Raw genomic sequence first — 57,671 nt, 5'->3', positions numbered from 1 at the left:
ACCGGTGCCACCACGGTCAGGCCGGAGGCGAGCGCCGCGTCGAAGAGCGCGATGCCCTGCTCGATGGAGAGCGGCGGCATCCCGGAACGGGCCAGACGCCGCATGTCCGCCTCGGTCACCGTCCCCGTCATCCCGCCCGCCTGATCCCACGGACCCCAGGCGAGCGACACACCCGGCAGACCCTCAGCCCGCCGACGCACCACCAAGGCATCCAGGAAACTGTTCGCGGCAGCGTAGTTACCCTGCCCCGCACCACCGAACACCCCCGCCACGGACGAGAACACCACAAACGCACCCAGACCGAGATCACGCGTCAACTCATGCAGATGCCACGCCGCGTCCACCTTCGGCCGCAGGACCGTGTCCAACCGCTCCGGCGTCAGCGAACCCACCACACCGTCATCCAGCACACCCGCCGCATGCACGACGGCGGTCAAACGGTGTTCGGACGGTACGCCGGCCAGCAGCCCGGACACGGCGGACCGGTCGGCGAGGTCGCACGCGGCGACCGTGACCCGCGCGCCGTGTGCGGTCAGATCGGCGACCAGTTCGGCGGCGCCGGGGGCCTCCATACCCCGTCGGCCGGCCAGCAGCAGATGGCGCACACCGCGCTCGGCCACGAGATGCCGGGCCAGGACGCCGCCCAGACCGCCCGTACCGCCGGTGATCAGGACCGTACCCTCACCGTCCCAGGCCGGGCCCGCCTGGCCGCCGCTCTCGCCCGTGGTCACGGAAACGTGGGCGGGTACCTGGGCGGATACGTGGGCGGGGGCAGGTACGCGGGTCAGGCGTCCCGCGCGAATCGCGCCGTCGCGGACGATCAGCTGCGGTTCGTCGGAACCGAGAGCCCTCCGTGCTTCGGACAGGGACGACAGGTCGGTGGGGAGATCCAGGAGCCCGAAGCGGCCCGGGTTCTCCGACTGCGCGGACCGCACCAGACCCCATACGGCCGCCGCGGCCAGGTCGACGACAGGCCCATCATCCACACCCACCGCTCCCCGCGTCACAAACACCAGCCGCGACCCGGCAAACCGATCCTCGACCAGCCAGCCCTGAACCAAGGCCAGGGACGCGGCAGTCAACGCGTGGACCGACTCCGCGACCCCACCCCCGCTCTTGTCCTTGTTCTCGTACGACATACCGTCGATGCCCACCAGCACAGTGCCCGGAACCGGGGACCCCCCGGCCACCGACGACACCAGATCGGCATAGGTCCCGACCGCCCCGACCTCCACGCCTGCATCGGCCATACCCTCGACAAGTCCCAGCGCGTCCGGACCCAGAACGACCACCGACCCCGGAACATCCGCCCCGGCCCCAGCCGTCACCGGCATCCACTCCAGCCCGAACAGCGCGTCACGGACGAGGTCCGCGGAAGCGGGGCTGTTCAGCTGCTCGCTCGACACGGCCCGTACCAGCAGCGAGTCGACCGAAACGACCAGCTGACCCGAAGAGTCAGCGGCAGCCACGGACACCGCGTCCTTACCGACCGGAGCCAGCCGCACCCGCAACGCCGACGCACCCGCCGCACGCAGCGACACACCCTCCCACGAGAACGGCAAACCACCACCGCCCCCGTCAGCATCACCGTCACCCGCCAGAAGCGAGGCATGCAGAGACGCGTCAAGCAACGCCGGATGCAGACCGAACGCCGCAGCCTCACCCTCCACACCCTCCGGAAGACTCACCTCCGCAAAGATCTCACCATCACGCCGCCAGGCCCCCCGCAAACCCTGGAAGACCGGACCATACGCGAACCCGATCTCATCGAACCGCTCATAGCACCCCTCAACATCCAGCACCTCAGCACCAGCCGGCGGCCACACCGTCGCATCGAAACCGCAGTCCGACGCGGAGGTGTCGGCGGTCGTCAACCAGCCGCTCGCGTGCTGGGTCCACGGTGCCTCCGCCACATCCTCCAGGCGCGAGTAGACCCCCACCGAACGCCGCCCCGACTCATCAGGACCACCGACCACCACCTGCACCTGCACCGCACCACGATCCGGAAGAACAAGAGGCGCCGCAAGCGTCAACTCCTCCACCCGATCACAACCAACCTCATCACCAGCCCGAATCGCCAGCTCAAGCAACGCCGTACCCGGGAGAAGAACACGACCCATCACCACATGATCAGCCAGCCACGGATGCGACTGAACCGACAAACGACCGGTGAACAACACGCCTTCGGTTTCGACGAGTTCGACGGCCGCACCGAGCAGCGGGTGCTCGGCGGAACCCAGACCCGCGGCTCGCACGTCCCCCGTACCGCCCAAGGGGCCCGCCGGCCAGAACCACGTGCGCTGGAAGGCGTACGTGGGCAACTCGACCCGCCGCGCCCCCGTCCCCGCGAACAACGCCGACCAGTCCGCAGGAACTCCCCGCACATACAGCTGGGCCAAGGCGGCGAGCGCCGTCGACTCCTCGTCACGGTCCTTGCGGAGGATCGGTACGATCGCCGTCTCCTCCGGCGCGGTCTCCTGCGCCATGGCCGACAGCACACCGTCCGGCCCCAGCTCCAGGAACGTACTCACACCCTGCTCGGCCAGCGTCCGCACGCCATCGGCGAAACGTACGGCTTCGCGGACGTGCCGTACCCAGTACTCCGGCGAGCACAGCTCCTCCGCCGACGCCAGAGCGCCCGTCAGATTCGACACCACCGGGATACGCGGAGCCTCGAACGACAGCCCCTCCGCCACGGCGCGGAACCCGTCCAGCATCGGGTCCATCAACGGCGAGTGGAACGCGTGCGACACCCGCAGCCACGTGGCCTTACGGCCCCGCTCCTCCAGACAGGCCACGACCTCCAGAACCACATCCTCATGACCGGAGATCACCACCGACGAGGGCCCATTGACAGCGGCAACCGACACCTGGCCCTCCCGCTCGACCAGCAGGGGCAGTACCTCGTCCTCCGTCGCCCGCACCGCGACCATCGCACCACCGGCCGGCAACGCCCGCATCAGCTTCGCCCGCGCCACCACCAGTGTGCAGGCGTCCTTCATCGAGAACACCCCCGCCACATGCGCCGCCACGATCTCACCGATCGAATGACCCGCCACAAAGTCCGGCCGCACACCCCACGACTCCACCAACCGGAACAGCGCCACCTCAACCGCGAACAACGCCGGCTGCGTGAAGCCCGTGTCATTCAGCAGCTCGGCATCCTCACCCCACATCACCTCACGCAGTGACCTCTCCAACTCGCCGTCCAGCATGGCGAGTACGGAGTCCAGCGCCTCCGCGAACACCGGGAACCGCCCATACAGCTCACGACCCATCCCCAGCCGCTGACTGCCCTGACCCGAGAACAGCACCGCCGTCTTCCCACCGACGACCGCACCCGACACCGCCGAACGATCCGCATCACCAGACGCAAGAGCCGCAAGGGCTCGCACCGCTTCCGCACGGTCACCCGCCACCACCACAGCCCGGTGGTCGAACGTCGCCCGACCCGTCGCCAACGAGAACCCGACATCCACCGGCCGCAGCTCCGGCCGCGCCCCGATCGACGACAGCAGCTTGGCCGCCTGGCCGCGCAGCGCCTCGGCCGTCTTGCCCGAGAGCACCCACGGGACCGTGCCCGGCTCGGTCTTGGGGGCTTCATTACGGCCCAGGACCGTTCCCTGGATGACGGTGGCCGGCTGTTCGAGGATGAGGTGGGCGTTCGTGCCACTGATCCCGAACGACGAGACACCCGCCCGACGCGGACGACCGACCTCCGGCCACTCGACCGGCTCCGTCAGCAGCTCCACCGCGCCTTCCGACCAGTCCACATGCGACGACGGAGCGTCCACATGCAGCGTCCGCGGCAGCACGCCATGGCGCATCGCCATGATCATCTTGATCACACCCGCCACACCGGCCGCAGCCTGCGTATGACCGATGTTCGACTTCACCGAGCCCAGCAGCAGCGGACGCTCCGGATCGCGATCACGGCCGTACTCGGCAAGGAGCGCCTGGGCCTCGATCGGGTCGCCGAGCGTGGTGCCCGTACCGTGTGCCTCCACCACATCGACCTCGTCCGCAGCCAGTCCGCCGCTGGCCAGCGCCTGACGGATCACCCGCTGCTGCGAAGGACCGTTGGGGGCGGTGAGGCCGTTCGACGCACCGTCCTGGTTGACGGCCGAGCCACGGACCACGGCGAGGATCTCGTGGCCGTTGCGCCGCGCGTCGGACAGCCGCTCAAGCACGAGCATGCCGACACCCTCCGACCAGCCCACGCCGTCCGCCGCGTCCGAGAACGCCTTGCACCGGCCGTCGGGCGACAAACCCCGCTGGCGCGCGAAGTCCACGAACACCGACGGGGTCGACATCACCGTCACACCACCGGCCAGCGCCAACGAGCACTCACCGCTGCGCAGCGCCTGCATCGCCCAGTGCATCGCCACCAGCGACGACGAGCACGCCGTGTCCACCGTCACCGCCGGACCCTCCAGGCCCAGCGTGTACGAGACCCGGCCCGACGCGAGGCTCGGCGAGCTGCCACTTCCCTGGAAGCCCTCGAACTCCGGGCCGCCCAGGACAGCGCTGTAGTCGTTGTACATCACTCCGGCGAATACACCGGTCGTACTCCCCTTCAGCGACACCGGGTCGATCCCGGCCCGCTCGATCGCCTCCCACGACGCTTCGAGCAGCAGCCGCTGCTGCGAGTCCGTCGCCAGCGCCTCACGCGGCGACATTCCGAAGAACGCCGGGTCGAACTCGCCCGCGTCATGCAGGAATCCGCCGGAGCGGGTGTACGACGTGCCCTTGTGGTCGGGGTCCGGGTTGAACAGCCCGTCCACGTCCCAGCCACGGTTCGTCGGGAAGGCGGAGATCACATCGCTGCCTTCGGTGACCAGGCGCCACAGATCCTCCGGCGAGGCCACCCCGCCCGGGTAGCGGCAGCTCATGCCCACGACCACGATCGGATCGTCGGCCACCGCGCCCACACGCGTGCCCACCGGCACGGCCACCGCGGCTTCGGAGCCCAGCAGTTCATCGAGCAGGTGATCGACCAGTGTCTCGACCGTCGGGTAGTCGAAGACCATCGTCGCGGGCAGTCGCAGCCCGGTCACGGTGTTGAGACGGTTGCGGAGTTCGACGGAGGTCAATGAGTCGAAGCCCAGGTCGCGGAATGCGCGTCCGGGGTTGACCGCGTTGCCATCAGCGTGGCCAAGAACGAGCGCCACCTGTCCACGTACGAGGTCCAACAGCACCTCCTGACGCTCCACCACCGTCAGCCCCACCAGCCGCTCCACCAGACCGGCAGCCGTCGCCGAACCGGCCACCGCCGCAGCACGACGCGACCGCGAACGGATCAACGACCGCAGCAACGGCGCAACCTCACCCTGCGCACGCAACACCGGCAGATCCAACCGCACCGGCGCCACCACAGCATCACCACAACCCACAGCCACATCGAACAAAGCCACGCCCAGCTCCACCGACAACGCCGGCACACCCGCACGAGCCATCCGCCCCGTATCCGCCTCCGACAACGCCCCCGTCATCCCACCCGACTGATCCCACGGACCCCACGCCAACGACACACCCGGCAAACCCTCACCCCGCCGACGCTCCATCAACGCATCCAGGAACGCGTTACCCGCCGCGTAATTGCCCTGCCCCGCACTCCCGAACAGAGCAGCGATGGAAGAGAACACGACGAAGGCGGAGAGGTCGTGGCCGCGCGTCAGTTCATGCAGGTGCCAGGCCGCGTCGGCCTTCGGCCGCAGAACCTTGTCCAGCCGCTCCGGCGTCAGCGAACCCACCACACCGTCATCCAGCACACCCGCCGCATGCACCACAGCCGACACCCTGTGCCGAGCCAGCAACTCCGCCAACGCACCACGGTCCGCGACATCGCACGCCTCGATCGACACCTCGGCGCCGCGCTCCGTCAGTTCATCGGTCAGCGCTTCGGCTCCGTCGGCGCCCACACCCCGGCGGCTCACCAGCAGCAGCCGGCGCACTCCATGCTCCGCCACCAGATGCCGCGCCACCACCGCGCCCAGACCACCCGTACCACCAGTGATCAGCACACTGCCGTCGCCATCCCAGACCGGGTTCGTAGCAGGCTCAGCCACCGAACCACGTACCAGCCGCCCGGCCAGCACCTCGCCGTCCCTCACGATCACCTGCGGCTCGTCCGCGCCCAACGCCGACACCGGCAGCACGACCGGCCCAGCCGGATCAAGATCAACCAGACCGAAACAGCCCGGATTCTCCGACTGCGCCGACCGCACAAGCCCCCGCACCGCAGCCGCCGCCACATCAACACCACCCACAGCACCCCGCGTCACAAAGACGAACCGCGACTCCCCGAACCGCTCATCCCCCAACCGCTCCTGAAGCTGTCCCAGCACCCGACGCGTCAACGCCCGTGCCGCATCCGCCGTATCGGCACCAGGCTCCCCGACCACCGGGATCAGTACCACACCCGGCACCGAAGTCCCTCCGGCACCCAACGCCGCGAGATCCGCTACGAGTTGGGGCTCGGCTCCCGCCGTACGCAGCGCCTCGACGAGATCCAAGGTGTCCTGGCCGAGCACGGCGATCGTCTGCGAAGTGCCGACTGCCGGAGCGGATACCGGTGTCCAGTCCAGCCGGAACAAGGCGTCCCTGGTCAGCGCACCCTCATCACTCACAGCCTCCGCCGACAACGCCCGCATCGCCAACGACTCCACCGACGCGACCGGCGCACCCGTCACATCAGCCACCGCGATCGACACAGCACCATCAACCCCACGAGCCACCCTCACCCGCACCGAAGAAGCCCCCGACGCCTGCAACGACACCCCGCTCCACGAGAACGGGACACCACCACTCCCCCCATCAACCCCACCCACAAACCAAGCGGAATGAAGCCCCGCATCAAACAACGCCGGATGCAGACCGAACGCCTCCGCGTCGCCTTGTGCGTCCTCGGGGAGGCTCACCTCGGCGAAGACCTCGCCGCCCAGGCTCCAGGCAGCACGCAGGCCCTGGAACACCGGACCGTACGCGAAGCCCTCGGCCGCCCGAGCCTCGTAGAAACCATCCAGATCCACCGGCTCCGCACCCACCGGCGGCCAAACCGACGCATCGAAATCAACAGCCGCCCCGGACCCCGCACCCACCGCCAGCACACCCGACGCGTGCAACGTCCACAGCGACTCCACCTCACTCTCAGGACGCGAATGAATCGCGACCGTACGCCGCCCCGACTCATCCGCCACACCCACCCGCACCTGCGTCTGTACAGCGCCGGACTCGGGCAGGGTGAGGGGCGCGGCGAGCGTCAGCTCCTCCACGCGGTCGCAGCAGACCTCGTCACCGGCCCTGATCGCCAGCTCAAGCAACGCGGTGCCGGGGAGAAGAACACGACCCATCACCGCATGATCGGTCAGCCACGGATGCGTCTGGGCGGAGAGCCGTCCGGTGAGCAGCACACCCTCGCCCTCGGCCAGCTCCACCACACCGTTGAGCAGCGGATGCCCGGCCGGCACAAGCCCGATCGCCGCCGCGTCGTCAGCCCCGCCCCGCAGACTCGGGGGCCAGAACGCCTGGTGCTCGAAGGCGTACGTCGGAACATCCACCCACGAAGCCCCGGTACCGGCGAAGAACCCGGCCCAGTCCACGACAACACCACGCACATGCAATTGGCTCATCGCGCTGACGGCCGACAGTTCCTCCGGCCGGTCCTTGCGGAGGATCGGGACGGTGGCCGCTCCGTCCGGTACGGATTCCTGCGCCATGGCGGACAGCACACCGTCCGGCCCCAGCTCCAGGAACGTGCCCACACCCTGCTCAGCCAGCGTCCGCACCCCATCGGCGAAGCGCACGGCGTCCCGGACATGCCGTACCCAGTACTCGGGCGAGCACAGCTCCTCCACCGAGGCCAGAGCGCCCGTCAGATTCGACACCACCGGGATACGCGGCGCCTCGAACGACAACCCCTCCGTAACCGTACGGAAGTCATCCAGCATCGGCCGCATCAGAGGTGAATGGAACGCGTGCGACACCCGCAGGCGCGTGGTCTTACGCCCCCGCTCCGCCAACCGCGCCGCCACCGCCAGGACAGCATCCTCATCACCCGACACGACAACCGAACCGGGACCATTGATCGCGGCAATCGACACCTCGTCCGACAGCAACGGAACAACTTCCTCCTCCGTCGCCTGCACCGCCATCATCGAACCGCCCGCCGGCAACGCCCGCATCAACGACGCACGCGCCACCACCAGACGGCTCGCATCCTCCAGCGAGAACACCCCCGCCACATACGCCGCCGCGATCTCACCGATCGAATGACCCGCCACGAACTCCGGCCGCACACCCCAGGACTCCACCAACCTGAACAGCGCCACCTCAACGGCGAACAACGCGGGCTGAGTGAAGCCCGTGTCATTCAACAGCTCGGCATCCTCACCCCACATCACCTCACGCAGGGGCCGATCCAACTCACCATCCAGCACGGCGAGTACCGAATCCAACGCCTCCGCGAACACCTGGAAGCGCTCGTACAACTCACGGCCCATACCGAGCCGCTGACTGCCCTGACCCGAGAACAACACCGCCGTCTTCCCACCGACGACCGCACCCGACACCGCCGAACGATCCGCATCACCAGACGCCAGAGCCGCAAGGGCTCGCACCGCTTCCGCAGGCTCACCGGCCAGCACCACAGCGCTGTTGTCGAAAACCGACCGGCCCGTGGCCAGTGAATAGCCGACATCCACCGGCCGCGGCTCCGGATCGGACTGGACGTAGGAAAGCAGCCTGGCGGCCTGGCCGCGCAGCGCCTCGGCCGTCTTGCCCGAGAGCACCCACGGCACCACACCCGGCTCCACGACGGAAGTCTCCGGCCTGGCAACCACCGTTCCCCGGATCACCGTGGCCGGCTGCTCCAGGATGATGTGGGCGTTCGTGCCACTGATCCCGAACGACGAGACAGCCGCCCGACGCGCCCGATCGGTCTCCGGCCACCGCGTCTGCTCGGTCAGCAGCTCCACCGCGCCTTCCGACCAGTCCACATGCGAGGACGGAGCGTCCACATGCAGCGTCCGCGGCAGCACGCCATGGCGCATCGCCATGATCATCTTGATCACACCCGCCACACCGGCCGCAGCCTGCGTATGACCGATGTTCGACTTCACCGAACCCAGCAGCAGCGGACGCTCCGGGTCACGGTCACGCCCGTACGTCGCGAGCAAGGCCTGGGCCTCGATCGGGTCACCCAGCGTCGTACCCGTACCATGCGCCTCCACCACATCGACGTCGTCCAAGGACAGTCCGCCGCTGGCGAGCGCCTGACGGATCACCCGCTGCTGCGACGGGCCGTTCGGGGCGGTGAGGCCGTTCGACGCACCGTCCTGGTTGACGGCCGAGCCACGGACCACCGCAAGCACCTGGTGGCCATTGCGCCGCGCGTCGGACAGCCGCTCAAGGACCAGCATGCCGACACCCTCCGACCAGCCCACGCCATCGGCGGACTCGGAGAACGCCTTGCACCGGCCGTCGGGCGACAGACCCCGCTGCCGGGAGAAGTCGACGAAGACGGTCGGCGTGGACATCACGGTCACACCGCCGGCCAGCGCCAGCGAGCATTCGCCGCTGCGCAGCGCCTGCATCGCCCAGTGCATCGCCACCAGCGACGACGAGCACGCCGTGTCCACCGTCACCGCCGGACCCTCCAGGCCCAGCGTGTACGAGACCCGGCCGGAGGCCAGACTCGTGCTTCCGCCGCCCTGAAAGCCCTCGAACTCCGGGCCGCCAAGCAAGGTGGTGTAGTCGCTGTACATCACCCCGGCGAACACGCCGGTCGTACTCCCCTTCAGCGACACCGGGTCGATCCCGGCCCGCTCGATGGCCTCCCAGGACGCTTCGAGCAGCAGTCGCTGCTGCGAGTCCGTCGCCAGCGCCTCGCGGGGCGACATTCCGAAGAACGCCGGGTCGAACTCGTCCGCGGTGTGCAGGAATCCACCTTCCCGCGTGTACGACGTCCCCATGTGGTCGGGGTCCGGGTCGAACAGCCCGTCCACGTCCCAGCCACGGTTCGTCGGGAAGCCGGAGATGGCGTCCGCGCCTTCGGTGACCAGACGCCACAGATCCTCCGGCGAGGCCACCCCGCCCGGGTACCGGCAGCTCATCCCGACGACCACGATCGGATCGTCGGCCACCGCAGCCGCACGCGTGCCCACCGGCACGGCCACCGCGGCTTCGGAGCCCAGCAGTTCATCGAGCAGATGATCGACCAGTGCTTGAACCGTCGGATAGTCGAAAGCCATCGTCGCGGGCAGTCGCAGGCCACTGGCGGTGTTCAGCCGGTTACGCAACTCCACCGCCGTGAGCGAGTCGAAGCCGAGTTCGCGGAAGGCGCGTCCGGGGTTGACCGCGTTGCCATCAGCGTGGCCAAGAACGAGCGCGACCTGTCCACGTACGAGGTCCAACAGCACCTCCTGACGCTCCACCACCGTCAGCCCCGCCAGCCGCTCCACCAGACCGGCAGCCGTCGCCGAACCGGCCACCGCCGCAGCACGACGCGACCGCGAACGGATCAACGACCGCAGCAACGGCGCAACCTCACCCTGCCCACGCAACACCGGCAGATCCAACCGCACCGGCGCCACCACAGCATCACCACAACCCACAGCCACATCGAACAAAGCCACGCCCAGCTCCACCGACAACGCCGGCACACCCGCACGAGCCATCCGCCCCGTATCCGCCTCCGACAACGCCCCCGTCATCCCACCCGACTGATCCCACGGACCCCACGCCAACGACACACCCGGCAGACCCTCACCCCGCCTGCGCTCCATCAACGCATCCAGGAACGCATTACCCGCCGCATAGTTGCCCTGCCCCGCACTCCCGAACAGAGCAGCGGCCGAGGAGAAGACCACAAACGCCGAAAGCTCTTGTCCACGGGTCAGTTCGTGCAGGTGCCAGGCCGCGTCGGCCTTCGGCCGCAGAACCTTGTCCAGCCGCTCCGGCGTCAGCGAACCCACCACACCGTCATCCAGCACACCCGCCGCATGCACCACAGCCGACACCCTGTGCCGAGCCAGCAACTCCGCCAACGCACCACGGTCCGCGACATCGCACGCCTCGACCCGGACTTCGGTCCCTTGCAGCTCCAGATGTGCGACGAGTTCCTCGGCTCCATCGGCGCCCGGACCCCGGCGGCTCACCAGCAGCAGCCGGCGCACTCCATGCTCCGCCACCAGATGCCGCGCCACCACCGCGCCCAGACCACCCGTACCACCAGTGATCAGCACACTGCCGTCGCCATCCCAGACCGGGTTCGTAGCAGGCTCAGCCACCGAACCACGTACCAGCCGCCCGGCCAGCACCTCGCCGTCCCTCACGATCACCTGCGGCTCGTCCGCGCCCAACGCCGACAGCGGCAGCACGACCGGCCCAGCAGGATCAAGATCGACCAGACCGAAACAGCCCGGATTCTCCGACTGCGCCGACCGCACAAGCCCCCGCACCGCAGCCGCCGCCACATCATGGCCTCCGACCGCGCCCCGCGTCACAAAGACGAACCGCGACTCCCCGAACCGCTCATCCCCCAACCGCTCCTGAAGCTGTCCCAGCACCCGACGCGTCAACGCCCGTGCCGCATCCGCCGTATCGGCACCAGGCTCCCCGACCACCGGGATCAGCACCACACCCGGCACCGAAGTCCCTCCGGCACCCAACGCCACGAGATCCGCGACGAGTTCGGGCTCGGCTCCCGCCGTACGCAGCGCCTCCACCAGGCCCAGACTGTCCTGGCCGACCACGGCAATCGTCTGAGAGACGCTGATGGATGAGACAGCCATCGGTGTCCAGTCCAGCCGGAACAGCGCGTCCCTCGTCAGCGCACCCTCATCACTCACAGCCTCCGCCGACAACGCCCGCATCGCCAACGACTCCACCGACGCGACCGGCGCACCCGTCACATCAGCCACCGCGATCGACACCGCACCATCAACCCCACGGACCACCCTCACCCGCACCGAAGAAGCCCCCGACGCCTGCAACGACACCCCGCTCCACGAGAACGGGACACCACCACTCCCCCCATCAACCCCACCCACAAACCAAGCCGAATGAAGCCCCGCATCAAACAACGCCGGATGCAGACCGAACGCCTCCGCATCACCCTCGATACCGTCAGGCAGACTCACCTCGGCAAAGACCTCACCGTCCCGGCTCCACACGGCCCTCAGCCCCTGGAACACCGGACCGTACGCGAAGCCCTCGGCCGCCCGAGCCTCGTAGAAACCATCCAGATCCACCGGCTCCGCACCCACCGGCGGCCAGACCGACGCATCGAAATCAACAGCCTCCCCGGACCCCGCACCCACCGCCAGCACACCCGACGCGTGCAACGTCCACAGCGACTCCACCTCGCCCTCAAGACGCGAATGAATCGCGACCGTACGCCGCCCCAACTCATCCGCCACACCCACCCGCACCTGCGTCCGCACCGCACCCCGCTCCGGGAGCACCAGCGGCGCGGCGAGCGTCAGCTCCTCGACCCGATCGCAGCCGACCTCGTCACCAGCCCGGATCGCCAGCTCAAGCAGCGCCGTACCGGGCACCAAAACCCGGCCCATCACCGCGTGGTCGGCCAGCCACGCGTGCGAGCGCACCGACAGCCGTCCGGTGAGCAGCACGCCCTCGCCCTCGGCCAGCTCCACCACACCGTTGAGCAGCGGATGCCCAGCCGGCACAAGCCCGATCGCCGCCGCGTCGGCGCCGCCGCGCATACCGCCGGGCCAGAACGGCTGGTGCTCGAAGGCGTACGTCGGAACATCCACCCGTGACGCCCCGGTACCGGCGAAGAACCCGGCCCAGTCCACGACGACACCACGCACATGCAGCTGGGCGAGCGCGGTGACGGCCGACAGTTCCTCGGCGCGGTTCTTACGGAGGACCGGCACCGTGAGGGCATCGTCCGGTACCGACTCCCGCGCCATCGCGGAGAGCACGCCGTCCGGCCCCAGCTCCAGGAAGGTACTCACGCCCTGCTCGGCCAGCGTCCGCACCCCGTCCGCGAAGCGCACGGCGTCCCGGACATGCCGTACCCAGTACTCCGGCGAGCACAGCTCCTCCGCCGACGCCAGACCACCTGTCAGATTCGACACCACCGGGATACGCGGAGCCTCGAACGACAACCCCTCCGCAACCGTACGGAAGTCATCCAGCATCGGCCGCATCAGAGGTGAATGGAAAGCGTGCGACACCCGCAGCCACGTGGCCTTACGGCCCTGCTCCTCCAGACGGGCCGCGACCTCCAGGACCACATCCTCATGGCCCGAGATCACCACCGACGAGGGCCCATTGACAGCGGCAACCGACACCTGGCCCTCCCGCTCGACCAGCAACGGAAGAACCTCGTCCTCCGTCGCCCGCACCGCGACCATCGCACCACCGGCCGGCAACGCCCGCATCAACGACGCACGCGCCACCACCAGACGGCTCGCATCCTCCAGCGAGAACACCCCCGCCACATACGCCGCCGCGATCTCACCGATCGAATGACCCGCCACGAACTCCGGCCGCACACCCCACGACTCCACCAACCGGAACAGCGCCACCTCAACGGCGAACAACGCGGGCTGCGTGAAGCCCGTGTCGTTCAACAGCTCGGCATCACCACCCCACATCACCTCACGCAGCGACCGCCCCAACTCGGCCTCCAACACGGCCAGTACGGAGTCCAGCGCCTCCGCGAACACCGGGAACCGCCCGTACAGCTCACGGCCCATACCGAGCCGCTGACTGCCCTGACCCGAGAACAGCACCGCCGTCTTCCCACCGACGACCGCACCCGACACCGCCAAGGCATCCGGTTCGCCGACCGCCAGGCCCGCCAGCGCTCGCACCGTCTCCGCGCGCTCGCCGGCGGACACCACCGCTCGGTGGTCGAACTTCGACCGGCCCGTCGCCAGCGAGAAACCGATGTCCACCGGTCGCAGCTCGGGCCGTGCCTGGATGTAGGAGAGCAGTCGACCTGCCTGACCGCGCAGCGCCTCCGGCGTCTTGCCCGAGAGCACCCACGGCACCACACCCGGCTCCACGACGGGAGTCTCCGGCCTGGCAACCACCGTTCCCCGGATCACCGTCACCGGCTGTTCCAGGATGATGTGGGCGTTCGTGCCACTGATCCCGAACGACGAGACACCCGCCCGGCGCGCCCGATCGGTCTCCGGCCACTGCGCGGACTCCGTCAGCAGCTCCACCGCGCCCGCCGACCAGTCGACATGCGACGACGGCTCGGTCACGTTCAGCGTCCGCGGCAGCACGCCATGGCGCATCGCCATGATCATCTTGATCACACCGGCGGCGCCGGCGGCGGCCTGGGTGTGTCCCAGGTTCGACTTCACCGAGCCGAGCAGCAGCGGACGCTCCGGGTCACGATCGCGGCCGTACGTGGCGAGCAGGGCCTGCGCCTCGATCGGGTCGCCCAGCGTCGTACCCGTACCGTGCGCCTCCACCGCGTCCACATCGGCGGGCGACAGTCCGCCACTCGCGAGCGCCTGACGGATCACGCGCTGCTGCGACGGGCCGTTCGGGGCGGTCAGACCGTTCGACGCGCCGTCCTGGTTGACGGCCGAGCCACGGACCACGGCGAGGATCTCGTGACCGTTGCGCCGCGCGTCGGACAGCCGCTCCAGGAGGAGCATGCCGATGCCCTCGGACCAGCCGACGCCGTCGGCCGACTCGGAGAACGGCTTCGACCGGCCGTCGGGGGCCAGGCCCCGCTGCCGGGAGAACTCCACGAAGGTGTCGGGGATCGACATCACGGTCACACCGCCGGCCAGCGCCAGCGAGCACTCACCGCTGCGCAGCGCCTGCGCGGCCAGATGCATCGCCACCAGTGACGACGAGCACGCCGTGTCCACCGTGACGGCGGGGCCCTCGAATCCGAAGGTGTACGAGACCCGGCCCGAGGCCACGCTCAGCGCGCTCCCCTGGCCCTGGAAGCCTTCGAACTCCTTTCCGCTCAGGGTGGTGTTGTAGCCGCCGTACATCACACCGGCGAACACCCCGGTCTGGCTGTCGCGCAGTGACACCGGGTCGATGCCGGCCCGCTCGATCGCCTCCCACGATGTCTCCAACAGCAGCCGCTGCTGCGAGTCCGTCGCCATCGCCTCACGCGGCGACATTCCGAAGAACGCCGGGTCGAACTCGCCCGCGTCATGCAGGAATCCGCCCTGCCGCGTGTACGAGGTGCCCATGTGCTCCGGGTCGGGGTTGTAGAGCGCGTCGACGTCCCAGCCACGGTTCACCGGGAAGTCGGAGACGACGTCGGCGCCCTCGGTGACCACCCGCCACAGATCCTCCGGCGATCCGATGCCGCCGGGGAAGCGGCAGCTCATGCCGACGACCACGACCGGATCGTCGTCGAGCAGGGCCCGGGAGAGTTCGGGCGCCGCCGCGTCCGTGGTCATGTCCGCGTCCGGGCCGACCAGTTCGTCGAGCAGATGCTCGGCCAGTGCCTCGACCGTCGGATAGTCGAAGACCATCGTGGCGGGCAGCCGCAGTCCGGTCGCCGTGTTGAGCCGGTTGCGCAGCTCCACCGCCGTGAGGGAGTCGAAGCCCAGGTCGCGGAATGCCCGCGCCGGGTCGACCCCGTCGCCGCTCGCGTGGCCGAGCACCAGCGCCGCCTGCCCGCGTACGAGCGTGAGCAGCGTTTCGTGCCGTTCGGCGCGCTCCAGCCTGCCGAGGCGCGCGGCGAGTCCGGCATCCGTGCCGGTTCCCGGCCCCGCGACCGCCGTGCGCCGGGCGGTTGTCCGGACGAGCCCCCGCAGCAGCGACGGGACGGTACCTTGCGCGCGGAGCACCGACAGGTCGAGCTGTACGGGTGCCACCGCCGCCTGGCCGGTGGCGAGTGCGGCGTCGAACAGTGATACGCCCTGGTCGACCGAGAGCAGGGGCATGCCTGCCTCGGCGGCCCGGCGCAGATCGGCCTCGCCGAGGCCGCTCGTCATGCCCGCGCCCTGGTTCCAGGCGCCCCAGGCGAGCGAGACTCCCGGCAGGCCCGCCGACTGACGGTGTGCGGCGAGCGCGTCCAGGAAGGCGTTGCCCGCCGCGTAGTTGGCCTGCCCCGCGCCGCCGATCACGCCGGAGACCGAGGAGAAGACCACGAACGCGGCCAGGTCGAGGTCCCGGGTCAGTTCGTGCAGATGCCAGGCCGCGTCGACCTTCGGCCGCAGCACCCGGGCCAGCCGTTCGGAGGTCAGTGAACCGATGATGCCGTCGTCGAGCACGCCCGCCGTGTGCACCACGGCCGTCAGCGGGTGCTCGGCCGGGATGGCGCCCAGCAGCTCTGCCAAGGCGTCGCGGTCCGCGACATCACAGGCTTCGACGGACACCGTGGCGCCCTGTGCCGTCAGTTCCGCGACAAGCTCCGGGGCTCCCTCGGCGGAGAGCCCGCGCCTGCTGGTGAGCACGAGGTGTCGTACGCCCCGTTCGGCCACCAGGTGCCGTGCCAGTACGCCGCCCAGACCGCCCGTGCCACCGGTGATCAGGACCGTACCCTCGGGGTTCCACACGGCCGGCATGGTGAGCACGATCTTGCCGACATGCCTGGCCATGCTCATGAAGCGGAACGCGTCACGTGCCCGCCGTACGTCCCACGACCGCACCGGCAGCGGCTCCAGCGCACCCTGCTGGAACAGGTCCATGACGGCGACCAGCATCCGCTGGATACCGTCCGGCTCCACCCAGCCGAGGTCGAAGGCCTGGTAGTCCACACCGTCCGGCACATCTGCGGCATCCCGGATATCCGTCTTGCCCATCTCCAGGAACCGGCCACCGGAACCCACCAGCCGCAGCGACGCGTCCACGAACTCACCGGCCAGCGAGTTCAGTACGACATCGACGCCCCCACCACCCGTGACCCCCGCGAACGCCGCCTCGAACTCCGTCGTACGCGACGACGCGATGTGATCGTCAGCGACCCCCAGCGACCGCAGAACATCCCACTTGCCCTCACTCGCCGTCGCGAACACCTCGGCACCCAGATGATTCGCCACCTGAATCGCCGCCATACCCACACCACCCGCACCGGCATGGATCAGCACCCTCTCCCCACGCCGCAACCCGCCCAACTCCACCAGCGCGTAGTACGCGGTCAGGAACACCAGCGGCATCGAGGCCGCCGTCTCCCACGACCAGCCGTCGGGCAGCCGGGTGAGCAGCCGTGCGTCGCCGACGACCAGCGAGCCGAAGCCGCCGGACACCAGGCCGGTCACCGGGTCGCCGGGCCGCAGCCCGGTCACGTCGGGACCCACTTCGGTCACCACGCCCGCGGCCTCGCGCCCCATGCGTCCGGCGTCGCCGGGGTACATGTCGAGGGCCTTGAGGACATCGCGGAAGTTGACACCGGCGGCCCGTACGTCGATACGCACCTCGCTGCCGGTCAGCGGATCGAGGACCTCGGGGAACGGGGCCAGGGTCAGCCCGTCAAGACTGCCCTGTGTCTCGCTGTCGAGCCGCCAGGGCACTCCGGCCGGGGGCACCAGGCCCGTACCCGAATCCAGTCGCGCGAGCCGGCCCGCCAGGATCGCTCCGTCACGGATCGCCACCTGGGGCTCGTCCGTGGTGAGGGAGCGCGCGAGTCGCGTGGCGCCGTCGTCCGTGAGGCCGAGGTCCACCAGGCCGAAGCAGCCGGGGTTCTCGGTCTGCGCGGAGCGGATCAGTCCCCAGACCGAGGCCGCCGCGATATCGGTGGCCTCCTCGTCACCGGCCGCCATCGCGCCCCTGGTGACGAACACCAGTCGCGAGCCGGCGAACCGCTCCTCGGCCAGCCAGCCCTGCGCGAGCGCCAGTACGCCGGTGGTCAGCGCGTGGGCGGACTCCGCCACGCCGTCCGGGTCCCCGGACACGGCGACCAGCACCGCGTCCGGCACCGGGGACTCCCCCGCCGTCAGCGCGGCCAGATCGGCGTATGTCTCGACGCGCGCCCCGGAGGCCGCCAGTGTGTCGGCGAGCCCGAACGCGTCGGGCCCCACCAGTGCGACCGCTTCCGGCACTTCCGTACCCGACGCACCAGTCACCGGCACAGACACCGGAACCGGCACCCAGTCGAGGCCGAACAGCGCGTCCTTGGCCAGCGCGGCGTCTTCGCTCAGCTCCGCGCTCGACACGGCCCGTACGAGCAGCGAGTCGACCGAGGCGACCGGCTCTCCCGACAGGTCGGCGACCGCGATCGACACCGCGCCCCGGCCGGCGGCCGGGGTGATGCGGACCCGTGTCGCGGAGGCGCCCGTGGCGTAGAGCGACGCGCCCTCCCAGGAGAACGGCAGTCCTCCCGTACCCTCCTCGCCGTCGCCCGCGAGGAGCGAGGCGTGCAGCGCGGAATCGAGCAGCGCGGGGTGCAGACCGAACGCGGCGGCGTCGCCCTCCGCGCTCTCCGGGAGCCTCACCTCCGCGAAGATCTCGTCGTCGCGCCGCCAGGCGGCGCGCAGGCCCTGGAACACCGGGCCGTACGCGAACCCGAGCTCGGCGAACCGCTCGTAGCAGCCCTCCGCCTCCAGCGCCTCGGCGCCCTCCGGCGGCCACACCGTCGCGTCGAAGCCATTGCCGGGCGTCCGGCCTCCGGTGGTCAGCACACCCATGGCGTGCTGGGTCCACGACCGCTCGTCGGCGCCGTCGAGCCGGGAGTGCACGGTGATCGAGCGCCGGTCCGCGTCGTCCGCGACCCCGACCCGCACCTGTACCTGGACCGCACCCCGCTCCGGGAGCACCAGCGGCGCGGCGAGCGTCAGCTCCTCGACCCGGTCGCAGCCGACCTCGTCACCGGCGCGGAACGCCAGCTCAAGCAGGGCGGTGCCCGGCAGCAGGATCCGGCCCATGACCGCGTGGTCGGCGAGCCAGGGGTGCGACTGGACGGACAGCCGTCCGGTGAACAACGCGCCCTCGCCCTCGGCGAGTTCGACCGCCGCACCGAGCAACGGGTGCTCGGCCGAACCGAGTCCGGCGGCACGCACGTCACCGGCGGCACCGGCCTGGGGACCGGCCGGCCAGATCCACTGATGCTGGAAGGGGTAGGTGGGCACATCGACCCGGGAGGCGCCGGTCCCGGCGAACACGGCCGCCCAGTCGACGGGCACGCCCCGTACGTACAGCCGCGCGAGGGCGGTGAGCGCGGTGAGCTCTTCCGCCCGGTTCTCGCGGAGCAGGGGTACGGTCACGGCGCCGTCCGGTGCGGACTCCTGGGCCATGGCCGACAGCACCCCGTCCGGGCCCAGCTCCAGGAAGGTGGTCACACCCCGGTCACCGAGGGTGCGTACGCCATCGGCGAAGCGGACGGCCTCGCGGACATGCCGTACCCAGTACTCGGCCGAGCACAGCTCCTCGGCCGATGCCAGAGCGCCCGTCAGATTCGACACCACGGGGATACGCGGTGCCTCGTACGCCAGTCCCTCGGCCACCGCGCGGAACTCGTCCAGCATCGGGTCCATCAACGGCGAGTGGAAGGCGCCCGAGACCCGGAGCCTGCTCGTCTTGCGGCCCTGCTCCCCCAGCCGCGCCGCGATCTCCAGCACGGTGTCCTCCGCGCCGGAAATCACCACGGACGAGGGGCCGTTGACGGCGGCGACGGACACCTCGCCCGACAGCAGGGGAAGCACCTCGTCCTCCGTCGCCCGTACCGCGACCATCGCGCCACCGGCCGGCAGCGCCCGCATCAGCTTCGCCCGCGCGACCACGAGTGTGCAGGCGTCCTCCAACGAGAACACCCCCGCCACATGCGCCGCCGCGATCTCACCGATCGAATGACCCGCCACAAAGTCCGGCCGCACACCCCACGACTCCACCAGCCGGAACAACGCCACCTCGACCGCGAACAACGCGGGCTGAGTAAACCCCGTGTCATTCAGCAGCTCGGCGTCCTCACCCCACATCACCTCACGCAGCGACCGCCCCAACTCGGCCTCCAACACGGCCAGTACGGAGTCCAACGCCTCCGCGAACACCGGGAAGCGCTCATACAACTCACGCCCCATCCCCAGCCGCTGACTGCCCTGACCCGAGAAGAGGAAGGCACGCTTACCGGTCGCCACCGCTCCCGACACGGCCACCGCGTCGGGTTCACTGGCCGCCAGCGCCGTCAGCGCGCGCTCCGTGTCGGCGGGGTCGCCCGCCAGGACCACGGCGCGGTGGTCGAACACCGAACGGCCCGTCGCCAGCGAGAAGCCGACGTCCACCGGGCGTGCTTCCGGGCCCGGCCCGACGAGGGACAGCAGCTGTCGTGCCTGATCCGCCAGCGCACCGGGCGTCCTGCCCGAAAGCACCCACGGCACCACGCCCGGCTCCACAGCCGGGGCCTCGGACCCGGCGAGCGCCCTTCCCCGAAGGACGGTGGGCGGCTGCTCCAGGATGACGTGGGCGTTCGTCCCACTGATCCCGAACGACGAGACACCCGCCCGACGCGGACGACCGGCCTCCGGCCACTCGACCGGCTCCGTCAGCAGCTCCACCGCGCCCGCCGACCAGTCCACATGCGTGGAGGGCTCCGTCACATGGAGCGTCCGCGGCAGCACTCCGTGCCGCATCGCCATCACCATCTTGATCACACCGGCGACGCCCGCGGCGGCCTGGGTGTGACCGATGTTGGACTTCACGGAACCGAGCAGCAGCGGACGCTCCGGGTCGCGGTCACGCCCGTACGTGGCCAGCAGCGCCTGTGCCTCGATCGGGTCGCCCAGTGTCGTACCCGTACCGTGCGCCTCCACCACATCGACCTCGTCCGCAGCCAGTCCGCCGCCGGCGAGTGCCTGCCGGATCACCCGCTGCTGCGAAGGGCCGTTCGGGGCGGTCAGACCGTTCGACGCGCCGTCCTGGTTGATCGCGCTGCCGCGCAGCAGGGCGAGCACCTGGTGGCCGTTGCGGCGCGCGTCCGACAGCCGCTCAAGTACCAGCATCCCGACGCCCTCCGACCAGGCGACGCCGTCGGCCGATTCGGAGAACGCCTTGGAGCGGCCGTCGGGGGCCAGGCCGCGCGCCCGGGAGAACTCGACGAAGGTGCTCGGGGTGGACATGACGGTGACACCGCCGGCGAGCGCCAGCGAGCATTCACCGCTCCGCAGGGCCTGCGCGGCCAGATGCATGCCGACCAGGGAGGAGGAGCAGGCGGTGTCCACGGTCACCGCCGGGCCTTCGAGCCCCAGCGTGTAGGAGACACGGCCGGAGGCCACGCTCGGCGCACTGCCGTTGCCGCGGAAGGCTTCGTACTCCTCGCCGGTGAGCAGCGGCCCGTAGTCGTTGTACATGACCCCGGCGAACACACCGGTCCGGCTGTCGCGCAGCGAGACGGGGTCGATACCGGCCCGTTCGACGGCTTCCCAGGAGAGTTCGAGCAGCAGGCGCTGCTGCGAGTCGGTGGCCATGGCCTCACGCGGCGACATCCCGAAGAAGTCCGGGTCGAACTCGCCCGCCGTGTGCAGGAATCCGCCTTCGCGGACATGGGTCCTGCCGGGGTGGTCGGGGTCCGGGTCGTAGAGGCCGTCGAGGTCCCAGCCGCGGTTGGTGGGGAAGCCGGAGATGGCGTCGCCGCCCTCCGTGACGAGCCGCCAGAGGTCTTCGGGCGAGGTCACCCCGCCCGGGTAGCGGCAGGCCATGCCGACGATCACGATGGGGTCGTCGGTGACCGGCGAGGGCGCGGCTGCCGGCGCGGCCGGTGCTTCGGCTTCGGTGCCGAGCAGTTCGTCGCGCATATGGTCGGCGAGGGCGCTCGGGGTCGGGTAGTCGAAGACCATGGTCGCGGGCAGCCGCAGGCCGGTCACGGCGTTGAGGCCGTTGCGCAGTTCGACCGCCGTCAGCGAGTCGAAGCCGAGGTCCTGGAACTGGCGGGACTCCTCGACCTCCGCGGCGTCCGCGTGGCCGAGCACCTGCGCGACCTGGCCGCGTACGAGGTCGAGAAGGATCTCGCGGCGTTCGGCGGCGGTGAGTCCGGTGAGCCGCTGGGCGAGGCCGCCGGCCGTCTCCGAGACCTGGGCGGCGGCGCGCCTGCCGGGGGTGCGGATGAGACCGCGCAGCAGGGGCGGAATCTCGCCCTGGGTACGCAGGACGGGCAGGTCGAGGCGTACGGGGGCGACGGCCGGCGCGTCGGTGGCGAGGGCGGCGTCGAAGAGCGCCACGCCCTGGTCGACGGTGAGCGGCGGCATGCCGGAGCGCGCGATGCGCTCCACATCGATGTCGGTGAGTGTCCTGGTCATGCCGACGCTCTGGGTCCAGGGGCCCCAGGCGAGGGCGAGGCCGGGCAGTCCGCTGTCGCGGCGGTGGGTGGCGAGCGCGTCCAGGAAGGCGTTCCCGGCCGCGTAGTTGGCCTGGCCGGGGCTGCCGAGGGTGGCGGCGACGGAGGAGAAGAGCACGAACGCGGCCAGGTCGAGTCCGCGGGTCAGGTCATGGAGGTTCCAGGCGGCGTCGACCTTGGGGCGCAGCACGCTGTCGAGCCGCGCAGGGGTGAGCGAGCCGATGACGCCGTCGTCGACGACTCCGGCGGTGTGGACGACGGCGGTGAGCGGGTGCCCGGCGGGGACGGTCGCCAGCAGTTCCGCGAGAGCGGTCCGGTCGGTGACATCGCAGGGGGCGACGGTCACCTGGGCGCCCTGTGCGGTGAGTTCGGCCTTGAGCGTCTCGGCGCCGTCGGCGGCGGGGCCGCGGCGGCTGACGAGCAGCAGGTGCCGTACGCCGTGCTCGGCAACCAGGTGCCGGGCGAGGACGCCGCCGAGTCCGCCGGTGCCGCCGGTGATGAGGACGGTGCCCTCGGGATCCCAGGCGGCCCGCTCCTCGGGGGCGGGGACGGGGACGCGGGTCAGCCGGGCGGCGAGCAGTTCTCCATCGCGTACCGCGAGGTCGGGTTCGTCGGCCGCGGTCGCGAGGGCGGAGACGAGGATGGCCGGCACGGCCTCCGGGGGGAGTGAGGCCGTGCCGGGGTCCGGGGCGTGTCGCGAGAGTCCAGCCCGGCTCGGAAGTCCAGCCCGGCTCGGAAGTCCCAGGTCCAGGAGGCCGAAGCGTCCCGGGTTCTCTGTCCTGGCCGTGCGTACGAGGCCGTGGACCGAGGCGGCGGCGAGGTCGTCGCCCGTCAGCGCGCCGTGGGTGACGAACACCAGGCGCGCGTCGGCGAACCGGTCCTCGTCCAGCCACCGCTGTATGTCTCCGAGGACGCGGGCGCCCAGGGCATGGGTCGCCGCCACGACGCCCTCGTCCGCGTCGGCGGGTGCGCCGACGGCGGCGATCAGAACCATGCCGGGAACCGGGCCGTCCGAGGCCGCGAGCGCGTCCAGATCGGGGTGGGCCGTCACCGCGGCGCCCCCCGTACGCAGCGCGCCGGCCAGGCCGAGCGGGTCGGCGCCGATCACCGCCACCGCGTCGGGGCCGGCCGGGGCCGTGCCCTTCACCGCGGTCCACTCCACGCGGAACAGCGAATCCCGGTGCACCGCGGCGGTGTTGTCGAGGCTCTCGGTGGGGACCGAGCGGGAGACGAGGGAGTCCACGGAGAGGACCGGGCCGCCCGCCGCGTCGTACACCGCGATGGAGACGGTGTCGTCGCCCGCCGGGGACAGCCGGGCGCGTACCGCCGTGGCACCGGAGGCGATGAGTGACACGCCCTCCCAGGCGAACGGCAGACCGCCCCGGCTGATCGCGCCGAGGTCGGTGAAGGCCGCCGCGTGCTGGGCGGCGTCGAGCAGCGCCGGGTGGAGGCCGAAGGCGCTCGCGTCGGTGCCCGCGCCCTCCGGGAGGGTGACGTCGGCGTACACCTCGTCACCGAGCCGCCAGGCGGCGCGCAGGCCCTGGAAGACGGGGCCGTAGTCGAAGCCGAGTCCGGCGAGCCGTTCGTAGCAGCCGTCGAGGTCGACGGGTTCCGCGCCGGCGGGCGGCCATACGGTGGCGTCGAAGCCGGGGTCGGGGGCGCCCGTGCCGGGGGCGACGACACCGGTGGCGTGCCGCGACCAGGGGAGGTCGAAGCCGTCCTCGACGCGCGAGTAGATGCCCAGCGGGCGGCGTCCCGCGGTGTCGGCGGCGCCGACGCGTACCTGGAGCTGGACGGCGCCGTGCTCGGGCAGTGCGAGCGGGGCGGCGAGGGCCAGTTCCTCGACCCGGCCGCAGTCGACCTCGTCACCGGCGCGGATGGCCAGTTCGACGAAGGCCGTTCCTGGCAGCAGGGCGCGGCCCCGTACGCCGTGGTCGGCGAGCCAGGGGTGGGACCGCGTGGACAGCCGGCTGGTGAACAGCGCGCCCTCGCCGTCGGCCAGTTCGACGGCCGCGCCGAGCAGCGGGTGTCCGGCGGCGCCGAGCCCGGCGGCGCGCACGTCGCCGGCCGTGTCGGGCGTGCCGGCCGGCCAGTAGCGCCGGCGCTGGAACGGGTAGGTGGGCAGGTCGACGCGGCGGGCGCCGGAGCCGTCGTAGAGACCGGCCCACCGTACGGTGGCGCCCCGGACGTGGATCCGTGCGAGGGCGGTGACCGCGGCCAGTTCCTCCGGGCGGTCCTTGCGCAGCAGCGGCACCATCGCCGCCCGCTCCGTCAGCGAGTCCTGTGCCATGGCGGAGAGGACTCCGTCGGGGCCGAGCTCCAGCAGGGTGGTGACGCCGCGTCCGGTGAGGGTGCGGACGCCGTCGGCGAACCGTACGGCCTCGCGCACATGCCGTACCCAGTAGGCGGCGGAGCACAGCTCCGCGACGTCGGCGATCCGCCCGGTCACGTTCGACACGACGGGGATCGTGGGTTCCTCGTACGTGAGGCTCTCGGCGACGGCGCGGAACTCCGTCAGCATCGGTTCCATGAGCGGCGAGTGGAAGGCGTGTGAGACGCGCAGCCGGCTGGTCTTGCGGCCTTGTTCCTCGAAGTGGGCGGTGATGGCCTGTACGGCGCTCTCGTCACCGGCGATCACCACGGACGTGGGTCCGTTGACGGCGGCGATCGACACCTGTTCGCCGACGTCGGCGAGCCGCGCGGCGACCTCGTCCTCGGTGGCCCGTACGGCGACCATGACGCCGCCGGCGGGCAGGGCCGCCATCAGCGAGGCGCGGGCGGCGACGAGACGGCAGGCGTCCTCCAGCGAGAACACGCCCGCCACATGGGCGGCCGTGATCTCACCGATGGAGTGGCCGCCGACGAAGTCGGGGGTGACACCGAGCGAGGCGACGAGGCGGTGGAGCGCGACCTCGACGGCGAAGAGCGCGGGCTGCGTCCAGCGGGTCTCGTTGAGGAGGTCGGGGTCGGTACCCCAGACGATGTCGCGCAGCGGACGGTCGAGATGGGGGTCGAGCGCGTCGGCGACGCGGTCGAAGGCTTCGGCGAACACCGGGAACCGGGTGTGGAGTTCGCGCCCCATGCCGAGGCGCTGGGAGCCCTGGCCGGAGAAGAGCACGGCGAGCGGGCCCTCGTCGGCGACGCCGTCGGCGAGCACGGTGGGGGGTTCGGCGGCACCGGTGGCGTCGGCGAGCAGTACGGACCGGTACTCGAAGACCGAGCGCCCCGTGGCGAGGGAGTGGCCGATATCGGCGGGCCGGGTCCCGGGGTTGCGCTCGATGAAGGAGAGCAGCCTGGCGCGCTGGTCGGCCAGGGCGGCGGCGGACCGTCCGGAGAGGGCCCAGGGGATGACACCGGGCAGCGCGGAGTCCTCGGCGGGGGTGTTCTCGGTGGCCGGCGGGGCCTGTTCGAGGATCACATGCGCGTTGGTGCCACTGACGCCGAAGGAGGAGACGGCGGCGCGCCGGGCGCGCCCCGTCTCGGGCCAGGCGACGGGCCGGTCGAGCAGTTCGATGGAGCCGGTGGTCCAGTCCACGTCGTGGGAGGGCTCGCCCACGTGCAGGCTGCGCGGCATCAGTCCATGCCGCATCGCCATGATCATCTTGATGACACCGGCGGCGCCCGAGGCCGCCTGGGTGTGCCCGATGTTCGACTTGACCGACCCCAGCCGCAGTGGCCGTTCACGGTCCTGGCCGTAGGTGGCCAGCAGGGCCTGCGCCTCGATCGGGTCGCCGAGTGTCGTCCCCGTACCGTGCGCCTCCACGATGTCCACCTCGGCGGGCGCCAGCCGGGCGTTCTCCAGGGCGGCGCGGATGACACGCCGCTGTGAGGGGCCGTGCGGTGCGGACAGGCCGTTGGACGCGCCGTCCTGGTTGATCGCGCTGCCGCGCAGGACAGCCAGGACCGGGTGGCCGGCCCGCTGGGCGTCCGAGAGGCGTTCCAGTACGAGGACGGCCGCGCCCTCGCCCCAGCCGGTGCCGTCCGCGTCCTGGGAGAACGACTTGCAGCGGCCGTCGGCGGCCATACCGCTCTGGGCGGTGAAGGAGACGAACGGTCCGGGCGTCGCCATCACGGAGGCGCCGCCCGCCAGGGCCATGGAGCACTCGCCGTTGCGCAGCGACTGCGCGGCCCAGTGCAGGGCGACCAGCGAGGAGGAGCAGGCGGTGTCGACCGTGACGGCCGGTCCCTCGGCGCCGAGTGTGTAGGAGAGCCGGCCCGAGATGACACTCGCCGCGTGCCCGGTGGTCGAGTACAGCTCGGCGTCCTCGTCGGACGCCTTGATGACCGCGGCGTAGTCCTGTCCGGCCGTGCCGACGAACACGCCGGCGCGGCTGCCGCGCAGCGTGTCCGGGTCGATGCCGGCGCGCTCCAGGGCCTCCCAGGCGACTTCCAGCAGCAGCCGCTGCTGGGGGTCCATGGCGACGGCCTCACGCGGGGAGATCCCGAAGAACCCGGGGTCGAAGTCCGCCATGTCGTAGAGGAACCCGCCCTCTTGGGCGAGGCTGCGGCCGGGGCCGTCCCCGGCGAGGCGCTCCAGGTCCCAGCCGCGGTCGGCGGGGAAGGCGGCCATCACGTCGCGGCCCTCGGTGACCAGCTCCCACAGGTCCTCGGGGGAGGTCACGCCGCCGGGGTAGCGGCAGCCGATCCCGACGACGGCGATGGGCTCCTCGGCAGCAGCCACCAGTTGCTGGTTCTGCTGACGGAGCCGCTCGATCTCCTTCAGGGAGGACCGCAGCGCCTCGACGTACTTGTTGGTGGACGTGCTCATCGGACTCTCCAGATCTCTTTCAGTTCGCAGGTGCCGCACGACCGGCGACGTCCGCCCGGCGCCAGGGGGTGGACGTCGCCGCGGGTGGACTACATCTCGGTGGCGAGCCGCAGCAGGCTCTCGGCGTCCATGTCGTCGAGCGAGTCCTCGCCGTCGGCGGCCGGGGCGGTCGCCTCGACGGCGTCGGCGGTGGCGAGTTTGAGCACCATGTCCAGAAGTCCCGCTTTACGGAGTCGGCTGATGGGAACGGAGGCGAGGGCGTCGCGGATCTCCGCGTCGGGATCGTCGGCGCGGTTCTCGTCGGTCCGCCCGGGGGCGGTTCCGAAGAGCAGCGAGCCGATGTGCTGGGCGAGGGCGGCCGGGGTCGGGTGGTCGAAGACCAGGGCGGCCGGCAGCGGCAGGCCCAGGGCCGTCCGCAGCCGGTTGCGCAGTTCGACGGCGGTCACGGAGTCGAAGCCGACATCGCGGAAGGCGCGGGTGGCGGGGATCGCCTCGGCCGCGTCGTGGCCGAGCGTCGCGGACGCCTCCGCGCGTACCGCTTCGAGCAGCGCGCGGTCGCGTTCGGCCGTGGCCAGGGTGTCCAGCCGCTGCCTGAGCGGGGGGACGGCGGGTCCGCCCTCGCCGGTGGGCAGTTCGTCGGAGGCGGCCAGCGCCCTGCCCGCCTCCGGGATCCCGGAGAGCAGCGGGCTGGGCCGGGTCGCGGTGAAGCTGGGCGTGAACCGCTCCCAGTCCATCAGCGTCACGGTGAGCGCCGTGTCGTCGTCCTCCAGCATCCGCTGGAGCGCGGCGATGGCCAGCGGCGGTTCCATGGGCAGGACGCCCTGGCGCCGCAGTCGCTCGTGGACCTCGTCGACCGTGGCCATACCGACCTCGGCCCAGGTGCCCCAGGCGACGGACGCGGCGGTCAGGCCCTCGGCCCTGCGGTGCTCGGCGAGGGCGTCGAGGAACGCGTTGGCCGCCGCGTAGCCGGGCTGGCCGCCACTGCCCCAGGTCGCCGCGCCCGAGGAGAACAGGACGAAGGCGTCCAGGTCGAGGCCGCGGGTCAGTTCGTGCAGATGCAGGGCGGCGGTCAGCTTGGACCGCATCAGCGCGTCCAGCTGGTCCAGCGTCAGCGACTCCACGGTGGCGTCGCCGTCCGCCACGCCCGCCGCGTGGAACACCGAGGCGAGCGGGAACTCCTCGGGGATCGCGGCCAGTACGCCGGCCAGCGCGTCGCGGTCGGCGGCGTCGCAGGCGGCGATGGTGACGCGGGCGCCCAGGCCCTCAAGTTCGGTGCGGAGCGCCGTCGCGCCGGGCGCTTCCTCGCCGCGCCGGCTGGTCAGCACCACGTGTCCGGCGCCGCGTTCGATCATCCAGCGGGCGACCCGGCCGCCGATGCCGCCGGTGCCGCCGGTGATCAGCGCCGTACCCCGGGCCCGCCAGCGGCGCTCGGGGTGGTCCGCGGTGGGCGCCGCGTGGGTCATCCGGCGGCCGTAGACCCCGGACGGGCGGATCGCGATCTGGTCCTCGCCGTCCAGGCCCGCCAGGACGGCCGTCAGCCGGGCCGTGGCGCGCGCGTCCGGGGTCCCGGGGAGGTCGACGAGACCTCCCCAGCGGTCCGGGTGCTCCAGTGCGACCACGCGGCCGAGACCCCACAGGGCGCCCTGCACGGGCCGGGTGAGCCGGTCGTCCCGGCCCACCGACACGGCGCCGCGGGTGGCGCACCACAGGGGGGCGCGGAGCCCCGCGTCGCCCAGTGCCTGGACGAGCGTGAGCGTCAGGGCCAGTCCCGCGGGTACGGAGGCATGGCCCGGGTGGCGCTCCTCGACGGGTGCGAGCAGGGACAGTACGCCGGTGAACTCCGTTCCGTCGGCGGTCAGTTCGGCGAGCCGCTTGGCCCAGGCCGCCCGGTCGGTGCCGCTGCCGCTCGGGCCCTCCGCCTCGAACCTGACCGTGTCAGGGCCCAGTGCGGCCAGCGCGGCGGAGATCCAGGCGTCGTCGGTACGGTCGGCCGGGACCACCGCGAGCCACCGGCCGGTGGGCGCGGCGGTGCCCGGCTCGTTCAGCCGGGTCCAGTCGACGCGGTAGCGCCAGGCGTTGACGGCGGAGCGCTCACGCGACTTGGCCCGCCACGCCGACAGCGTGGGCAGTACGTCGCCGAGCGAGGAGCGCGCGCCGTTGGCGCCGACGCCGAGTTCGTCGGCCAGGGACTCCAGGTCCTCGCTCTCGACGAGATCCCAGAACGCCGCGTCCGCGTCCGTACCACCGCCGCTGCCGGCGGCGCCGGTCCCGGCCATGGGCCTGGGCTCCGGCCAGTACCGGCGGCGCTGGAAGGCGTATGTGGGCAGTTCGACCGGGACGGCCCCGCCTGCGGGGAACGCGGCGCGCCAGTCCACCGCGGTGCCGTGGGTGTGCGCCTCGGCGAGGGAGGCCAGGAAGCGCCTGAGGTCGCCCTCGTCCCGGCGCAGGGTGCCGAGCACCACCGCGGAGTCGGCGACGGCCTCGGCCACCGACTCCTGGGTCTCCTGGATGGGGGCGGCCAGCACCGGGTGCGGGCTCATCTCGATGAAGACGCGGTGTCCGTCGGCCAGCAGCGCCCGGGTCGCCTCCTCCATCCGTACGGTCCTGCGCAGGTTCGTGTACCAGTAGGCGCCGTCGAAGGCGGCCTCCGTCAGCCGGGCGCCGGTCACCGTCGAGTAGAACGGCACGCGCGGGGCCTCGGAGCGGACCGGTGCGAGCACGCGGGAGAGTTCCTCGCGTACGGCCTCGACGTGCGCGCCGTGCGAGGCGTAGTCCACCGACACCTTGCGGGCGCGCACGCCCCGCTCTTCGCAGGCGGCGAGCAGTTCGTCCAGCGCCCCGGCGTCGCCGGAGACGATGACCGAGGAGGGTGCGTTGACGGCCGCGACCGAGAGCTGTTCGCCCCACGGTTCCAGCAGGGCGGTCACCCGCTCGACCGGTGCGGCCACCGACATCATGCCGCCGAGGCCGGAGAGCCGGGGCAGGGCCTGACTCCGCAGGGCCACGACGGCGGCGGCGTCCTCCAGGGTGAGCGCGCCCGCCACATGGGCGGCGGCGATCTCGCCCTGCGAGTGGCCGACGACCGCCGACGGCTCGACTCCGTACGAGCGCCACAGCGCGGTGAGGGCGACCATCATCGAGAACAGCGCGGGCTGCACCACATCCACGCGTTCGAGCAGCGCGGGGTCTCCCTCGCCGCCCAGGACGTCGTGCAGTGACCAGTCGATGTACGGGGCGAGCGCGCCGGCGCAGGCGTCCACGGCCTCCCGGAACACCTCGGAGTGCGCGAGCAGCTCACGGCCCATGCCCCACCACTGCGAGCCCTGGCCGGGGAAGACGAACACGGGTCCTGTCGACCCCTCGCCCACGGTGCCGTGGACGACGCCCGCCGCGCTCCGCGCGGTGGCCAGCGCTTCGAGGGAGTGCAGGAAGTCGCTCCGGGTCCGGCCGAGCAGTACCGCGCGGTGGGTGAAGGCGGAGCGGGTGGTCGCCAGCGACCAGCCCACCCGGGTGGGCGAGAGGCCGGGGTCGGCGTCGGCGAGGGCGAGCAGCCGGGCCGCCTGGTCGCGCAGCGCCTGCTCGGACTTGGCCGAGACCAGCCACGGTACGACGGGCCCGGATTCGGCCTCGCCGGGCGCCGAGGCCCGGCCGGGCACCGGAGCCTCGTCAGCCGTCGCGGCTTCGGTGACCGCCTCGGTGTCGGTCTCGATGTCGGTCTCGGTGTTCACCGCCGTCTCGGCCGGGGGCGCCTGTTCCAGGATCAGATGCGCGTTGGTACCGCTGATCCCGAAGGACGACACGCCCGCGCGCCGCGGCCGGTCGGCGTCCGGCCAGGCGGTCTGTCCGGTCAGCAGCTCCACCGCGCCCGAGGACCAGTCGACATGCGACGACGGGATGTCGGCGTGCAGCGTCCCGGGAAGGACGCCCTCGCGCATGGCCATCACCATCTTGATGACGCCCGCGACTCCGGCGGCGGCCTGCGTATGACCGATGTTGGACTTGAGCGAGCCGAGCCACAGCGGACGCTCCGGGTCCCGGTCCTGACCATAGGTGGCCAGCAGCGCCTGCGCCTCGATCGGGTCACCGAGCTTCGTCCCCGTACCGTGCGCCTCCACCGCGTCGACCTCGGCGCCGGTCAGTCCGGCGTTGGCGAGTGCCTGGCGGATGACGCGCTGCTGGGAGGGGCCGTTGGGGGCGGTGAGCCCGTTGGACGCGCCGTCCTGGTTGATCGCCGAGCCGCGTACGACCGCGAGGACGCGGTGGCCGTTGCGCCGGGCGTCCGACAGCCGCTCCATCAGGACGACACCGACGCCCTCCGCCAGCGTCATCCCGTCGGCGGCCTCGGAGAACGGCTTGCAGCGGCCGTCGAGCGCGAGCGCCCGCTGCCTGCTGAAGCCCACGAAGGCGTGCGGGGTGGCCATCACGGCGGCGCCGCCGGCCAGCGCGAGGGAGCTCTCGCCGCTGCGCAGCGACTGGCAGGCCAGATGGATCGCGACCAGCGAGGACGAGCAGGCGGTGTCGACGGTGACGGCCGGGCCCTCGAACCCGTACAGATAGGACACCCGCCCCGACAGCACGCTGGCCGCCGTGCCGGTGACCATGTGTACTTCGGAGCCCTCGGTGCCGTTCTGCACGCTGGTCGAGTAGTCCTGGTAGCTGGCGCCGATGAAGGTTCCTGCGGCGCTGCCCCGCAGTGAGTCCAGATCGATCCCGGCGCGCTCGAAGGCTTCCCAGGAGGTCTCAAGCAGCAGGCGCTGCTGGGGGTCCATCGATACGGCCTCACGCGGTGAGATGCCGAAGAAGCCGGGGTCGAACTCCGCGGCCTCGTGCAGGAATCCGCCCTGGGTGGAGTAGGTCCTGCCCTGTCGGTCGGGGTCGGGGTCGTAGAGCCCCCGGGCGTCCCAGCCGCGGTCGGCGGGGAACTCGGAGATGACGTCCGCGCCGTCCAGCGCGAGCCGGATCAGTTCCTCGGGCGAGCCCGCGCCACCGGGGTAGCGGCAGCTCATGCCGATGATGGCGATGGGGTCGGCGTCGGCGGCGGCGGCTCCGGCGGGCGCGGTGCGGGCGGCCACGGCCGGTTCCCCGTCGCCGCCCAGCGCGGCGGACTTCAGGAAGCCCGCGAGCGCGACCGCGTTCGGGTAGTCGAAGACCATGGTCGACGGCAGGGTCAGTCCGGTGGCCGCGACGATACGGTTGCGCAGGTCCACGGCGGTGACCGAGTCGAAGCCGATGTCGCGGAAGGCGCGCCGCTCGGGGAAGGACTCGGCGGAGGCGTGGCCCAGGACGGCGGCGGCTTCCGTACGGACCAGGGTGAGGAGCAGCCGTTCCTGTTCGGGGCCCGGCAGATCGTGCAGCCGCGCCGCGAGATCGCTCAACTCAGGCCGTCCGCCAGCCTGTTGGGTGGTGCGGGTGAGCTGACGGGCGACCTCCGGGACCTCGTCGAAGAGACGGGTGGGACGGCCGGCGGTGAAGACCGGGTAGTACGTCTCCCAGTCGATGTCCGTGAGCCCGATGACGGTCTCGTCGTCGTCCAGGACCGTGCCGAGACCGCTCAACGCGAGCCGCGGATCGAGGTATTCGAGGCCGCTGCGGCGGATGTGGTGCGGGTCGGCCAGCTCGCGCTCGATGTCGTCGGGCCACTTGCCCCAGTGCACCGAGGTGGTGCGCAGACCGCGGGCGCGGCGGCTGACGGCGAGCGCGGAGAGATAGGCGTTGCCCGCGACATAGGCGGCGTGGTGGCCGCTCCCCCACATGCCGGCGGTGGACGAGTAGAGGATGAAGTCGTCGAGTTCCTCGTCGTCGAGCAGTTCGTCCAGGTGCTGGGCTCCGGTGACCTTGGCGTGCACGACGGCGGAGAAGGACTCCATGGTGGTCTCGGCCAGGGTGTACAGCTCGATGACGGCGGCGGTGTGGATGACCGTGCGTACGGTACGGCCCTGGGCCTTGAGGTCCGCGAGGAGCGCGGCGACGGCTTCGCGGTCGGTCACATCGCAGGCGACGGCGGTGGCCTCGGTGCCCGACGCGGCCAGTTCCGCGACGAGTTCGGCCGCGCCCGGGGCCTCGATGCCCCGGCGGCTGGCGAGCACCACATGCTCCGCGCCCCGCTCGGCGAGCCAGCGGGCGAGATCGGGGGCGAGGGTGCCCGAGCCGCCGGTGACCAGTGTCGTACCGCGCGGTGTCCAGGTGCGGGACGGGGTCCGGGACGAGCCCTGGCCGCCGGCTCCGGCGCGGACGATACGGCGGGTGAAGACCCCGGAGGGGCGTACGGCGAGCTGGTCCTCGTCGCCCAGCGCGCCCGCGAGGGCGGAGACCACGCGTCCGGCGGTGCGCTGGTCCAGTGTCGGCGGCAGATCGATGACGCCGCCCCACCGCCGGGGGTGTTCCAGTGCGGCGGTCCAGCCGACACCGGCGACCTGCGCCTGCACCGGGTGGGTGAGCGCGTCGGAGCGGCCGGTGGAGACCGCGCCCCGGGTGAGGAACCAGAGGGGGGCCTCGATCCCGGCGTCGCCCAGGGCCTGGACCAGCGAGACGGTCAGCGCGAGTCCGAGCGTGAGGCTCGGGTAGCGCTCGCCGCGCTCCTCGGCGGCGGCGAGCGTGGAGACGATCCCGGCGAACTCCCCGATTCCGGCCAGCCGTTCGGCGAGGACGGCGCGGTCCACGTACGGCTCGTCCAGGACCAGCCGGGTCACCTCCGCGCCCGCTGCCTCCAGCAGCGCGACCGTCTCGCTGTCGTCGGTGTCCGCGGCGGAGACGACGAGCCAGCCGCCGGTCAGGGACCGCTGCGGGACGGTGCTCACCGGCGACCAGGTCACCCGGTAGCGCCAGGAGTCGACGGTGGAGCGGTCATTGCGGGACCTGCGCCAGGAGGAGAGCGCCGGCAGGACGGCGGCCACGGAGTTCGCGTCCGTGCGCAGCGCGGTGGTGAGCGCCGAGAGGTCCTCCCGCTCCACGGCCGCCCAGAACTCCGCGTCCAGCGGGTCGATGGCGTCGACCCGGTCGAGCACGGCGGGGATGTTCCAGAAACGCTCGTGCTGGAAGGCATAGGTGGGCAGATCGACCCGGCGGACATCCGTGCCGGCGAAGAGTCCGGCCCAGTCGACCTCGACTCCGCGTACGAACACCTCGGCGGCGGAGAGCAGGAAGCGCCCGAGCCCGCCCCGGTCACGCCGCAGCGTGCCGGTGGCGACGGCCGGTTCACCATATGCCTCGGTCATGTCCTGTACCGACATGGTCAGTACGGGATGCGAGCTGACCTCGATGAAGGCGCGGTGTCCCGCGGCCAGCAGATCGCCGACGGCGTCCGCGAACCGCACTCTCCGGCGCAGATTGCGGAACCAGTACCCCGCGTCCAGCTGTTCGGTGTCCAGCCAGTCGCCGGTCACCGTGGAGAAGAAGGGGATGTCGGAGGCGCGGGGGCCGACCGGCGCGAGGACATCGAGGAGTTCGTCGTGCAGATTCTCGACCTGCGCGGAGTGCGAGGCGTAGTCCACCGCGACCCTGCGGACCCGTACCTCCTCTGCCGTCAGCCGCGCCGACAGTTCGTCCAGCGCGCCGGGCTCACCCGAGACGACGACCGAGTGCGGCCCGTTGACCGCGGCCACCGACACCCGGCCCGACCAGGTCTCCAGCAGCCGCTCCACCTCGTCGACCGGCAGCGGGACGGACATCATTCCGCCATGGCCGGCCAGGGTGCGGCCGATCGCCTGGCTGCGCAGCGCGACCACCCGCGCGCCGTCCTCCAGCGAGAGCGCGCCGGCGACCACGGCCGCCGCGATCTCACCCTGCGAGTGGCCCACGACCGCGGCGGGCTCCACGCCGTGGGAGCGCCAGAGGGCGGCGAGGGAGACCATCACGGCGAAGGACGCGGGCTGCACCACATCGACCCGCTCCAGCGACGGGGCGTCCGGCGCACCGCGCAGCACGCCCTCCAGCGACCAGTCCACGAACTCGCCGAGAGCGGCGGCGCATTCAGCGATCCGCTCGGCGAAGACCGGGGATTCCGCCAGCAGCCGGGCACCCATGCCGGCCCATTGCGAGCCCTGTCCGGGGAAGACGAACACCGTCCTGCCCTCGACATCGGCGACACCCGAGACGAGATCCGTCCAGGACTCGCCGGTGCCCAGCGCCCGTGCTCCGGCGAGGAGTTCGGCGCGGTCCGCGCCGACCACGACCGCGCGGTTCTCGAAGACCGTGCGCGCGGCGAGGAGGGAGTGGGCGATGTCGGCGGGCCGCGCCGACGGGTCGGTCTCCAGCCGGGCCACGAGCGCGCTCGCCTGGTCGCGCAGCGCCGTGTCACCGCGTCCGGACACGATCCAGGGCACGGCGGGGCCCGCGAAGGGCGCCGGAGCGTCCGTGTCTCCTACGGTGTCCCCGTCCGCCTCCGCCGCCGCTTCTGTCGGGGCCGGGGCCTGCTCCAGCAGGGCGTGGGCGTTGGTGCCGCTGATACCGAACGACGACACCGCGCACCGGCGCGGCCGTCCTGTCTCCGGCCACCGGACGGCCTCCGTCAGCAGCCGTACCGCGCCCGAGGACCAGTCGACATGTGACGAGGGGGTCCCCGCGTGCAGCGTTCTGGGCAGTACGCCGTTGCGCAGCGCCATCACCATCTTGATGACGCCCGCGACTCCGGCGGCGGCCTGCGTATGACCGATGTTGGACTTGAGCGAGCCGAGCCACAGCGGACGCTCCGGGTCCCGGTCCTGACCATAGGTGGCCAGCAGCGCCTGCGCCTCGATCGGGTCACCGAGCTTCGTCCCCGTACCGTGCGCCTCCACCGCGTCCACGTCGGACGGGGACAGCCCGGCCGTCGCCAGGACCTGACGCACCACCCGCTCCTGGGAGGGGCCGTTGGGGGCGGTGAGCCCGTTGGACGCGCCGTCCTGATTGACCGCGGAGCCACGCAGCACGGCCAGCACCTGGTGCCCGTTGCGCCGGGCGTCGGAGAGGCGTTCCGCGACGAGTACGCCGACCCCTTCGCCCCAGCCCGTGCCGTCCGCGTCGTCGGAGAAGGCCTTGCACCGTCCGTCGGGGGCCAGTCCGCCCTGCTTGCTGAACTCCACGAAGACGGAGGGCTCGGTGAGTACGGTGACGCCGCCGATGACGGCGAGCGAGGATTCGCCGTTGCGCAGCGACTGCGCCGCCACATGCAGGGCGACCAGCGACGACGAGCAGGCGGTGTCGACGGTGATGGCGGGGCCTTCGAGCCCCAGGGTGTAGGCGAGACGCCCCGACAGCACACTGGCCGCCGTACCGGTCAGCGCGTGTCCCTGGAGTTCACCGGCCGCGGCGGCCGAGGGCGCTCCCCAGTGGTAGGCGCCCACGAACACACCGGCCCGGCTGCCGCGCAGCGCGGTCGGGGCGATCCCGGACCGCTCCAGGGCCTCCCAGGTCACCTCAAGCAGCAGCCGCTGCTGCGGGTCCATGGCGATGGCCTCGCGCGGGGAGATACCGAAGAAGTCCGCGTCGAATTCGGCCGCCTCGTAGAGAAAGCCGCCTTCGTGGGTGGCGCTGTTTCCCTCCCCGGTCCCGGTGAGCCGGTCGAGATCCCAGCCGCGGTCGGCGGGAAATCCCGATATGGCGTCGCCACCGGACTCGACGAGTTCCCAGAGGGCTTCGGGGGAACGTACGCCTCCGGGCAGCCGGCAGCTCATTCCGACGATGGCGATGGGCTCATTGTTCTTGAGCTCCAGTTCGCCGATGCGCTGCCGCGCGCGGCGGAGATCGGAAGTGACCCGCCTCAAGTAGTCGACGACTTTGTCCTGCTGATCTTCTGGCACCGGTCCGTCCTCATCATCGGGTCGCGAACGAAAGCAACAATTCTCTATGTGGTTTCGAACTCTTCATCGATGATGTCGAGCAGTCTGTCGACCGACACCGTCTCGATGTCCTCGCCGGAAGTGCGCAGTGCGGGGGGCGTGGATTGTCGAAGGGTGGAGATGATTTTCTCCAGGCGGTCGGCGATCACCTGGCGTTCAAAACCGTCCGACGACACCGAGTGGATGACGGACTCGAATCTGGTGAGTTCGTCGTCCGCCGAGCCCGTCGCCGGGGCGGCGGGCGTGGTGAGGATCGCCGCGAGATGGTCGGCGATCCGTACGGGCGTCGGGAAGTTGAAGACGAGCGTGCTGGGCAGCGCCCGGCCGGTCAGTACGCCGAGCCGGTCGCACAGTTCGACGCCCGCGAGCGAGTCGAAGCCCATCTCCTTGAAGGCGTGCCGGGCGCCGATGGCGTCCGCGCCGCCGTGGCCGAGCACCGCGGCGGCCTCGGTCCTGACGAGATCGAGCAGATACCGCGCCCGCTTGCCCTCGGGCATCTCCTCCAATTGCCTGACCAGGGTGGGGATGTCCCCGTCCCGTACGGCCGGCTTGGCGGCCGGTGGCCGGGTGGTGCGGGCGGCGGACTCCGTACGGGCCCCGGTCCTGGGCGCCGCCTGGGCGGGCAGCAACTCCTCGGCGGTCAGCGGGCGTACGCGCAGCGACTCGACCGTGAGCACCGGGGTCCCGGAGAAGTCGGCGGCCGTCAGCTCCAGTACAGAGCCGGCGCTGTCGCCGACCCCGCCGTCGTCGCGCGGGGTGAGCCGTACGCGCAGCGCGGAGGCCCCGAAGGCATGCAGGGACACGCCACGCCAGCGGTCGGGCAGACTGCCCTCGCCGGTCATGGCGGCGTGCCGCGCGGCGTCCAGCAGGGCGGGGTGGAGTCCGTACGCCTCCGCGTCGGCGACCTCCGCGGGCAGGGCGACCTCGGCGAAGCTCTCGGCGCCGCGCCGCCACAGCGCCCGCAGGCCCTGGAAGACCGGGCCGTAGTCGAAGCCGCGGTCGGCGAGGTGTTCGTAGTGGTCCTCCAGGTCCACCGGTTCGGCGCCCTCGGGCGGCCAGACTCCCGTACCGAAGCCTAGGTCCTGTCCGGTCGATCTACGTGGATCAGGCCGCGGCGTCTGGTGCGTGCGATCGCAAGGCGGAGGATCGCCCGTGTACTGGACGTACTCGGGCGACTCCGACAACGCGGCGAGCGTGCGTGCCGGGCGTCGCGGACCCGCGAAGATCGGCCGGACAGGACCTAGGTCCGCGGCGGTGCGGGGCTCGCCGGGGACCGGGGTCAGGACGCCGGTCGCGTGCTGGGTCCACGGTTCGTGGACGGCGCCCTCCGGCCTGGAGTGGACGGTGACGGTGCGCCAGCCGATGCCGTCCGCCGTGCTCAGACGTACCTGTACCCGTACGGATCCGTGCTCGGGCAGGACGAGCGGCTCGGTGAGGGTCAGTTCCTCTATCCGGTCGCAGCCCGCCTCGTCGCCCGCCCGGATCGCCAGCTCCAGCAGGGCGGCCCCCGGCAGCGTGATCCGTCCGGCGATCGCGTGCTGGGCCAGCCAGGGGTGGGTGCGGGTGGAGAGCCGTCCGGTGAACACCAGGCCCTCGCCACCGGCGAGTTCCAGGGTGACGCCGAGCAGGGGATGCCCGGTGGCGCCCGCGCCCTGGTTGCCCGTGGCGGCCGACGGCGGGGCCGGCCAGAAACGCTCGCGCTGGAAGGCGTAGGTGGGCAGTTCGACCCGGCGGGCGGCCGTGTCCGCGAAGAAGGCCCGCCAGTCGACCGGGACTCCGGCGGTGTGCAGCCGGCCCAGCGTGGCGACGAGGGCGGCCTCCTCCGTACGGTCCTTGCGCAGCGCGGGAACGACGGTCATGTCCCGGGCGGCCTCGCCGAGGCTGTCCTTGGCCATCGCGGAGAGCACGCTTCCGGGGCCCAGCTCCAGCAGGACGTCCACGTTCTCCGCGCCCAGCGCCCTGACGCCGTCGGCGAAGCGCACGGCCTGGCGTACATGCCGCACCCAGTAGTCGGGGGTGCGCAGCCGCGCGCCTGCCAGTTCGCCGGTGAGGTTCGAGACGACCGGTACGGCCGGCTCGTGGAAGGTGAGTGTTTCCACGACGCGCCGGAAGTCCGCGAGCATCGGATCCATCAGCGGGGAGTGGAAGGCGTGCGACACCGACAGCCGGTTCGTCTTGCGCCCCAGGTCGGTGAAGTGCGCGGCGATCTCCAGGACCGCGCTCTCCTCGCCCGCGACGACGACGGACGCGGGCCCGTTGACGGCGGCGATGGAGACCTGGTCGGCGCGGGCCGCGAGCAGCGGAAGGATCTCGTCCTCGGTGGCCTGTACGGCGGCCATGGCGCCGCCCGTGGGCAGCGCCTGCATCAGCGCGGCGCGCGCGGCGACCAGCCGGCAGGCGTCGGCCAGCGAGAACACGCCCGCGACATGGGCGGCCGTGATCTCGCCGATCGAGTGGCCGCCGACCACGGCGGGGCGTACGCCCAGGGACTCCATCAGCCGGAACAGCGCCGTCTCGATGGCGAACAGCGCGGGCTGGGTCCAGCCGGTGAGGTTCAGGGTCTCGGGATCGTCGCCCCACATGACCGTGCGCAGCGGCCGGCCGAGATGGCCGTCCAGCTCGGTCAGTACCTCGTCGAGGGCGCGGGCGAAGACGGGGAAGCGCGCGTACAGGTCACGCCCCATGCCCAGGCGCTGGCTGCCCTGGCCGGGGAAGAGGATCGCGGTGGTGCCCTCGCCCGCCTCGCCGCGGGCGGCCTCGATGACCTCCTGGCCGTCCGCGAGCAGCACGGCACGGTGCCTCAACGCGGCCCTGCCGGTCGCCAGGGAGTAGCCGATGTCGGCCGGCGCGAGGCCGGGGGCTTCGGCCACGTACTCCGTGAGCCTGGCCAGTTGGTCCTTCAGCGCGGCTTCGGTCCTGGCCGAGACGGGCCAGGGCAGCACGGCGGGCACGGTGCCGGGAACGGGAGCGGACGGGGCCGGTTCGCCCGCGTCCGGGGCCTGTTCGACGATCAGATGCGCGTTGGTGCCGCTGATCCCGAACGACGAGACGCCCGCGCGCCTGGGCCGGTCGTCCGCGGGCCACGGTACCGGCTCGGTCAGCAGCTCGATGGCGCCGTCCGTCCAGTCCACCTGGGAGGTCCGCTTGTTCACATGGAGGGTCCGCGGCATCAGTCCGTGCCGCATGGCCATCACCGTCTTGATGAAGCCCGCGACCCCGGCCGCGGCCTGGGCGTGCCCGATGTTCGACTTGAGGGAGCCGAGCCGCAGCGGGTGCCCGGGGGCACGGCCGCGGCCGTAGGTGGCGAGCAGCGCCTGTGCCTCGATCGGGTCACCGAGCCTCGTACCGGTGCCGTGTGCCTCGACCAGATCGATATCGGCTCCGGTGAGACCCGCGTCGGCCAGCGCCAGCCGGATGACGTTCTCCTGTGCCCGGCCGCTCGGGGAGGTCAGTCCGTTGGACGCGCCGTCCTGGTTGGTGGCGCTGCCGCGGATGACGGCGAGTACGGAGTGCCCCTGGGCGCGGGCGTCGGAGAGGCGTTCCAGTACGACGATACCGACGCCCTCGGCCCAGGCGGTGCCGTCCGCGTCGTCGGAGAACACCTTGCAGCGTCCGTCGGGGGCCAGCCCGCCCTGCCGGGAGTAGCCGACGAAGCCGACCGGGGTGGACATCACGGTGACGCCGCCGGCCAGCGCCATCGTGCACTCCCCCGCGCGCAGGGAGCGCGCCGCCCAGTGCAGGGCGACCAGCGAGGAGGAGGAAGCGGTGTCGACGGTGACCGCCGGCCCTTCGAGACCGAGGGTGTAGGCGAGCCGTCCGGACGCGACGCTGGGCGAGAGCCCGGTCATGGCGTGGCCCGCCAGGTCTTCCCCGGACTGCTGGGTGACGGTGGCGTAGTCCTGGCCGTTGGTGCCGACGAACACACCGGTGCGGCTGCCGTGCAGGGCGTACGGGTCGATCCCGGCCCGTTCGACGGCCTCCCAGGAGGTTTCGAGCACCAGCCGCTGCTGCGGGTCCGTGGACACCGCCTCGCGCGGCGACATGCCGAAGAACCCGGCGTCGAAGTCGGCCGCGTCGTGCAGGAATCCGCCCTGGCGGGTCACACTGCGGCCCGGTCCCTCGCCGGCCAGCGCGTCCAGGTCCCAGCCGCGGTCGGCCGGGAAGCCGGAGATCGCGTCACGGCCCGTACGGACCAGCTCCCACAGCTCCTCGGGGGAGCGCACGCCGCCCGGATAGCGGCATGCCATCCCGACGACCACTACCGGGTCTTCGTCGGCTCCGATCGTCATGACGTTGCACACCCCTAGGGAAAGTCGGGCCTCGGACACCTCTCCGTGCCGGATCGTATGGGCGTCAACGCTGTACTTTTCCCTAAGGAATTCAGCGGCCCCCGGCGGAAGACTAGGGATTCTCCGGAGCGTGGCGTGAGACCAAGTAACTGTTCCGCTTCCTCGCGCGGCACGGCCACCCGGCGACCGGCCGTGTGGGTACCTGTGGCACCGAACGCTCCGGCTGCCACTTCCGAAGGGTGTTGTCCATGAGCTCGATTCGGCGGCCGATCCTGTTCGTCAGCTATGCCGAAAGCGGTCTTCTCAACCCGCTGCTCGTACTGGCGGAGGAATTGTCCCGCCGTGGGGTGGAGGATCTGTGGTTCGCTACCGACGAAAAGGGTCGCTCCGATATCGGGGCGGCCAAAGTGGGAACGCCCGTGGAGTTCGCGTCACTGGGCGACGTGGTGTCCGAGATGTCGGCCGTCACCTGGGACGACGAGACCTATCGGGAGGTGACCCAGCGTTCGCGGTTCAAGGCGCATCGCGCGGTCATCAAGCACTCCTTCGCCCCGGAGTCCCGGGTGGAGAAGTACCAGCGCCTCGAAGCCATTGTCGATGAGGTGAAGCCGGCCCTGATGGTCATCGAGTCGATGTGCCAGTTCGGGCATGAGCTGGCCATCACGAAGGGGATTCCCTTCGTGCTCGGCGTGCCGTTCGTGCCGAGCAATGTGCTCACCTCGCATGTGCCGTTCGCCAAGTCCTACACCCCCGGCGGCTTCCCGGTGCCGCACTCGGGGCTGCCGCTGGACATGACGTTCGCGCAGCGGGTGCAGAACCAGCTGTTCCGGCTGCGGACGCTGGGGATGTTCATGACGTCCTCGATGCGCAAGGTGGTCGAGGAGGACAACCGGATCCGGGTGGAGCTGGGGATCGCGCCCGAGGCGCGCCAGATGATGGCCAGGATCGACCATGCCGAGATGGTGCTCTGCTACTCGGTGCCCGAGCTTGACTATCCGTTCCCGATGCCGGAGAAGATGCGGCTGGTCGGTGCGATGGTGCCGCCGCTGCCTCAGGCGCCGGACGACGACGGTCTCTCCGCGTGGCTCGACACCCAGGAGTCCGTGGTCTACATGGGGTTCGGCACGATCACCCGGCTGACCAGGGAACAGGTCGGCGCGCTGGTGGATGTGACGCGACGGCTGGCGAGCAAGCACGCGGCGGTGCTGTGGAAACTGCCCAAGGAGCAGCAGGAGTTGCTGCCGCCCCGGGACGAACTGCCCGGCAATCTGCGGATCGAGAGCTGGGTCCCGTCCCAGCTGGATGTGCTGGCCCATCCGAAGGTCAAGGTCTTCTTCACCCACGCCGGCGGCAACGGCTACCACGAGGGGCTGTACTTCGGTAAGCCGCTGGTGGTGCGTCCGCTCTGGGTCGACTGCGACGACCAGGCGATCCGTGGCCAGGACTTCGGGGTCAGCCTGACCCTCGACCGTCCGGAGACCGTCGATCCGGACGACGTGTTCGACAAGCTCACCCGGGTGCTCGACGACGGCGCGTTCCGTGAGCGCGCCGAGCACTTCGCGGAGCTGCTGCGCGCGGCGGGCGGCCGGTCCGCCGCCGCGGATCTGATTCTGGGCCTTCCGGCCCTCACCGAGCCCGCCCCCGCCCGGACTTCCGCCCCGGCTCCCGCCACCGACTGAACGAGGCATTCCATGTCATACACCCATCCTGTGTCCAAGCCCTGGCTCGGCGGGCGAGAGCTTGAGTATGTGACGGAGGCCGTCAGCGACGGCTGGATCTCCTCGCAGGGGCCGTACGTTCGCAAGTTCGAGAGCGAGTTCGCCGACTACAACGGGATCGCGCACGGCGTCGCCTGCTCGTCCGGTACGACGGCGCTCACGCTGGCCCTGCGCGCCCTCGGTGTCGGCCCCGGCGACGAGGTGATCGTCCCCGAGTTCACGATGATCGCGACGGCGTGGGCGGTGACCTACACCGGTGCCACGCCCGTCTTCGTGGACTGCGGGGACGATCTCAATATCGATGTCTCGCTCATCGAGGAGAAGATCACCCCCCGCACCAAGGTGATCATGCCGGTGCATATCTACGGCCGCCGGTGCGACATGGACAGGATCATGGAACTGGCCCATGAGTACAACCTGCGCGTGGTGGAGGACTCCGCCGAGGCGCACGGCGTACGGCCGGTCGCCGACATCGCGTGTTTCTCGCTCTTCGCCAACAAGATCATCACCGCCGGTGAGGGCGGCATCTGTCTCACCAACGACCAGCACCTCGCCGATCAGATGGCGCATCTGCGGGCGATGGCCTTCACCAAGGACCACAGCTTCCTGCACAAGAAGCTGGCCTACAACTTCCGTATGACGAGCATGCAGGCGGCTGTCGCCCTGGCACAGACCGAGCGGCTCGACACGATCCTGGAGATCCGCCGGGAGATCGAGCGGCGGTACGACGAGGGCCTGAGCGGTATCGACGGGATCACGCTGATGCCGCCGCGCGATGTGCTGTGGATGTACGACCTGCGTGCCGAACGCCGGGAGGAGCTGCGGGACTTCCTCGCCGACGAGGGCATCGAGACACGGGTCTTCTTCAAGCCGATGAGCCGGCAGCCCGGCTACCTCCACCCCGACTGGCCCTCGCTGAAGGCCAGCCGTTTCAGCGAGGACGGCTTCTATCTCCCGACCCACACCGGGCTGACCGAGGAGGACCAGGAGTTCATCACGGGAACGATCCGCAAGTTCTACGGCGCCTAGGCCCAGGGGAATCGAGAAGATGACGACTACCGACAGGTGCCCGGTCGCCTTCCCGCTGCGGCGGCCCGGCCAGTCCTTTCCACCGCCTGAGTACCGGGACTTCCGCGAGCAGGACGGGCTGGTGCGTACGACGCTGCCCTCCGGCGTCCAGGTGTGGCTGGTGACCCGGCACGAAGACGTGCGTACGGTCCTCACCGATCCGCGGATCAGCTCCAACCCCTCGCACCCCGGCTTCCCCCGGGCGGCGAAGACCGGCGGTGTCCCGTCCCAGGACGAGGTGCCCGGCTGGTTCGTGGCACTGGACCCGCCGGAGCACGGGCGGTTCCGCAAGACGCTGATTCCCGAGTTCACCGTCCGCAAGGTCAGGGAGATGCGGCCGGCCATCCAGCAGATCGTCGACGAGCGTATCGACGCCATGCTCGCGGCGGGGAACACCGCCGATCTGATCGCGGACTTCGCGCTGTCCGTACCGTCCCTGGTGATCTCCAGTCTGCTCGGGGTGCCCAACGCCGACCGGGACTTCTTCGAGACCAAGACCCGGGTGCTGGTGACGCTCACCTCCACGGACGAGCAGCGGCAGGCCGCGTCCATGGCGCTGTTGCGCTATCTCAACCGGCTGATCACCATCAAGCAGAAGCGGCCCGGCGACGATCTGATCAGTCAGCTGCTGGCCGAGGGAACGCTGAGCAAGCAGGAACTGTCCGGTGTGTCGATGCTGCTGCTGATCGCCGGGCACGAGACCACGGCGAACAACATCGGACTCGGTGTGGTCACGCTGCTGTCCAACCCGCGGTGGATCGGCGACGAGCGGGCGGTGGAGGAGCTGCTGCGCTACTACTCCGTCGCCGACCTGGTCGCCTTCCGGGTGGCCGTCGAGGATGTCGAGATCGGCGGCCAGCTCATCAGGGCGGGCGAGGGCATCATCCCGCTGGTCGCGGCGGCCAACCATGACGGGACCGTCTTCGACCGCCCCGACGAGTTCGACCCCGGCAGGTCCGCGCGTTCGCATGTGGCGTTCGGGTACGGAGTGCATCAGTGCCTCGGCCAGAACCTGGTCAGGGTCGAGATGGACATCGCCTACCGGACGCTGTTCGAGCGGATCCCGACGCTGGAACTGGCCGTGCCGGTGGAGGAGTTGCCGCTCAAGTACGACGGGGTGCTGTACGGGCTGCACGCCCTGCCCGTGCGCTGGTAGACCGGCGCCCCCGGCGGGGAAACACGTACGACCGCAGGTAACCGACGGAGGAATGATGGTTCACATCAGCGTGGACACCGAACGCTGTGTGGGAGCGGGGCAGTGTGTGCTGTCGGCTCCCGATGTCTTCGACCAGGACGACTCCGGGATCGTCATGGTCCTGGAGGAGCCGGCGGACGAGCCGGGGCGGGAGGCCGCGCGGCAGGCGGGGCTGATCTGCCCGTCCCAGGCGATCACCGTGAAGGAAGGCTGAGCGGCGGACTCGCGCGCCCAACGGGCTCTGCCCCCACCGGCGGTGGGGGCAGAGCCCGTGGTGATGTGCCGCCCTGACCGGCTCCGCGCTACCAGGTGACCGGCAGTTCGGTGAGGCCGGCCGAGAGCTGGCCGCCCAGCACCTCAAGCTCCTCCACCGGGAGGGCCAGGCGCAGCTTGGGCAGGCGCGTGAAGAGCAGGGTGTACGCCGTCTTCAGCTGCATACGGGCCAGCGGGGCGCCGATGCAGTGCCACATCCCGTGCCCGAACGTCAGATGCGCGTTGGGCGAGCGGGTGATGTCGAACAGCTCGGGGTCGTCGAAGACCTGGGTGTCGAAGTTGGAGAGGGTGAAGTCGAGCAGGACCAGATCACCGAATCGAATGGTGACCCCGCCGATCTCGACATCCTCGGTGGCGTACCGCGGCAGCACCGAGCCGCCCGCCTTCGCCGAGCGCAGGATCTCCTCCACGGCGCCCAACATCAGCTTCGGATCCCCCAGCGCCGCGTCACGCTGCTCGGGGTAGAGGCCGAACAGCACCACTCCGAGATCGATATGGCTGGCGACGGCCTCCAGCCCGGCGAAGAGCACTCCGGCCGCTATCGGCCCGATGCGCTCGTCCGACGGCTCGTTCGCGCACAGCCGGGAGATCACATCGTCGCCGGGTTCGGCCCGCTTGCGGCCGGCCAGCTCCACCAGATAGCCGAAGAGGTCCTGCTGTCCGCCCTGGACGGTGTTCGGGTCGTCCAGACCGCCCATCCGGGACAGCAGCGTGACGAGCAGACCGCGGTCCTCGGCGGGCACACCGATGAGTTCACCGAGCACGGACAGCGAGAACGGCAGGGAGAACCCGCCGTGCAGATCGGCGGGCGGCCCCTGGGCGATGAAGCTCTCCAGCAGACCTTCCGCGATGGCCTCGACCTTCGGCATCAGATTGAGCACGCGCCGGGCCGAGAAGTTCGGGGTGAGCATCGCGCGGGTCTCGGTGTGCAGCTTCCGCGCCAGCTCGGCGTCGTCGGTGACGAGCATGTCCAGGAACGGGTTCTGGACATAGCGCGGGGCGTTCGCCGGATCGGGGTGCGCGCGGGCCAGCCGCTCGTCGCGCAGCAGTTCCTTGAGTTCGGCGTGGCGGGTCACCAGCCATCCCTCGTCGCCGGCGGGGGTACGCACCTTGCAGACGGGGCTCCGGGTCTGGAGCTCACGCAGCAGCGGGCTCAGCCGCAGCACGGTCGGCGGCACGCCCTTGAGCGACGGCAGCTCGTGGGATGTGGTCATGGGGGGTCTCTCCTCTGGACGGTCGGACGGTGGTGCGCGGGTGCCGCTGTGCGTCGGGACCCGTGGGGCGGGACGGGGCCGGGCGAGGCTGAGTCGTACGACCACAGCCCCGCCCGGCCCCGCCCGGGTCACACCTCGCCGGCGGGCAGGCCGCCGAGCCACTCCTCGATCGTCCGCGCCGTCAGCGCGGAGTGCTCCTTGGCGAGGGACAGATGGTTGGCCTGAATCTCACGGATGTCGTCCGCGGGGACGCCGGCGGTGTCGAACAGGAAGCCGTCCAGCGACTCCACACACCGGACCAGCATCGTCGGCGCGGTGGTGGGCACCGTCTCGATGTCGGTCATCGCCATGAACCAGTGCGCCATCGCGGAGAGCCTGGCGCTGTTCAGCGTCACCGACGGCGAGTCGATGTCGGCCAGGTAGTACCGGGTGGTCCTGTCGAGGTCCTTGCCCTCGCCCGGCTGGTACCTGATGCTCGCGGTGTCCAGCAGGATCACCGCTTCGGGGCGGATGCCCCAGGTCTCCTCCAGTACGCCCGCGGCCAGATAGGCGAGCGAGCCGCCCGTGGAGTGGCCCACCAGGACGAAGGGTTCACCGTCGCTGGCGTGCAGGGCGCTCTCCGCGACGATACGGGCCGCGGCCTCGCTGGTGGCCGGCAGCAGCTCACCGGGGGCGAACCCCATGAGCGGCAGGGCGGAGACATGCCGCTTGCCGCGGAAGTGCGCCGCGATGCGGGCGTACTGGTGTACGCCACCGGTGGCGCCCGGGGCGCTGACGAACACCAGCCGGGGGCTGCTCGGACCGTCCGCGAGAACGACGGGCGCCGACAGCTCCTCCAGGTCGGCGGGGGTCTCGAAGGTCGGCCGGGTGTTGGCGACGGCCTTGAGCATGCGCATGCCCTCGACCATCTTTCCGGCCTGCACCGCCGCGTAGAACAGGCCCTCCAGCGTCTCCTCCGGGTTATGGATGCCGCGCGCGGCGGCGGGAGCGCCCGCGGCGGTGCCCGGGGTGCCGGGGGCGAGCTGTCCGGCCAGCTCCCCGTGGAGCCAGCGGGCGAGCTTCACCGGGGTCGCGTTGTCGAAGACCACCGAGCTGGGCAGCCGCAGCGCGAGCGCCTCGGCGAGCTGGTTGCGCAGCCCGACGGAGACGAGCGAGTCGAACCCCAGCTCCAGGAAGCCGCGTTCGGGGTCGACACCGCTCGGGTCGGGGTGGCCGAGGAGCGCGGCGGAGTAGCCCACCACCAGCTCGGTGAGCAGGCCCTCCTGCTCCGGCGCCGACAGGTGCCGCAGCCGTTCGCGCAGGGTGACAGGCGAGCGGTCGGCCGCGGCGGCGGTGCGGCGGGTACGGGGTACCAGCTCCCGCCACAGCGCCGGCAGGGCCTGCTGCTCCTGGAGCCCGGCGACATTGATCTGGGTCGGCACCACCGTGGCCCGGTCCCGGAGGAGCGCGGCGTCGAACAGCGCCAGGCCCTGCTCGATCGCCAGTGGCGGCATACCGCCCCGGGCCATCCGCTCCAGGTCGGCGGTGCTGACATGGCTGGTCATACCGCTGCCCCGGCCCCAGGGGCCCCAGGCGAGGGAGACCGCGGGCAGCTCCTGGCTCCTGCGGTGCTGGGCGAGGGCGTCCAGATAGGCGTTGGCCGCGGCGTAGTTGCCCTGGCCGGGGCCGCCCAGCACACCGGAGACCGAGGAGTAGAGCACGAAGGCGGCCAGATCGAGATCGCGGGTCGCCTCGTGCAGATACCAGGCGGCGTCCACCTTCGGCCGCAGTACGCGCTCCAGCAGCTCCGGCGTCAGCGAGCCGGTGAGCGCGTCGCCCAGCACACCGGCGGTGTGGACGACGGCGGTCAGCGGGCGCTGCTCGGGCACCCCGGCGATCAGCGCGGTCACCGACTCCCGGTCGCCCAGGTCGCAGGAGACCACGGAGGCTTCGGCGCCCCGCTCGGCCAGGGCGGCGAGCAGTTCCGGCACGCCCGGGGCGTCCTGGCCGCTCCTGCTGGCCAGCAGGAGATGCCGTACACCGTGCTCGGCGACCAGATGGCGCGCCAGTTCCTTGCCGAGGCCGCCGGTGCCGCCGGTGATCAGTACGGTGCCCTCGGGGTCCCAGGGGCGCGCCGCGCCGCCGGCCGAGGGGGTCTCGTCGCTCTCGGGCAGCCGCGTGAGCCGACCGGCCCTGACCGTGTGGGAACGCACGACGAGCTGCTGTTCGTCGAGGCCGAGCAGACCGGGCAGGACCCCCGCCGACAGAAACGTGTCGTCCATGTCGACCAGCAGGAAGCTGCCGGGGTTCTCGGTCTGCGCGGACCGTACGAGGCCCCACACCGCGGCGGCGGCCACGTCCTTGACGTCCTCGGCGTCGACGGCGATGGCGCCCCGGGTGACGAAGACCAGCCGTGAGCGCGCCAGCGCCGGTTCGTTCAGCCACTCCTGGAGGAGGCCGAGGACGAAGGTGGTGAGGGCGCGCACCGACTCGGGTCCGGACTTCGCCGGGTCGCCGACCACGGGCACCAGGAAGACATCGGGGGCGACACCGCTGTCGCCGACCGCGCCGGTCAGGGACTCCGCGTACGCGCTGACGGTCTCGTCGGCGCGGTGCATCGCGTAACCCAGGTCGAGTTCGTCGACGCCGACGACCGCCCAGCGGGTGCCGGTGGCGGCCACCGGCTCGGGGACGGGCACCCAGTCGAGCGTGAGGAGCGAGCCCCGCTCGGTGCCGCCGGTCGTGGGGGTGGCCTGCCGGGGCTCGCCGGAGGGCGGGCCCAGCACCAGCGAATCGACGGAGAGCACCGGAGCGCCGGTCATGTCGACCGCGCTCAGCGCCACCTCGTCCGGGCCGGTCGCGGTGATCCGTACGCGCAGGGCGGAGGCCGCCGCGGCGTGCAGGGTCAGCCCGTTCCAGGACACCGGGACGGCGGCGGGCGCGCCGTCGGGGTCGAGGGAGCCCGCCGCGCGGGCGGCGGCGTCCAGCAGCGCCGGGTGGATGCCGAACGCGGCGGCGTCCTCGGCCGCCGGGGGCAGCGCCACCTCGGCGTAGACCTCGCCCTCGCGCCGCCAGACCCCCGACAGCCCCTGGAACACCGGCCCGTAGGCGAGGCCGGCGCCGGTGAGTCGTTCGTACAGTCCGTCCAGGGCGACCTGCTCGGCGTCGCGCGGCGGCCAGACGGCGGTGTCGAACCCGCCGGTCTCCTCGGCCTGTCCGGCCACCGCCAGCACGCCTCGGGCGTGCGGTGTCCAGCCGTCCGCGTCGCGGTCGGCGGGACGGGAGTGCACCGTCAGCGCCCGGTTGCCCGCGTCGTCCGGCGCGCCCACCCGTACCTGCACGGTGACCGCGTCGCGACCGGCCAGTACGAGAGGGGCGGACAGCGCCAGTTCCGTGACACGGTGCGGGCCCGCCTGGTCGCCGGCCCGGATCGCCAGCTCCGCGAAGGCCGCGCCGGGCAGCACGATCCGGCCGGAGATCCGGTGGTCGGCGAGCCAGGGATGCGACTGCGCCGACAGCCTGCCGGTGAGCACGATCTCGTCCGACCCGGCGATCGTGACGGCGGCGCCGAGCAGCGGATGCCCGGCGGCCACCAGACCGAGACCCGAGGCGTCGCCGCCGACCGCGCGGACCGTGGGCCAGTACCGCTCGTTCTGGAACGCGTATGTCGGCAGCTCCACCCGGCGGGCGCCCGTACCGGCGTAGAGTCCGGCCCAGTCCACCGCGAGGCCGCGGGTGTACAGCCCGGCGAGCGCGGTCACGGCCGCGGTCTCCTCGGGCCGGTCCTTGCGCAGGACCGGCAGCGCCGTCACGGCCGGGTCCTGGACGGACTCCGGTACGAGGGCGGAGAGGACGGCGTCCGGGCCCAGTTCCAGGAAGGTGCGTACGCCGCGCCCGGCGAGCGCCCGCACCCCGTCGCCGAACCGCACGGCCTCGCGCACATGGCGCACCCAGTAGCCGGGGTCCGTGAGTTCACCCGTGGTGGCCACCTCGCCGGTCAGGTTCGAGACGACCGGTACGGACGGCTCCTGGCAGGCCAGGCCCTCCACGACCGCGCGGAACGCGTCGAGCATGGGCTCCATCAGGGGCGAGTGGAACGCGTGGCTGACGGCGAGCCGGGTGGTCTTGCGGCCCTCGGCCGCCAGCCGGGCCGCGAGGTCGAGCACCGCGGTCTCGTCGCCCGAGACGACCACCGCGTCGGGGCCGTTGACCGCGGCGACGGAGACCCGGCCGGTCAGCAGCGGCGTGATCTCGTCCTCGGTGGCCCGTACGGCGACCATCGCGCCACCGGCGGGCAGCGCCCGCATCAGCCGGGCCCGCGCGGCGACCAGCCGGCAGGCGTCCTCCAGCGAGAACACCCCGGCCACATGCGCGGCCGTGATCTCACCGATGGAGTGCCCGGCGAGGAAGTCCGGCGTGACGCCCCAGGAGCTGACCAGCCGGTACAGCGCCACCTCGACGGCGAACAGCGCGGGCTGGGTGAACCCGGTGTCGTTCAGCGCGTCCGGGTCGTCGCCCCAGATGACCTCGCGCAGGGGACGGTCCAACTCCCCGTCCAGCTGGGCCAGTACGGCGTCCAGGGCCTCGGCGAAGACGGGGAAGCGCGCGTACAGCTCCCGGCCCATCCCGACGCGCTGCGAGCCCTGGCCGGAGAAGAGCACGGCGAGCGTGCCCTTGCCGGAGACCCCGCGCGCCACCTCGACGGGCGCCCCGTCCTCGGCGTCCGCGGTGGCCAGTAGTACCGCGCGGTGCTCGAAGGCGGTACGGGTGGTGGCGAGCGAGAAACCGAGGTCGAGCGGGTCGGCGCCGCGCGCCCGCGCGAAGGCGCGGATCCGGTCCAGCTGGGCGTCGAGCGCGGCGCCGCCCCGGCCGGACACCGGCCAGGGCACGGCCTTCGGCACGACGGTCGGCGTGGGCGCGGGCGTGTCCTCGGCGGTCTCGGACTCGGCGGGCGGCGCCTGCTCGATGAGCACATGCGCGTTGGTGCCGCTGATACCGAACGACGACACCCCGGCGCGGCGCACCCGGTCGCCCTCCGGCCACCGCACCGGCTCGGTCAGCAGCCGTACGTCACCGGCCGTCCAGTCCACATGCGAGGAGGGCGCGTCCACGTGCAGCGTCCGGGGCAGCACGCCGTTGCGGAGCGCGAGCACGATCTTCATCACCCCCGCGACGCCGGCCGCCGCCTGGGTGTGACCGATGTTCGACTTGACCGCGCCGAGCCACAGCGGACGGTCCGGCTCGCGGTCCTGGCCGTAGGTGGCGAGCAGCGCGCCCGCCTCGATCGGATCGCCCAGCGTCGTGCCCGTACCGTGCGCCTCGACCGCGTCCACATCGGACGGGGAGAGTCCGGCGCCGGCCAGCGCCTGGCGGATCACCCTCTGCTGGGAAGGGCCATTGGGCGCGCTCAGACCGTTGGACGCGCCGTCCTGGTTGACCGCGCTGCCGCGCAGCACCGCGAGGACGGGGTGTCCGTTGCGCTGGGCGTCGGACAGCCGCTCGACGACCAGCAGACCGGCGCCCTCGGACCAGGCCGTGCCGTCCGCCGCGTCGGAGAAGGCCTTGCAGCGCCCGTCGGCGGCCAGTCCGCCCTGGACGCTGAACCCGGCGAAGCTGGCGGAGGTCGCCATCACGGTCACTCCGCCGGCCAGCGCCAGCGAGCACTCGCCGTTGCGTACGGCCTGCGCGGCGAGGTGCAGGGTCACCAGTGAGGACGAGCACGCGGTGTCGAGCGTGACCGCGGGGCCTTCGAGTCCGAGGACGAAGGAGAGCCGGCCCGACAGGACGCTCGCCGCGAGGCCGTTGCCCGCGTAACCGCCCATGTCGTCGCGCGCGGCGAGCACGAGGTGCGCGTAGTCCTGGGAGTTGGTGCCGACGAACACGCCGGTCCTGCTGCCGCGCAGGGTGGCCGGGTCGACGCCGGAGCGCTCGATGGCCTCCCAGGCCACCTCCAGGAGAAGTCGCTGCTGCGGGTCCATGGCAAGGGCCTCGCGCGGCGAGATGTCGAAGAAACCCGGGTCGAACCGCGGCGCGTCATGGACGAACCCGCCCTCCTGGGTGGCGCTGCGTCCCTCGCCGTCACCGGCGAGCACATCCAGGTCCCAGCCGCGGTCGTCGGGGAATCCGGAGATGGCGCTGCGGCCGTCGGCGAGCAGCTCCCACAGATCCTCGGGAGAGCGCACCCCGCCGGGAAACCTGCATCCCATCCCGACGATCGCCACCGGTTCGTGACGGCCGGATTCGGCCTCTTCGAGTCGTTGGCGGGTCTGGTGCAGATCCGTCGTGACCCACTTCAGGTATTCGACGAGTTTCTGTTCGTCCGGCATCGTCCGTGAACCTTCCTCAGATGTATCGCGTGCGAAGGGAGTGGGCCCCTGTCAGGAATCCGTTGACCTGCCGAGCTCGTTGTCGATGAAGGCGAGGATCTCGTCGGTGCTCGCGGCCTCGATCCGCTCGGTGACCACCGTCGCGCCGGTCTCCTGGGCGGCTCCGTCCCAGCGCGCGAGGAGCCGGTGCAGCCGTCCGGCGATCCCGGCCCTGGTGACCTCGTCGAGTTCGCCGTCGGCGAGCGAGGCCTCCAAGCGGTCGAGCACCGCGAGCGGCGAGCCGTCCGTGCCCGAGGTGTCCCCGCCGAACAGCGCCGGTGTCAGATGCCGGGCGACGGCGAGCGGGGTGGGGTGGTCGAACACGAGGGTGGCCAAGAGCCGTACGCCCGTGGCCGCCGTCAGCCGGGTGCGCAGCTCCACCGCCATCAGCGAGTCGAAGCCCAGCCGGCTGAAGTCCCGGTCGGCCGGGACGGCGTCCGGGGTGGTGTGTCCCAGTACGGCGGCGGTCTCGGTCCGTACCAGCTCCACCAGGGCCGCTTCCCGCTCCGGCGCGTCGAGCCCTTCCAGCCGCCGGGCCAGACCGGTGGCACGGCTGCGGGTGGCGGCCGTACGGCGCTTGGCGCGCGGCAGTCCGCGCAGAAGCGCGGGGACCTCGGCCGCGGCGGTCGCCGTCTCCCGGCCCGTGCCGCGGGCGATCCGGGCCGGTACGACCAGTGCCTCGTCGCGGACGCTCGCCGCGTCGAACAGCGCGAGGCCCTGTGCCACCGACAGCGGGGTGAGATCCGAGCGGGCCATCCGGCGCAGATCGGTGTCGCTCAGGGTGCCCGTCATACCGGTGTCCGAGGTCCAGGGGCCCCAGGCGAGCGAGACGGCGGGCAGGCCGAGAGCGGTGCGGTGCGCGGCCAGCGCGTCCAGGAACGTGTTGGCGGCGGCGTAGTTGCCCTGTCCCGGTCCCCCGGTGACACCCGCGGCCGAGGAGTACAGGACGAACCCGGCGAGCCCGGGGGCGAGTTCGCGGGTCGCCTCGTGCAACTCCCAGGCCGCGTCGGCCTTCGGACGCGCTGTCCGCTCGACCAGCGCGGGGGTGAGCGAGCCGATCGTGGCGTCCGCGAGCACACCGGCGGTGTGCACCACGGCGGTCAGCGGGTGTTCGGCCGGTACGGCGGCGAGCAGCGCGTCGAGCGCCGTACGGTCCGCGACATCGCAGGCGGCGACGGTCACCTCGGCGCCGTGGGCGCTCAGTTCGGCCCGCAGTTCCTCGGCACCCGGCGCGTTGGGGCCGCGCCGCCCGGCGAGCAGCAGATGCTTCATGCCGTGCGCGGTCACCAGATGCCGGGCGAGCGCGCTGCCGAGGCCGCCGGTGCCGCCGGTGATCAGCACCGTACCGTCGCGGTCCCAGGGCCGGACCCGGTCCTGGGGCGGGGTGCCACCGCTCTCGGGCAGCCGGGCGAGCCGCGCGACCCGTACGGCGCCGTCGCGCAGCGCCGCCTGGGTCTCACCGGCGTCCAGCAGTCCGGGCAGGGCGGCGAGCGCCTCGCCCAGGGCCTCGGGGCCCTCGCGGTCGTCGGTGTCGAGCAGCAGGAAGCTGTCGGGCTCCTCCGACTGGGCGGTGCGGACCAGGCCCCATACGGGGGCGGCGGCCAGGTCCCGTACGTCCTCGGCGCCGACGGCGACCGCGCGCCGGGTGACGAACACCAGCCGCGATCCGGCGCTCCGCCGGTCGGCGGACCAGGCGTGCAGCAGGTCCAGGACGGCGGCCATGGTGGTCCGCGCGGCCTCGGGGACGTTCCCGGCGCCGGACGGGTCACCGAAGACCGGGGCCAGGACGACGTCCGGCAACAGCTCATCGCCGTCGAGGAGTTCGGCCAGCGACGCCGCGCGTACGGCGGGCACCGCGCCCGCCGGGGCCGCCGCGTCCAGCGCGGTCGCCAGGCCCGCCGGGTCCGCGCCGACGACCGCCCAGCGGAGGCCGGCCGGGGACGCGGAGGCCGCCGGGGCGGGCGCGGTCTCCCAGACGACCCCGAACAGCGAGCCCCGCTCTCCGGTGGCTCCCGCCGCGACGGGAGCCGTGGCGCAGGCCGCGACGGCGGCCGGACGGAGGGCGAGCGAGCGTACGGAGATCACCGGTGCGCCGTCCACGTCGACGGCCGCCAGTGCCACGGTGTCCTGGCCGGTGGCGGTCAGCCGTACCCGCAGCGCCGTGGCGGCGCCCGCGTGCAGGGTCAGTCCCCGCCAGGCGAACGCTTCGACATCTCCGGCCAAGGCGTCGGCATCGGCATCGGTGTCCAGCAGTGCCGCCGCGCGGACGGCGGTGTCCAGCAGCGTCGGGTGGATCGTGAACCCGCTCTCCCCGCCCGTCTCTTCGTCCAGCAGGACCTCGGCGAACACCATGCCGTCCCGCCGCCAGGCGGTGCGCGGGCCGGTGTCGTCCTGTTCGAGGTCCAGGGCCTGGGCGCCCTTGGGCGGCCAGACGGAGGTGTCGAACTCCCCGTCCGGTGCCGCCGTCCCGTCGGCGGCGGCCAGCACGCCGGTGGCGTGCCGGGTCCACGGCAGGTCCGGTCCGGCCTCGGGGCGGGCGTGCACGTCCAGGGGGCGGCGGCCGGTCCCGTCGACGGCGCCCACCCGCACCTGGATCCGTACCGCGCCCTGGTCAGGTACGAACAGCCCGCTCTCCACGGTCAGTTCCTCGACCCGTTCGCAGCCCACCTCGTCCCCGGCGCGTACGGCCAGCTCGGCGAAGGCCGCCGCGGGCAGCGGCACGGGCCCGTCGGAGGCTCGGTGCGCGGCCAGCCAGGGCTGCTCGGGCAGCGACAGCCGGCCCGTCAGCACCACCTCGTCGGAGCCCGCCACCGTCATCGCGGCGCCCAGCAGCGGATGTCCGGCGGACACCAGACCGAGGCCGGAGGGGTCGCCCGCGGCGGCCGGGGACACCGAGGGCCAGTAGCGCTCGCGCTGGAAAGCGTATGTGGGCAGCTCCACCCGCCGGGCGCCCGTACCGGCGAAGATCGCGGCCCAGTCGGTGCTGACCCCGTGCGCGTGCAGCTGGGCGAGCGCGGTGACGGCGGTCAGTTCCTCGGACCTGTCCTTGCGCAGAACAGGTACGACCACGGCGTCGTCCGGCACGGAAGCGCGGACCAGCGCGGAGAGCACGCCGTCCGGGCCCAGCTCCAGGAAGGTGCCGACTCCCTCGCCGACGAGGGTCCGTACCCCGTCGGCGAAGCGGACCGCCTCACGGACGTGCCGTACCCAGTAGTCGGCGGAGCACAGTTCACCGGCCGTGGCCGGCTCACCGGTCAGATTCGAGACGACCGGGATACGGGGCGCCTCGAAGGCGGTCTTCTCGGCGACCGCCCGGAATCCGTCCAGCATCGGGTCCATCAGGGGCGAGTGGAACGCGTGGCTCACCGGGAGCCGGGTCGTCCTGCGTCCCCCGGCGGCCAGGCGTTCCGCGGCCTTCAGGACCTGGTCCTCGGCGCCGGAGATCACCACCGCCGTGGGTCCGTTGACGGCGGCGATCGCCACCTCGGCGGAGAGCAGCGGCCGTACCTCGTCCTCGGTGGCCTCCACGGCGACCATGGCACCGCCCCCGGGCAGCGCCTCCATCAGCCGGGCGCGGGCCGCGACCAGCCGGGCCGCGTCCGGCAGTGAGAACACCCCGGCCACATGGGCCGCGGCGATCTCACCGATCGAGTGCCCCGCCACGAGGTCCGGGGTCACCCCCCACGACTCCACCAGCCGGAACAGCGCCACCTCGATGGCGAACAGCGCGGGCTGGGTGTACGCGGTGCGGTTCAGCGTCCCGGCGTCGTCGCCCCAGATCACCTCGCGCAGCGGACGGGGCAACTCCCCGTCCAGATGGGCGAGTACGGAGTCGAGCGCGTCGGCGAAGACCGGGAAGCGCGCATAGAGCTCGCGGCCCATTCCCGGCCGCTGGCTGCCCTGGCCGGAGAAGAGGACGGCCGTCGGACGCTCCACCGCCACTCCCCCGGCGACCCGCGGCGCCGACGCGTCCGCGCGGTCGCCCGGGGCGATGAGCACGGCCCGGTGTTCGAAGGCCGTCCGGCTCTCGGCCAGCGAGAGACCGAGGTCGAGCGGGGAGAGCCCGGGGCGGTCCGCCACGAAGGAGCGCAGCCGGTCCAGCTGTGCGTCCAGCGCGGCTTCGCTCTTGGCCGAGACGAGCCAGGGCACGACGGCCGGCGCCACCTCGGGGGCCGGGGCCGGCGCCGGCGGCTCGGCCATGGGTGCCTGCTCCAGGACCACATGCGCGTTGGTGCCGCTGATCCCGAAGGACGACACACCGGCCCTGCGGGCATGCCCGGTCTCCGGCCACTCCCGCTGCTCGGTGAGCAGCTCCACCGCTCCTGAAGCCCAGTCGACCCGGGTCGAGGGCTCGCTGATGTGCAGCGTCCTGGGCAGCCTGCCGTGCCGGAGCGCCAGCACCGTCTTCAGCACACCCGCGACGCCCGCGGCGGCCTGGGTGTGGCCGAGGTTGGACTTCACGGAGCCCAGCAGCAGGGGCCGCTCGGGGTCCCGGTCACGTCCGTACGTCGCGAGGAGGGCCCCCGCCTCGATGGGGTCGCCCAGGGTGGTGCCGGTGCCATGGGCCTCGACCGCGTCCACGTCGGCGGGGGTCAGACCGCCACTGGCGAGGGCCTGGCGGATGACCCGCTGCTGGGAGGGGCCGTTGGGCGCGGTGAGGCCGTTGGACGCGCCGTCCTGGTTGACGGCGGACCCGCGCAGCACGGCCAGGATCTCGTGGCCGTTCCGCCGGGCGTCCGACAACCGCTCGACGACCACCACGCCG

The 57,671-nt window shown here is 71.9% G+C and carries 9 protein-coding genes and 1 pseudogene (2 of these 10 running past the window's edge); 4 read left to right on the top strand and 6 right to left on the bottom strand.

The features are described from left to right. The 3 genes and pseudogenes from AB0M67_RS14690 to AB0M67_RS14680 form a co-directional block, all read right to left on the bottom strand. Positions 1–26,990, bottom strand: partial view of an SDR family NAD(P)-dependent oxidoreductase gene (locus AB0M67_RS14690; RefSeq protein ID WP_365745715.1) — the 5' portion only. Its footprint begins 5,980 nt before the window's first position; only the first 26,990 of its 32,970 coding nucleotides appear in the window; the start codon lies at positions 26,988–26,990; its stop codon lies off the left edge, out of view. Between the two features lie 89 nt (positions 26,991–27,079). After that, positions 27,080–36,766, bottom strand: a complete 9,687-nt coding sequence (locus tag AB0M67_RS14685; protein WP_365745714.1) for a type I polyketide synthase — start codon at positions 36,764–36,766, stop codon at positions 27,080–27,082. Between the two features lie 44 nt (positions 36,767–36,810). Continuing rightward, a pseudogene (locus AB0M67_RS14680) lies at positions 36,811–41,079 on the bottom strand (beta-ketoacyl synthase N-terminal-like domain-containing protein); the annotation flags it as partial. A gap of 263 nt (positions 41,080–41,342) precedes the next feature. Here AB0M67_RS14680 and AB0M67_RS14675 point away from each other — a divergent pair. From AB0M67_RS14675 to AB0M67_RS14660, 4 genes are read left to right on the top strand one after another with little or no spacing between them, the layout of a single operon-like run. Then, positions 41,343–42,773 carry a glycosyltransferase gene (locus AB0M67_RS14675; protein ID WP_365745713.1) on the top strand — a complete coding sequence of 477 codons (1,431 nt, stop codon included), beginning with the start codon at positions 41,343–41,345 and terminating at the stop codon, positions 42,771–42,773. A 12-nt stretch (positions 42,774–42,785) separates the two neighbouring features. Further along, complete coding sequence (locus AB0M67_RS14670; protein WP_365745712.1) at positions 42,786–43,841, top strand: DegT/DnrJ/EryC1/StrS family aminotransferase; 1,056 nt, start codon at positions 42,786–42,788, stop codon at positions 43,839–43,841. A 19-nt stretch (positions 43,842–43,860) separates the two neighbouring features. Next, positions 43,861–45,036 carry a cytochrome P450 gene (locus AB0M67_RS14665; RefSeq protein WP_365745711.1) on the top strand — a complete coding sequence of 392 codons (1,176 nt, stop codon included), beginning with the start codon at positions 43,861–43,863 and terminating at the stop codon, positions 45,034–45,036. A 52-nt stretch (positions 45,037–45,088) separates the two neighbouring features. After that, entirely contained in the window at positions 45,089–45,289 is a 201-nt protein-coding gene (locus tag AB0M67_RS14660; RefSeq protein WP_365745710.1) for a ferredoxin, read from the top strand. A gap of 88 nt (positions 45,290–45,377) precedes the next feature. Here AB0M67_RS14660 and AB0M67_RS14655 read toward each other — a convergent pair whose 3' ends face one another. From AB0M67_RS14655 to AB0M67_RS14645, 3 genes are all read right to left on the bottom strand, one after another. Continuing rightward, positions 45,378–46,562: a cytochrome P450 gene (locus tag AB0M67_RS14655; protein WP_365745709.1), complete on the bottom strand. Its 1,185-nt coding sequence runs from the start codon at positions 46,560–46,562 to the stop codon at positions 45,378–45,380. Between the two features lie 128 nt (positions 46,563–46,690). After that, entirely contained in the window at positions 46,691–52,867 is a 6,177-nt protein-coding gene (locus AB0M67_RS14650; RefSeq protein ID WP_365745708.1) for a type I polyketide synthase, read from the bottom strand. Between the two features lie 51 nt (positions 52,868–52,918). Then, positions 52,919–57,671 carry the end of a type I polyketide synthase gene (locus tag AB0M67_RS14645; protein ID WP_365745707.1) on the bottom strand. It continues 11,723 nt past the right edge of the window, so only the last 4,753 of its 16,476 coding nucleotides appear in the window; its start codon lies off the right edge, out of view; it ends in the stop codon at positions 52,919–52,921.

Source organism: Streptomyces sp. NPDC051662 (genome assembly GCF_040681655.1).
In the GTDB taxonomy this organism is placed as follows: Bacteria; Actinomycetota; Actinomycetes; order Streptomycetales; family Streptomycetaceae; genus Streptomyces.
The sequence above is the reverse complement of the archived record's forward strand: the minus strand, read 5'-3'. Positions and strand labels throughout refer to the sequence as shown.

Coding starts and splice junctions, on each gene's coding strand:
- AB0M67_RS14670 (WP_365745712.1), top strand. CDS start 42,786: ATGTCATACACCCATCCTGTGTCCAAGCCCTGGCTCGGCGGGCGAGAG.
- AB0M67_RS14665 (WP_365745711.1), top strand. CDS start 43,861: ATGACGACTACCGACAGGTGCCCGGTCGCCTTCCCGCTGCGGCGGCCC.
- AB0M67_RS14655 (WP_365745709.1), bottom strand. CDS start 46,562: ATGACCACATCCCACGAGCTGCCGTCGCTCAAGGGCGTGCCGCCGACC.
- AB0M67_RS14660 (WP_365745710.1), top strand. CDS start 45,089: ATGATGGTTCACATCAGCGTGGACACCGAACGCTGTGTGGGAGCGGGG.
- AB0M67_RS14650 (WP_365745708.1), bottom strand. CDS start 52,867: ATGCCGGACGAACAGAAACTCGTCGAATACCTGAAGTGGGTCACGACG.
- AB0M67_RS14675 (WP_365745713.1), top strand. CDS start 41,343: ATGAGCTCGATTCGGCGGCCGATCCTGTTCGTCAGCTATGCCGAAAGC.